We start from the raw sequence: 55,950 nt of genomic DNA on the forward strand, positions 1-55,950 counted from the left end.
GAGCCAGCTGGCGTGGTGGCCGCCGGGGTGGTGGTCAGGGCGCTCATCGCGAGGCCTCCAAGCCGGAAGCGCCGTACGGCTGCGTGGCGGTGTCGCGGGGGCGGTCGACGGGGGTGGTCGAGCCGGCCGGCGTGGTGGCTGCCGGGGTGGTGGTCAGGGCGCTCATCGTCCGCGCTCCGATCCGGATCCCACCGACGACGAGAACCGGTGCTCGCCCCGCGCGTGCCGGCCGATCCGGTGCGGCAGGCCCCGTGACTGGTGGCCCATCATCGCGGCCGGGTCGGTGATCGGAGCGGCGACCGCCGGGACGGCTGGTTCGGCGACTGCCTCGGCGACTTCTTCCGCCGCCTCAGCCGCGGCGACCTTCACCGTGATCCGCCGGTCCGCCCAGCCGATCACGTCCGGGTCGTCGCTGGCGACCACGATCGTCAGGCCGTGCGTGCCGCAGGCCGCGCGCAGGATCCGCAGCAGGTGGAAGCGCTCCGGCGCGCTCAGGCCCTCGGTCGGGTCCTCGGCTAGCAGCACCGCCGGGTCCAGCACCAGCGCCCGGGCCAGTGCCACGCGGCGCATCTCCGACGGGGTCAGCTCCGCGACCCGCCATTCGGCGCAGTGGACGGCGTCCAGGCGCTCCAGCCAGCGCAGCGCGCGGCGGCGGGCCTCCTGGCGTCCGAGGCCGGTCAGGATCAACGGCAGGGCCGTGTTCTCCAGGACCGTGAGTTCGGCCAGCAGTTTGCCGACGCGCGGGGCGACGGCGCACTGAGCGTGGGCGAAGCGCAGCCGGGCCGCCGGCCGCAGGGTGTGCAGCGGCTCGCCCTTCAGCCACAGTCCGCCCGGCCACGCCGGGTCGGTGCCGGACAGTGCGCGCAGGAACGCTTCGTCGCAGGCGCCGCTGAGGGCCACGATCTCGCCTTCGCCGACGGCGAGGGAGACCGCGTCGGGCCCGAAGTCGCGGGCCAGCAGGATCGGGTTGTCAGACGGGATGCTCACGAGCAGCCGTGTGCCCTGAAGGGCGCAACCGGCTAACCAACGTTGCGCCGGATGTGCGACCCTCCCGCGTCGGACCAGCGGCGGGGGGAGGAGGCGTCGGGAGTCGCGGAATGCGTGCCGGATACTCCCGCGCGAACTACAGTCTTCGAACAGCGCGGAATCCATAGTAAAAGCGGGAATCCGGCCCGGAGCTACAGCGGGAACACGACCCCGGTCAGCTTCTCCGACTCCTCCCACAGCCGCGCCGCCACCGCCGGATCCTGCGCGCGCCTGCTCGGCTGCACCAGCTCCGGGTAGCCGCGCATCTCCATGAACTTGGCGGAGCCGTAGTACTGGCCGCCGACCACGTCCGGCGCGACCGCGGCCCGCACCTCGGGCAGCACGCCGATCGACGCCTTCTGGGCGAACAACGGATTGCCGACGTGCATGATCGCCTTGCGCCAGCCGGTCGGCCCGGCGAACTGCAGGTTCGTGGCCGAATACCCCGGGTGTGCCATCAGCGAGCGCACCGGCGAGCCGGCGGCGCTGAGCCGGCGCTGCAACTCCAGGCCGAACAACAGGTTCGCCAGCTTCGACTGCGCGTAGGCGGCGTTGGGGTTGTAGCCCTTGGTCCGCATCAGATCGTCGAAGTCGATCGAGCCCTGCTTGTGGAGGGTCGAGGAGACGGTCACCACGCGCGGGTCGCTGCCTTCGGTCAGCAGGTCCAGCAGCAGCCCGGTGAGCGCGAAGTGTCCGAGGTGGTTGGTGCCGAACTGCACCTCGAAGCCCTGCTTCGTCTGCCCCTGCGGCGCCATCATGACGCCGGCGTTGTTGATCAGGACGTCGACGCCGACCTTGTCGTCGTGCAGCCCCTGGGCGAAGGCCCGCACCGAGTCCAGGTCGGCCAGGTCCAGCGTGCGCAGCTCCAGCGACGCGCCCGGCACGTCCTGGCCGATCCGGGCCGCCGCGGCCTCGCCCTTGACCCGGCTGCGCGCAGTCATCACCACGTGCGCGCCGTTCCCGGCCAGCAGCCGCGCGGCCTCCAGCCCCAGGCCGCTGTTCGCGCCGGTGACCACGAACGTGCGTCCGGTCAGGGCCGGGATCGCGTCGGCGGTCCACTTCGTGCTCATGGCTTCCTCCTCGTACGGTGCGGTCTGCTGCACACGATGCCTTGCTTGGCACTCAGTGTCAACAATGACCCTCAGGCGCCGATCCGCTGCTACTGTGGTCGGGTGAGGCGCAGAACCGAAGAGCCCGGACTGACGCTGGCCGAGCGCAAACGCCGGCTGGTCCGCGACGAGTTGGCCGAGGCCGCGCTGCGCCTGCTGGCCCGGCAGGGCTTCGAGGAGACGACCGTCGACGAGCTCGCCGCCGCCGCGGGCGTCAGCCGGCGGACGTTCTTCCGGTACTTCGCGTCCAAGGAGGACGTCGTCATCTCCTCCGTCGTCGTGGTCTGCGAGGGCATCGTCGCCGAGGTCGGCGCGCGGCCGGCCGACGAGCCGCCGGCGGTCGCGATCCGCGAGGCGGTCAAGACCGTCACCGTCGAGGACTTCGCCGAGGACCGCGAGAAGTCGGTGGCCCTGATCCGCCACACCATGCAGATCCCCGCCCTCCGAGCGCGTTTCGCCGAACGCCAGGACCTGCTGCGCGACGACCTCGCCGCGGTCCTGGCCCGCCGCGCCGGCCGCGAGGCCCCGAGCCCGCGCGACCAGTTCGCCGCCGGCCTCGGCCTGCTCGCCTTCGCCGGCGCCATGCAGCACTGGGCCGCCTCCGACGGCCGGGCGGACCCCGCCTCCGTCCTCGACGCCGCGTTCGAAGAGGCTGGTCAAGCCTTCGCGGTCTGAGATAGGTTCCGGGCGTCGTCTGTTCGCGGCGAGCCGAGGGGTGGGACATGGAATTCGCCGAGTGGGTCGTGTCGGGGCTCGACCAACTGCGGCTCGGGCGACTGCCCGCCGGAAACGACTTCTACGCCACGGCTTCAGCCGGCCTCGGCGACGATCCCCGTCTGCCCGCCTATATGAACAGCGGCGACCCGTCGGCGCGCGCCGAGCTGGTCCAGGTGATCGCGGCCGCGGTGGCCGCGAACCCGGGCTTCGAGGAGCGGCTGCGGACCGCGGCCGCCGCCACGCAAGCGCAGGGCCAAGCACTGACCCAGACGCAGACCCAGACCCAGACACAGCTGCAGGTCCCGTTTCAGGGCCAGGCGCCGTTCCCCGCAAGCGCCGGGAAGCCACCATTCCTCAAGACCACCAACGGCATCCTGGTGCTGGCAGCGGCTGCCGTGCTCGTGGTCGGCGGCGGCGTCGGCCTGGCCCTGGGCCTGTCCGGCAGCAGCAGCGGCAACCTCGCCGCGATCCTGAAGGGCACCTGGTCCTGCCAGGCCTCCGGCCCCGGCGCCGCCGACACCGGCGGCACCCCCCTCAGCTTCACGGTCGGCGACGGCACCTGGAACGCCGGCACCGCGAGCGGCACCTGGAAGCAGGACGGCAGCAGCGCGACACTGCACGACGCCAACGACCCGACCAACGACGTGAAGGCGAACGGCCTGCCCACCGGCGCCGGCGCCTTCGACGTCACCCTCGGCAACGTCGGCGACTCCTCGCAACTGGTGTCGATCCACATCAAGGGCACGCTCGCCGCGCACAAACTCACGGTCGCGCTGCCCGGCGACAACGGAGATCTCGACCTCACCTGCACCAAGTAGCCGCGACGGATCGGCCGTCTCTCCACATCCCCTGAATCAGTGCCCGAGGAAACGCCCGAACGCCTTCGCGCGCACCGAAGCCTTCCCGGTCCGCTCCTCCTCAGCATCGGCCGCGCTCATTGTCCGCAGCCCGATGTTCGCCCCGAGCCAGCGGAACGGCTCCGGCTCCCACCGCGGCGAGCGGTGGTTCACCCACGGCAGGCGCGTCCGCTCGGTGTCGTCGCCCGTCAGCAAGTCCGCGAGCGTGCGCCCGGCCAGGTTGGTGGCGCCCACGCCGTCGCCGACGTAGCCGCCGGCCCAGCCCAGCCGCCGCGCCGGGTCGTAGCAGACCGAGGCGAACCAGTCGCGCGGCACGCCGAGCGCGCCGCCCCAGCGGTGCGTGAACGTCGTGTCCTTCAACACCGGGAACAGTTCGCGCAGGGTGCGGCGGATCTCGGCGTGCACGCGGTCGTCGCGGTCGAAGTCGGCTTCGATGCGCGAGCCGAAGTGGTACGGCGCGCCGCGACCGCCGAACGCCAGGCGGCCGTCGGCGGTGCGCTGGCCGTAGATGATCAGGTGGCGGAAGTCAGAGAAGGTCTGGCGCTCGGCCAGCCCGATCTGCTCCCAGACCGCGTCCGGCAGCGGCTCGGTCGCGACCATCAGCGAGTAGACCGGTGCCAGATCGCGCTGGAAGCCGGCGATCGACGGCGTGTAGCCCTCGGTCGCGCGCACGACCTTGCCAGCCCGGACGTGCCGGCCGTCCGCGGTCTCCACGACGCCGTCGCGGATCGCCGTGACCGCCGTGTGCTCGTGGATCGTGACGCCGAGCCGCTCGACCGCCTCGGCCAGGCCGCGCGCCAGCAGCGCGGGCTGGATCGCCGCGCAGTGCGGGGTGAACGTGCCGCCGAGCACGTGCGTCGCGCCGGCCATCGCCGAGGCCTCGGACGCACTCAGGAGCCTGACGTCCTCCTCGCCGAAGCCGTACGAACGCTCCTCCTCGACCGAGGCCTTCGCGCGTTCCAGCTGGATCGGCGTGCGGGCCAGGATGACGGTGCCGCCCTTGGCGAAGTGGCAGTCGATGCCCTCGGCCGCCACGACGCGCCCGACCTCGTCGACGGTCTCGTTCAGCGTGCGCTGCAAGGCGACCGCGCGGTCTCGGCCGCCGCTGGTTTTCGCAACCTTGGCGATCTTCGCCAGCGAGGACGGGAACAACGACGAACACCAGCCGCCGTTGCGGCCGGAGGCGCCGAACCCGGCGAACTCGCGCTCCAGCACCACGATCCGCAGCGACGGATCGGCCTTGGCGAGGTAGTACGCGGTCCACAGGCCGGTGTAGCCGGCGCCGACGATCGCGATGTCGGCCTCGATGTCGCGATCCGGCGCGGGCCGGCTCGGCGCGGCGTCGGTGGCTGAAGCCTGTTCCAGCCACAGCGAGAGATTGCCGTCGAGGGTGCTCACCGACGCCACTTCCTGATGGAGGCGGGCACGTCGATACCCGGGTCGAGATTCGCCGCCGGCCTCGGGTCGCAGTACACCTCGTGCAGCGGTACGACCCCGGCCCACACCGGCGAATCCAGGTCGTCCGGATCGTCGTCGGGGTCGCCGGTCGAGATCTTCACCGAGGCCTCGGTCAGCGGCAGAGCCAGCACCACGGTCGCCGCGAGTTCCTTGCGCTTCGGCGCGCGCAGCTCCTGCCAGCGGCCGGGCATCAGGTGCTCGGTGATCCGCTCCAGTGCCGCCTCCTTCTCGCTCTCCGGCAGCATCCGGCAGGTCCCCAGGACCATCGCACCCCGATAGTTCATCGAGGATTCGAAGGCCGAGCGCGCCACCACCAGACCGTCGAGCAGCGTGACGGTGAGACACGTCGGCGCGCCCTCGGCCAGCGCGCGGAACAGCCGCGAGCCGGTCGAGCCGTGGAACAGCACTCGCTCGCCGTCCCGCGCGTAGGCGACCGGGAGGATGTACGGCTGCGCCGCGCCGTTCGGGCCGCTGTTGTCGGTGACCGCGACGTGCGCGACCAGGCCGGCGTCCAGGACCGTGTGCAGCGCGGCGCGGTCGGTGGCGGCCTTCTCGGGCAGTCGGCGGACTCGGGTTCGTGATGTGGAGCCCAGAGCGTTCATCTGTATCAGAACCATTCAGGGGGAGAAAAGGCGCCTCCGGCAAGGGGACCGAAGGCGCCAGGCTTGCGCGGCTACAGCCGCGTCCAGGCCTCGGTGAGCACCGAGCGCAGCGTCTGCTCGATCTCGTCGAACTCGCTCTGCCCGACGATCAGCGGCGGCGCCAGCTGCACCACCGGGTCGCCGCGGTCGTCGGCGCGGCAGTACAGGCCGGCGTCGAACAGCGCCTTGGACAGGAAGCCGCGCAGCAGGCGCTCGGACTCGTCGTCGTCGAACGTCGCCTTCGTGGCCTTGTCCTTCACCAGCTCGATGCCGTAGAAGAACCCGTCGCCGCGCACGTCGCCGACGATCGGCAGGTCCTTGAGCTTCTCCAACGTCGAGCGGAACGCGCCCTCGTGGTCCAGCACGTGCTGGTTCAGGCCCTCGCGCTCGAACAGCTCCAGGTTGGCCAGCGCCACCGCCGAGGAGACCGGGTGGCCGCCGAAGGTGTAGCCGTGCGGGAAGTAGTTGGTGCCCTCGTAGAACGGCGCCGCGATGCGGTCCGACACGATGGTCGCGCCGATCGGCGAGTAGCCGGACGTCATGCCCTTGGCGCAGGTGATGATGTCCGGGACGTAGTCGAACTTGTCGCAGGCGAACATCGTGCCCAGCCGGCCGAACGCGCAGATGACCTCGTCGGAGACCATCAGGACGTCGTACTCGTCGCAGATCTCGCGCAGCCGCCGGAAATATCCGGGCGGCGGCGGGAAGCAGCCGCCGGAGTTCTGCACCGGCTCGACGAACACCGCCGCGACGGTGTCCGGGCCCTCGGTGAGGATCATGTTCTGGACCTGGTTGGCGCACCAGATCCCGAACTCCTCCTCGCTCATGCCGGGCACGCCGGTGATCTCGTCGGCGCGGTAGTAGTTCGTGTTCGGCACCTTGTGCGCGCCGGGGACCAGCGGCTCGAAGTACTTCTTGGCGTCCGGGATGCCGGTGATGGACAGCGCGCCGTGCGGGGTGCCGTGGTAGGCGATGTTCCGGGAGATCACCTTGTGCTTCATCGGCTTGCCGACCAGCTTGAAGTACTGCTTGGCCAGCTTCCACGCGGTCTCCACCGCCTCGCCGCCGCCGGTGGTGAAGAACACCTTGTTCAGGTCGCCGGGGGCGTAGTGGGCCAGCCGGTCGGCCAGCTCGATCGCCTGCGGGTGCGCGTAGCTCCACAGCGGGAAGAAGGCCAGCTCCTGGGCCTGCTTGTAGGCCGCCTCGGCGAGCTCCACGCGGCCGTGCCCGGCCTGCACGACGAACAGGCCCGCCAGGCCGTCCAGGTAGCTCTTGCCGTTGCTGTCGTAGATGCGCGCGCCCTCGCCCCGGACGATCGTGGGCACGGGGTTGTCCTTGTACCCGGACATCCGGGTGAAGTGCATCCAGAGATGGTCGTAGGCGGATTTGTCCTGGCTGTCGGTGCTCATTCTCTTCCTCGCGTCAAGGAGTGGATCGTTCGGGGCGGCGCCGCCGCGGGCGTCGTTCTTGCCGTTACAGAGCGCCCCAGGTGTACGTTTGCTTGCGAAGCTTCAGGTAGACGAAAGATTCGGTCGACCGGACCTGCGGGAGAGCACGGATCCGCTTGTTGATGATCTCCAGGAGGTGGTCGTCGTCCGCGCAGACCACCTCGACCAGCAGGTCGAAGGACCCGGCGGTCATCACCACGTAGTCCACCTCGGCCATCGACGCCAGGGCGTCGGCCACCGGCTCCAGGTCGCCCTCGGCGCGGATGCCGATCATCGCCTGGCGGTGGAAGCCCACGGTCAGCGGGTCGGTCACGGCCACGATCTGCATCACGCCGGCGTCGATCAGCTTCTGCACCCGCTGGCGCACCGCCGCCTCGCTCAGGCCCACGGCGCGGCCGATCGTCGCGTAGGCGCGCCGTCCGTCCTGCTGGAGCTGTTCGATGATGGCCTTGGACAGGGGGTCCAAGTGGTAGCCGCCGGCGGCGCCGCTGGCCCGGTCGTTCGTCCTGTCGGTCACGAAAGGGATTGTGACAACGGGAACGGTATCTTGGCAAGGCTTCCTCGATGGAATCCGTACGCGAGGGCGTTTTTGAGCACTGAATCCATCGTCACAGTCAACCCAACTGTGTAGGCTGGTCTCATCCAGGCCGGCCCTGACCCAAGAGGAGAGCATCACCGTGGAACCACGCCAGCTGCGCAACTACGTGGGCGGCAAGCCGGTCGACACCGTGTCCGGCCGGACCAGCCAGATCATCGACCCGGTCACCGAGCAGGTGGTCGCGAACGCGCCGATCTCCGAGCCCGACGACGTCGACGCCGCGATGCGCGCCGCTGCCGAGGCCTTCCCGGCCTGGCGCGACACCACCCCCTCGGAGCGGCAGCGGCTGCTGCTGAAGGTGGCCGACGCGATCGAGGCGCGCGCCGCCGAGATCGTCGCGGTGGAGTCGCAGAACACCGGCAAGCCGCTGGGCCTGACCGCCTCGGAGGAACTGCCCCCGATGGTGGACCAGATCCGGTTCTTCGCCGGCGCCGCCCGGATGCTGGAGGGCACGGCCTCGGGTGAGTACATGGCCGGACACAGCTCCTGGATCCGGCGCGAGCCGGTCGGGGTCTGCGCGCAGGTGGCGCCCTGGAACTACCCGGCGATGATGGCGGTCTGGAAGTTCGCGCCGGCCGTCGCCGCGGGCAACACCGTGGTGCTCAAGCCCTCCGACACCACGCCGATGTCCACTCTGCTGATGGCCGAGATCATCGGCGAGATCCTGCCGGCCGGCGTGTTCAACGTGATCTGCGGCGACCGCGACACCGGCCGCGCCATGGTCGAGCACAAGACCCCGGCGATGGCCTCGATCACCGGCTCGGTGCGGGCCGGCATGGAGGTGGCCAAGAGCGCCGCCGCCGACGTCAAGCGCGTGCACCTGGAGCTCGGCGGCAAGGCCCCGGTCATCGTCTACGCCGACGCCGACCTGGACGCCGCGGTCGAGGGCATCTCGGTCGCCGGGTTCTTCAACGCTGGACAGGACTGCACGGCCGCCACCCGCGTGCTCGTCGAGGACTCGGCGTACGAGGCCTTCGTCGAGAAGCTGACCGAGGCCGCGAAGAACACCAAGACCGGCAACCCGGACGACGAGGACGTGCTGTACGGCCCGCTGAACAACGCCAACCAGCTGCGCCACGTCACCGGCTTCATCGACCGGCTGCCGGCGCACGCGAAGGTGGAGACCGGCGGGACCCGGGTCGGGGACGTGGGCTTCTTCTTCGCCCCGACCGTCGTCTCCGGGCTGCGGCAGGACGACGAGATCATCCAGAACGAGGTCTTCGGACCGGTGATCACGGTGCAGAAGTTCTCCGGCGAGGAGCAGGCGCTCAGCTGGGCCAACGGGGTGGAGTTCGCGCTGGCCTCGTCGGTGTGGACCAAGGACCACGGCAAGGCGATGCGCGCGGCGAAGGCGCTGGACTTCGGGTGCGTGTGGATCAACACGCACATCCCGCTGGTCGCCGAGATGCCGCACGGCGGGTTCAAGCACTCCGGGTACGGCAAGGACCTGTCGATGTACGGGTTCGAGGACTACACGCGGATCAAGCACGTGATGAGCAACATCGAGGGCTGACACCTCGCGCGCACCCACGGCGGCGCACCCACGGTGGGCCGGCTCGGGAAATCCCGGGCCGGCCCGACGCGCGTTCGACCATGATGAGCCCATGGACGCGAGCGCCCACTTCCGTGAACGCGGCGAGCTGATCACACACCTGATGTCCGGCACGCTGGACGCCGCGGACGTGGTGGTGCACACCCGCCCGGCGGTGGAACTCCTGGGCCTGCTGGTGCCGATCGACTCGTTGACCCAGGACTACCTGAGCGGTCGCGAGCCGCGGGGGCTCCGTGTCACCCGCAGCGAATTCGAGCCCTGGCGCCGGCAGCTGCTCGCGGTCGTCGCGGCGTTGGTGGAGCGGTGGGTCGGGGACGACGAGGATTCCTGGCTGGCATTGGCGATGCGGGCCGGTTCCCACCGCGGCTCGGTGCCGGAGCTGATCGACTCCGTCGTGCGTCCGGAGCGCGCGGATCCCGAATCGTGGTCGGGCCGGGCTCCGCGCTGGCCGCGTGGCGTGGACGCCTCGGCGGTGCTGTTGGCGATGGCGCCGCCCGGGACACTGGAGGCGTTCCTCGGTGAGTGCGCCACGAACGAGGCGGCCGGCGGGATCCTGACGCGCATGCTGGACCGCGGTCCGCTGCACCCGAAGTTCGTCGACTACGCGCTCAGTGCCCTGGGGACAGACTCCATGCGCGCGGCGCTCCACCGGAATCCGGCCTACGAGCTCGCGAAGGTTCGGGCGCACGTACTGCGGGAGCGGCACGACATCGCAGTGCTGGAGCATGCGTACTTCACGCCGGGGGCCGACGGCGCGCTGCGAGTCGGCCTGGTCCGCTTGGCGGAGGCGGCCGGCGGCTTCCGGCCCGATTTCGTGTCCCGGTTGAAGACGCACAACAAGGACGCCTCGGTGCTGGAGCCCTTGCTGGTGTCCGACGATCCGGTGCTGGTGCACTGGGTTCTGCGGCGCGTCAACAGCAGCCTGACAGAGTCGGCGATCCGCTGGGCCGCTTACGCGACGCTGGCTCTCACAACCGGCCCGGAGCCGGTGTGGGCATTGGAGCAGGAGCGCGTCGGCGCGTTGTCGCGGATGGCCGAGCCGGTGCGGGCCTCGATCCTGGCGGGGTCGGTGGATCCGATCCTGGACGCCGCCGACGGCGCGCTGGGGAACGCCGGGCTTCCGCGGACGCCGATCGACCTCGGCGCTCCGCTGATCGAGCCGCCGCCGTACACGGAGCTGATCGAGGAGTTCGTGGACCGCGACGCGTATCGGACGGCCGTGGTGGACGGCCTCGTCGGCGACCGGGCCGCGCTGTAGATAGGGTGCACCACTGCCGGGTGTGGTGCAGAGGCAGTCACGCCGTCTTGTCAGGACGGAGGACGTCGGTTCGAATCCGGCCGCCCGGTCTTTCGCCGAACCGCGTCGCCAAACGTCGCCGAACACTGTCGCGCGAGGGCGGGCTTTCGTGCCATGATCCTGACACGCGGCGGCGGGTGAATCCAGGCGTAGCGCAGAGGAAGGCGCGTCGCACTACGGATGCGGAGGACGCCGGTTCGAATCCGGCCGCCTGGGCCCCGCGAGTCGCCGCCGCGCACCCCGTGTCATGGTCCTGCCAGCCCCGCGCCCCTGACGGCGTGCGCTCGTCCCCAGCCCGTGACACGATGGGCCGCATGGTGAGTGAGCCGTGACCCCGGTTGCCTCCGCCGAAGCGGGCAGCGTCCGACTGGGCACTCCGATCGGCCGCGGCGTCCTGGCGACCACCATCCTCGGCTCGGCGATGGCGTTCCTCGACGGGACCGTCGTGAACATCGCGCTGCCGCGGATCGGCCACCAGTTCGGGGCGTCGCTGGCCGGTCTGCAGTGGACCGTGACCGGCTACACGCTGACGCTGGCGGCGTTCGTGCTCGTCGGCGGCTCGCTCGGCGACCGCTTCGGCCGCCGCCGGGTGTTCCTGATCGGCGTGATCTGGTTCGCGCTCGCCTCCCTGGCCTGCGGCCTGGCCCCGAACCTGGGCTTCCTGATCGCGTTCCGCGCGATCCAGGGCGTGGGCAGCGCGCTGCTGACGCCCGGCGCCCTGGCGCTGATCCAGTCCGTCTTCCACCCCGACGACCGCGCCAAGGCCGTCGGGGCCTGGTCCGGCCTGGCGAGCATCGCCGGCGCGGCCGGCCCGCTGGTCGGCGGGTACCTGATCGAGTACGCGTCGTGGCGCTGGATCTTCCTGATCAACCTGCCGCTGGCGGTCGCGGTGGTGGCGATCGCGCTGCGCTATGTGCCGGAGTCGAAGGAACTGGTCGCGGGCCACTTCGACCTGCCCGGCGCGGTCCTCGGCGCGCTGGGACTGGCCGGCGTCACCTACGCGCTGGTCGAGGCCGGGGCCAAGGGGCTGGGGTCGGCGAGCGTGATCGTGACGGCGCTGGCCGGGATCGCGGCGCTGGTCGCCTTCGTGCTGGTCGAACGGCGCTCGCCGGCCCCGATGATGCCGCTGTCGCTGTTCAGCTCGCGGGAGTTCAGCGCGGCCAACGCCCTGACGCTGACCGCGTACGGGGCGCTTGGAGCGCTGTTCTTCTTCTTCGCCACCTACCTGCAGGTGGTCGGCGGCTACAAGCCGCTGCAGGCGGGCCTGGCGTCGCTGCCCACCACGATCGTGATGATGACGCTGTCCTCCCGGGTCGGCGCCCTGACCACGAAGCTCGGCGCGCGCCGCCTGATGACCGCCGGCGGCGTGCTGACCGCGATCGGCACGCTGATCCTGGCGACCTCCGGGCACCACCCGAACTACTGGGGGCACATCCTGCCCGCGCTGCTGGTGTTCTCGCTGGGCATGGTGATGGTCGCGGTCCCGGTGACCGTGACGGTGCTGAACTCGACCACCACCGACCGCGCGGGCATCGCCAGCGGCGTGAACAACGCGGTGGCGCGCGCCGCCGGGGCGCTGGCGGTGGCGGCGTTCCCGCTGCTGGTGGGGCTGAAGGGCGACGGGTACGCGGACCCGGCGAAGCTGGAGCCGGCGTTCAGCAAGGCGATGGTCCTGTCCGCGGTGTTGTTCGCGGTGAGCGGCGCGATCGCGTGGTTCGGCATCCGCGACGCGGCGACCCGGCCGACCCCGGAGCACCACGTCGAGGAACCGCAGTGCACGACGTGCCTGCCGATAGGCAGCCCGGGGCTGGAGCCGGATCGCCGGCGGGGAGCGGGGAGCGCTCCGGCGGGAGTGGGCGGCGCGGCGGTGTGAGATCAGCCGCCGGTCACGCTGCCCGGGTCGGACTGGGAGACAGACTGGGAGACCCCGCCTGAGATCTCGCTCGGGTCGGGCTGCTTGACGGCGCCGGAAGTCTCGCTCGGGTCGGGCTGCTTGACCGCACCCGACGTCTCGCTCGGGTCCGGCTGCTTGACCGCACCACCGGTGTAGTTCGGGTCCGGCTGGGTGACGGCGCCGGAGATCTCGCTCGGGTCCGGCTGCTTGACGGCACCACCGGTGTAGCCCGGCGCCGGCCGTTCGACGGCACCGCCTGTGACCTCTCCCGGATCGGGCCGCTCGACGCCGCCTTCGTGCTCCGGATCGGCATTCATGGAATTCCCCCGTTCGTAGTGAATATGACCTCTGATATCAAGCTACGCCGGTCGTGATCCGGAGGCGACCGGCGCCTCGCGCCCGACCCGTCGGGGTTTACCCTCCAAGCTCCGCCAACCGCTCCCGCGTCACGGCCGCCTCCGGCGATCCCAGCGCCTCGAAAACCGCCAGCGCCTCCCGCAACACCTCCCGGGCCTCCGCAGGCCGCGAGAGCGCCCTCAGCGGCCGTGCCAGCGACCGCAGCGCCTCCGCCTCGACCGGGCGGTCGCCGGCTTCGCGGGCGGCGGCCAGCGACAGGCGGTAGTCCTCCTCGGCCTCCGCCAGGCGGCCCAGGTCCACACAGACCTCTGCGAGGTTGAACAGGATGATCGCCTCGTACCGGCGGTTGCCGGCCTCGCGCGCCGCCGCCCACGCCTCCGTCTGTGCCGTGCGGGCCTCCTCCAGGCGCTTGGCCTCGTGCAGCATGTTGCCCAGGTTCGTCAGGGACGAGGCCAGGTTCTGCGGGTTCCCCACCTCGCGGAACAGCTCCAGGCCGCGCAGGTGCATCTGCTCGGAGGTGGCGTAGTCGCCGAGGCGGCTGTGGCAGCCGGCGATGTTGCCCAGGATCGAGGCCACCTGCGGCAGGTCGCCCAGCTCCTCGGCCACCGCCAGGCCCGCGTGGTAGACCTCGACCGCCTTCTCGTACTCCTGCACGTCGTACAGGGCCAGCCCGAGGCCGTTCAGCAGGCGGTTCTCCGCCACCCGGTCGCCGATCTCGCGCGCGCTGGCCAGGCCCGTCTCGTAGCCGGCCCGCCAGTGGGTCCAGTCCTTGCGCAGCTGGTAGCAGCCCAGCAGCGTCACCGGCAGCCGCAGCGCGAGCTCGTGCCGGCCGGTGTCGGCGGCGAGGGCCAGGACCGCGCTGAGGTTCCCGCGCTCGGCGTCGTACCAGGCCATCGCCTCCGGCGCGGAGTCGAAGCGGGGCGGCGCCGGCTCGCCCGGGCGCGGCGGCAGCGGCTCCAGCAGGCGCCGCTTCTCGACGGTGCGCGACACGCTCTCGGCGGTGTGCAGGTACCACGTCAGCAAACGTGCCAGCGCCTCGTCACGCTCCGCCGCGCTCTCGTCGATCTCGGCGCGCTCGACCGCATAGGCGTGCAGCAAGTCGTGCAGCTCGTACCGGTCGGCGGTGCGCTGCTCGACCAGGTTCTCGTCGACCAGCGACTCCAACGCGCTCCGCGCCGCGGCCTCCGTCGTCCCCATCAGCGCCGCCACCGCACCGGTCGTGAACCCCCGGCCGGGATGCAGGCTGAGCATCCGGAAGGCGCGCGCCGTATCCGTCGGCAGATCGCGGTAGGACAGATCGAACACCGGACGCAGCTCGCGGCTCCCGGCCCGCACCGCGTCCAGCCCGCTGTCCCGCAGATAGGCCGCCAGCCGTTCCAAGCTCCACGCCGGCCGCGACCGCAGCCGCGCCGCCGCCAACGACACCGCCAGCGGCAGCAGCCCGCACAGCCGCACCACCTGTTCGGCGGCGTCCGGCTCGGCCGCGACCCGCTCCTCGCCGACCACGCGGGCCAGCAACTCCAGCGCGTCGCGCAGCGGGAACACGTCCAGGCGGAACAGGCGCGCGCCGTCCAGCCCGGCCAGGCTCCGTCGGCTGGTGACCAGCACCAGGCAGCGCGGATCGGCCGGGATCAGGTCGGCGACCTGCGCCTCGTCGGCGGCGTTGTCCAGCACCAGCAGCGCGTCGCGGCCGGCGATCCGGTCCCGGAACATCGCGGCCCGCTCGGCCCGGTCCGCCGGGATCCGCCGCGCCGGCACCTCCAGCTGCCGCAGGAACGAATCGAGCACGTCGGCCGGGTCGGCCGGCGCCGCGTCGGCGTCGAAGCCGCGCAGGTTCACGTAGAGCTGGACGTCGGCGAAGCGGCCGGCGCGCACCAACTCGTGCGCGGCGCGGATGACCAGCTGGGTCTTGCCGACGCCGGCCATGCCCTCGATCGCGGAGACCACGACGGCGCGGGGCGGGGCGATATCAGTCCCGCTGATATCGCTGCTTCCGTAGGCCGCGGTGCCGGCGTCGGCCGCGTCAGCCATCTCGGTCGCGTCCGCTGTGCCGACCAGCCCCATCAGCGCGGCCAACTCTTCCTGTCGGCCGGTGAACGTCGCCAGCTCCGCCGGCAGCTGGCGGAACACCCCGGCGGTTCCGGTCGGGCGCCTCGTCGCGTGCGCTGCCACGCACGCCGCGCGCCAGCGCGGGACCTGCGCCTCGGGGACGCCGAGAGCCAGCACGATCGCCGCGACCAGTTCCTGGTTCAGCCGGCGCCGGCTCGGATCGAAGACGTCGCTGACCGTCGAGTGCGTGATCTCCTGGGGCGGCTTCAGCAGCGGCCCGACGCGCTTGGCGAGCACGCGGAACGACGGCGAGCCGGCGTGGGCCCGCAGCATCCGCAGCCGCTCGATGAAGTCGGCAAGATCCACCGCACCCGCGGGATCGGGCGCCGCGGAGGCCGTCTCGTCCGTCACAGAACCCCTTCCGTGGCACCGCTTCCGAGGATCGCCGCAGGTCTACGGCTTGCGGACGAGTGTACGGAGTTGTACGGGATTCTCGCTTCCAGGTATCGCCAATGCATAACCTCGACCCTGCGAGTCGCGCAACTGACGGTGCGGCGGCAACCTGGCTGCGTGGGGCGGAGCCAGGGTTGCCCCCACAGTGGATCGGGGGGTTGCGACGGCCGACTTCACCGCGTCTTGCGGAACTCGTGGGGGGTTCCGCAAGGCGCGGCTGTGGTTTTCCCGCCGCCGCCGGCTGCGCGAGCGAGCCGACCACACCGGCCGAACAAAAAGCGCCCCGGCCGTCGAGTTCCGACGGCCGGGGCGCTCTAGTGCGCCTGGAGTGTGCGCTACGCCTCGCCGCCGGTCGGACCGGCGCCCGCGGCGCGCACGTCGTGCAGCTGGTACTTGCGGACCGCCTCGGCCGGGGCCTCCCGCTTGACCTCGCCGCGCTTGGCGAGCTGGGCCAGGACCGCGGTCACCACCGACTCGGCGTCGATGTGGAAGAACCGGCGCGCGGCGCCGCGGGTGTCCGCGAAGCCGAAGCCGTCGGCGCCCAGCGAGGTGTACCGCTGCGGCGACGTCGCGTCGCCCGGCACCCACTGCGCGATCTGGTCCGGGACCGCGCGCATCCAGTCCGAGACCGCCACGATCGGGCCCTCGGTGGCGCCCAGGGTCTGCGTGACGTACGGCGTGCGCGGCTCCTCCTCGGGGTAGAGCAGCGCGCGCTCGTCGGCGGCCAGCGCGTCGCGGCGCAGCTCGGTCCACGAGGTGGCCGACCACACGTCCGCCGCCACGCCCCACTCCTCGGCCAGCATCTGCTGCGCCTTCAGAGCCCAGGTGACGCCGACGCCCGAGGCCAGGATCTGTGCTTTAGGCCTGTCGGCAGGGCCCTCCGGGGCGGCCGCGTAGCGGTACAGGCCCTTGAGGATGCCCTCGGTGTCCACCCCGGCCGGCTCAGCGGGCTGCTGGTACGGCTCGTTGTAGACGGTGACGTAGTAGAACACGTCCTCGCCGTGCGGGTGCTCCTCGGAGGACCCGTACATGCGGCGCAGACCGTCCTGCACGATGTGGCTGATCTCGAAGGCGAACGCCGGGTCGTAGGCGACCGCCGCCGGGTTGGTGGAGGCCAGCAGGTGCGAGTGGCCGTCGGCGTGCTGCAGGCCCTCGCCGGTCAGCGTGGTGCGGCCGGCCGTGGCGCCCAGCACGAAGCCGCGACCGAGCTGGTCGGACATCTGCCAGAACTGGTCGCCGGTGCGCTGGAACCCGAACATCGAGTAGAAGATGTAGACCGGGATCGTGGCCTCGCCGTGCGTGGCGTAGGAGCTGCCCGAGGCCACCAGGGACGCCGTGGACCCGGCCTCGCTGATGCCCTCGTGCAGGATCTGGCCCTGCGTGGACTCCTTGTACGACAGGAGCAGGTCGCGGTCCACCGCGTCGTAGGTCTGGCCGTGCGGCGAGTAGATCTTCGCGGTCGGGAACAGCGAGTCCATGCCGAAGGTGCGGGCCTCGTCCGGGATGATCGGCACGAACCGCGCGCCGATGTTCTTGTCCCGCATCAGGTCCTTGAGCAGCCGGACGAAGGCCATGGTGGTGGCCATCGCCTGCTTGCCGGAGCCCTTCTTCAGCTGCCCGTAGACGTCGTCGCCGGGCAGGATCAGCGGCTTGCTGCGGATCTGCCGGCGCGGCAGGTAGCCGCCGAGCGCGGCGCGGCGCTCCTTCATGTACTGGATCTCGGGGGAGTTCTCGCCCGGGTGGAAGTACGGCGGCAGGTCCGCCTCCAGCTGGGCGTCCGTGATCGGCAGGTGCAGCCGGTCGCGGAAGCTCTTGAGCTCGGCCTTGGTGAGCTTCTTCATCTGGTGCGTGGCGTTGCGGGCCTCGAAGTGCTCGCCGAGGGTCCAGCCCTTGATGGTGTGGGCGAGGATCACGGTCGGCTGGCCGGTGTGCTCGCGGGCCGCCTTGAACGCCGCGTACACCTTGCGGTAGTCGTGGCCGCCGCGCGAGAGCGTGCGCAGCTGGTCGTCCGACATGTCGCCGACCATCTTGCGCAGCCGGGCGTCGTCCCCGAAGAAGTTCTCGCGGATGTAGGCGCCGGACTCCACCGAGTAGGTCTGGAACTGGCCGTCGGGCGTGGTGTTCATCTTGTTCACCAGCGCGCCGTCGGTGTCCTGGGCCAGCAGCGGGTCCCAGTCGCGTCCCCAGATCACCTTGATGACGTTCCAGCCGGCGCCGCGGAAGGTGGACTCCAGCTCCTGGATGATCTTGCCGTTGCCGCGCACCGGGCCGTCCAGGCGCTGCAGGTTGCAGTTGATCACGAAGGTCAGGTTGTCCAGCTCGTCGCGCGCGGCCAGGCCGATCGCGCCGAGCGACTCCGGCTCGTCGGTCTCGCCGTCGCCGAGGAACGCCCATACGTGGCTGCGCGAGGTGTCCGCGATGCCGCGGGAGTACATGTACTTGTTGAACCGGGCCTGGTAGATCGCGCCGATCGGGCCCAGGCCCATCGACACGGTCGGGAACTCCCAGAAGTCCGGCATCAGGCGCGGGTGGGGGTAGGAGGACAGGCCGAAGGGCGCCTGGGAGGTCTCCTGGCGGAAGCCGTCCAGGTGCTGCTCGGTGAGCCGGCCCTCAAGGAACGCGCGGGCGTAGATGCCCGGCGAGGCGTGGCCCTGGAAGTAGACCTGGTCGCCGGACTCGCCGTGGTCCTTGCCGCGGAAGAAGTGGTTGAAGCCCACCTCGTACAGCGACGCGGCCGAGGCGTAGGTGGCGATGTGGCCGCCGACGCCCAGGCCCGGACGGTTCGCCCGGGACACCATGATGGCGGCGTTCCACCGGATGAACGCCCGGATCCGGCGCTCGATGTCCTCGTCGCCGGGGAACCAGGGCTCGGCCTCCGGCGGGATCGTGTTGATGTAGTCCGTGGAGCGCAGGCCGGGCACGCCGACCTGTTTCGCGCGGGCTTCCTGCAGGAGGCGCAGCATCAGGTACCGCGCGCGCTGGCGGCCCTGTTCGTTGACGACTGAGTCCAGGGACTCGATCCACTCCGCGGTCTCGTTCGGGTCCACGTCCGGCAGCTGAGTGGGCAGGCCGTCACTGATGATGGGGAAACGCTCTTGTCCGGGTGCCACAGTCGTCCTTCAACCTAGACAGAGATCTTGTAGATCTTCTCGGTTACATCGTCCACCATCGTCTAACGCGCATGCCGTGGACGTCACATCTACTCGATGGTAACCGTTATAGATCGGTATAAATGCGTGCCGAGGGGTGGTCATCGCCGGGAGCCGGGTGTGAACTGGAGACATGCGAGCTTCAGTGGGAGACCGGCTTCACGTGCACGCCGCCCACGTCGGCGAGGCCGACCGGGCCGGCGAGATCATCGACGTCAAGGGGCCCGCCGGCACCCCTCCCTACCTGGTGCGCTTCGACGACGGGCATCAAGGACTGGTGTTCCCAGGACCCGACGCGGTGGTCGAGGGGCGCCCCGTGGAGGACCTCTCGGGCGACACCGCGCCGGACTCGCCGTCCGACGGGTAGTTGCGTCTTGGGCTTCCGGCGTATGGACTAGGGGAATGCAGAACGACATGAAGGAGGACAGTTCCGTGGGCGCGGTCGCGGACACGGTTCCGGCGGCCGCCGCCAATCCGCTGGCGGTGCGCCTGGGCTTCCAGGCGGGCGAGGTGGTGCAGGAACTCGGCTGGGACGAGGACTGCGACGAGGAACTGCGTCAGGCCATCATGGACACGATCGGCGCGGATCTGGTCGACGTGGACTTCGAAGACGTGGTCGACGCGGTGGTGCTGTGGCACCGCGAGGACGACGGCGACCTGGTGGACAACCTGGTCGACGCGCTGACCGCGCTGGCCGACGGCGGTCCGATCTGGCTCCTGACGCCCAAGGTGGGGCGCGACGGCCACGTGGAGCCCAGCGAGATCGGCGAGGCGGCCCCGACCGCCGGACTGTCGGCGACCTCCAGCATCAGCGCCGGCCCGAACTGGTCCGGCACCCGCCTGGTGAGCCCGAAGGCCGGCGGCAAGCTGGCGAAGTCCACGGTCCGGGCCAAGGTCGACGACAGCGCGGGGAACTAGCGGCGATGTCCTCCCCGAACGGGCCGCCTGGCGGCGGCCCTTCCACCACCCATCTCTCAAACGGTTCGGTCTCCGGCGGTCTGGTGTCCGGCGGTCTGGTGTCCAGCGGTCCGGCGCGGTCCGGTGCTGTCGGCGTGTCCGGGGCCTCAGGGCCCTCCGGGGCGTCCGGCGTCCCGGGCGTGTCCGGGGCCTCCGGCGGGTCCGGAGCGGCGGCCCCGGGCGCGGTCGGACCGGCCTCGCAGGTCGAAGCGGAGCAGCCGCCGGTGCCGGCGGTCGGCGAGCGGGCCCCGGCCTTCACGCTGACCGACCAGCACGGGCAGACCGTCTCCCTGGAGGATTTCCGGGGCAAGCAGGCCGTGCTGCTGGTCTTCTATCCGTTCGCCTTCTCCCGGGTCTGCGGCTCGGAACTGCAGGCGATCCATGAAAGCGTCGACGACTTCCAGAACGAGCGCGTCCAAGTGCTCGCGGCGTCGTGCGACGCGCTGTACTCGCTGCGCGCGTACGCCGACGAAGCCGGCTTCGGCTTCCCGCTGTTGGCCGACCACTGGCCGCACGGCGGGGCGGCGCGCGCGTACGGGGTCTTCGACGAGGAGCGCGGTTGCGCCGTCCGAGGGACCTTCCTGATCGACAGTGCGGGGGTGGTGCGCTGGACCGTGGTCAACGGCCTGGCGGACGCACGCTCGCTGGACGAATACCGAGCCGCCCTCACCGCGGCCGGCGTGTGACCCACCCCATCCGACTCGCCGGCCGAGGCGCCGGCGACTCACCCGTATAGGAAACCTCCACGCCATGCCCTGCCACCGCTGCGGCGCCCGCCAGACCGACCCGGTCCGAGGCGCGTCACCGTGGCGGCGGGGCGTGCGCGCGGGCGAGCAGGTCCTGGTCTGCCCGGACTGCCAGAACGGCCGGGACTGGACCGCCGACCTGGCCCACTGCGCCGCATGCGGCTCCGCCCGCCTGGTCCGCGCACTCGGCAACACGCAATGCAAGGACTGCGGAGCCGAGGACCAGGTGACCGCGGAAACCACCGCGGCCGCCGAGAACCCCGCCGAATCACGCTCCGGCGCCACCTCCTTGTCCGAGGACGTGCACGCCGCCCTGGAGCGCCATTTCGGCCAGAGAACGGACTGAACGTTCCGCCTTGCCACCACTGGGTAGCAAACTGTAGTCAGATGGACAGGGATGTCAGACAACTTCATCACCGAGGGGTAGAGCGATGCGCCTGAACCGGATGATCATCAGGGCGTCCGACGAGGGCGAGGGGGGCAACCGCGTGGAGAAGATGACCGCGGCCCGCCCGATCCAGTCGCTCTCCAGCCGCGGCGCCGCCACCGGCACGCTGCGCGTGAACCTGATCTGGGACCAGCTCCCGATGATCCCGACCCCCCGCCCCACCGGAGGCCTGAAGCTCTCCTCCCGCCGCCTGGAACCCCCGCCGATCAGCCACGGCCGCCTCGTCGACCTGGACCTGGGCTGCCTCTACGAGTTCACAGCCGGCCAGCGCGGCGTGGTACAGGCCCTGGGCCACCGCCGCGGCGACTTCGAACGCCCGCCCTACATCCGCCTGGACCAGGACGACCGCAGCGGCAGCGCCATCGGCGAGAACCTGTTCATCAACCTCGACCACGCCGACGAACTGAACCGCGTCCTCATCTTCGTCTTCGCCTACCAGGGCGCCTTCGACGGAGCCAACGCAAAGGTCACCCTCCACCCCGCCATCGGCAACCCGCTGGAGATCAAGCTGGAGAACCCGATCGCGCACGCGAAGTCCTGCGCCGTGGCCATGCTGCTGCGCCACGGCTCCGAGCTGGTGGTCCAGCGCGAAGTGCAGTTCACCACCGGCTTCCAGTCGGAGCTGGACCGCATGTACGGCTGGGGCATGCGCTGGCAGGACGGGCAGCCGAAGGGGCTTGGCTGAGGCGGTTACTGGGGTTCGCAGCGGGCTCGTGGCGGGTCCGCTGCGGGTCCGCTGCGGGGCTGCGGCGGGTCTGTGGTGGGTCTGTGGCGGGGCTGCGGCGGACGCTCGGCCCCGTCCGCGCTCCCGCCCGGGAATCACGTGCCGCAAGACCGGGTCGGGTCGGGTACTCTTTCCCTCTTGAGGGTCGCCCCGGCGGCCTTCTGGAGGGCGCATAGCTCAGCGGAAGAGCACTCGGCTTACACCCGAGCGGTCGGCAGTTCGAACCTGTCTGTGCCCACCTGATGCCGGTCCTTCGCACCATCGACCAGACGGATGTCCGTCTGGTCGATGTCTTTTCCGCGACGCTTTAAAGCTCTTCGGAACCGGGAACACACCTGTCAAGAGGTCTGCCTGGTCAGGGTCGTCATCCACCGGGGATCGCAGGGGCACGGCGCTTCCAATTCAGCACAGTCGCACCACTCGCGAGAGCGAGCTGTCGATGGAGCTGCTCATGGCCGATCGGGACGATGTCAAAGCGCCAGACGTCATGAGGCGCGTCTTCACGGTCCGCCGTGGGTCGCTGATTGTTCTGGCTTTCTGCGTCGGTGTCTCGTTCTTCAGCGTCGGCATCACGGCATTGCTCGCCGTGGTTCTTGGCCGAGGGCTGCAGAGCCAGATGGGAACGCTGGGGCAGATCTTCGAGTCGGTCAACGCCGTCTTCTCGGGTCTGGGGTTCATCGCGCTGGTCATCACGTTCCGGCTGCAATACGACGAGCTCCGGCTCCAGCGGCAGGAACTCGAATCCCAGCGGCAGGCCATGGACAGGACTCAGATCCAGCTCCGGCGGAGCGCCAAGGCCGACATCCGCGCCTGCCATGTCGAGCTCATGCGGCTTTCCATGGAGGACGCGGAGCTGGCCGCCGTCTGGCCGGAGTTCCAGACGGGGCTGTCCGCCACGTGCACGAAGCAGTACACCTACGCCAACTTGATCGTTCAGCATCAGCGCATGATGTACGACCTCGGCTTCTTTACCGAGGACGACGTGCGGAAGCAGTTCCACTACCTTTTCACCAGCTCGACCATGCGAGGCTTCTGGGAAGCCAGGATGGTGGCGCGACAGGTGACCATCAGGATGGGTTCTCCTGAGTGGACCTTCGACATGTTGGTGGATGCGGCATATGGCGACACGTGTTTGACGAGCGCGATTCCCAATCAGAGCGACCACGCCGCCGATGCTCTCGGCGGGGAGGCGAGATCAGACGCTGCCTGACAAATCGCGCAATGCGCTCAGCAGCACTTCTCGGGGGACCACGACGACCCGCTCCGTATCGGCGCAGCCGGCGTCCGGCGGCAGCTGAAGGCGCATACCCACGTCTGTTCCGATGACGGCGAAATCGCCGCTCGTCAGCTCGAACAGGTCGGGGCAGTTCGAAGTCTCCGTACAGTCCATCCGCTCGCCGGGCGCCGGCCCCAGTCGGCGAGCCACCCGCAGCTCGTCCCCGTCCCCGTTGATTGCTTCATGCGACATGCAGGAACGGTACGGGGCCGGGTGATGTGCGCGCAGCCGAACGCGCCGATTGCCGCCGCCTATTCAGTGAAACTTTGCGCCCAATAGACGTAGTGGTTCAGCGCCATTCGCATAACTGACGAATTATATCCATAGCAGCATATCGACCAATGAGTTGTTGCCGGGCTGATACCGTTTCTCGTCGATCGGGTCGGCCCGAGGGAGGGCGCGGGGAATGGAAGTCACCTACATCTGCCAGGCAGCATCCGACCTGCGGCCCAACGACGACTTCGTCCTCGCCGCAGAGCGCTTCGTCATCGTCCTGGACGGTGCCACCGAACCGGCCGGTGTCGACTCCGGCTGCGTCCACGACGTCCCGTGGCTCGTCGCGCATCTCGGTGCGAACCTCGCCAGCGTGCTGGCGCGGGAGCCACAGGTGCCACTGACGGATGTGCTGCGGCAGGGGATCTTGGCGACGATGTGCGACCACGAGGGCAAGTGCGATCTGCGGAATCCCGACAGCCCGTCGACCACTGTCGTGATCCTGCGCTGCACGGCCGATGCGGTCGACTACCTCGTGCTCGGCGACTCTGCCGTCGTCATCGAGCACGGCGACGCCAGCCTCACCGTCGCGCACGACGACCGGACCGCCCACCTGAGCGATTACAGCCGCGAGGGCGTCAGTCGGCTGCGTAACAGCGACGAAGGATTCTGGGTCGCCTCCAACCGCCCTGACGCGGCCGACAAAGCTCTCGTCGGCAGTATCCCGCTCGGTGGCGTTACGCGTGCCGCGCTGATGACCGACGGGATCACGCGCCTCGTCGAGCGCTACGGCCGGTCGTGGCTCGATCTGCTGGAGGGCATGGAGAAGTACGGCCCGCGCCAGCTCGTCGCCGATGTGCGGGCCGAGGAGCTGGCGGCGCCGGGCGCCTACGGCGGCAAGCTCCACGACGACGTCACCGCCGTCTTCTGCCGGTTCTGACGCGAGCCTGCCGGGGGTCGGGATCACCGCTCGGCTAGCGTGGGGCGCATGCTGGTGACCAATCACGTCCTGTCCGGAGCGGTCATCGGCGCAGCCGTACGACGCCCGCTGCCCGCCCTCGCGATCGGCGTCGCGTCGCACTTCGCGCTCGACGCGCTGCCGCACTGGGGCAAGTGGGAGACCGAGCAGCAGTTCCTGCGGGTGGCGGTGGCCGACGGCCTCACCGGTCTGGCCGCGATGGGGGTCATCACGCGCGCGGTGCTGCGCACTCCGGGAAACGGGCGCGCGAAGCTCGCCGCCTCGGTGGTCCTCGGCATGGCCGGGGCCGCGATGCCGGACCTCGACAAGCCCGCGCACATCATCTTCAAGCGCAAGCTCTGGCCCGACGCCGTCAACCGCTTCCACGGCCGCATCCAGGACGAGGAGCCGCACCGGTTCTTCTCGCACGAGCTCGTCGCCGGCGCCGGGTTCGCGCTGGCGGCGGCGACGTTGATCGCGCGGCGCGGCACCAACCGGTGACCGCTAGGTGCTGAACGCTAAAGGGAAAGAGCTAGCGCGGGTACTACGCGCGAACCGCTAAGCACTCAGCACTCAGCACTAAGCACTCAGCGGATAGACAACCCGCCCGCGATCCACCGGCAACTCCTCGACCGCTGCCGTCGAAGCGAGGTCGATCACCTCATCGCGCACGTCCGGCTCCGGCAGCGCGGCCGCCGCGGCGGCGGGCGCCGGCTTCGGCTTGCGCGGCACCTGCGCCCCCGACGAGCCCCCGCGCCCCGGATACACCAGCAGGCCGTTCACCGGATCCGGCACGGCGTCCAGCGCCGCCTGCACCAGCGTCGCCTCGCGGAAGGCGGACCAGCCGCCGACCGTCGTGTCCTCGGGGAAGCAGAGTTCGAGCACCACGCCCCACGGACGTTCGACCCAGGCCCAGTCCTCCGCGCCGAACTCCAGCGCGGTGCGGATCAGGTCGCGGCCGTGCGCGTCCTTCCAAGAAGCCGCGGAGAACTCGCCGTCCGCGACCTCGATCGACCACCATTCGCCCACCCGGCCACGGTATGTCGGGGCCGGGGGCGAGAGAAGGGCTCCGGGACGGCAGGGACCGGCGTTCGCCACGGGCGAACAGATTATGCGAATTTCCTACACTGATTTCCTGCGCCGACTTGCTCCACAGGCTTCCTACGCAGACTTCCTACACCGAGCCGTTGGAGCCGGAGGCTGTCAGGACTTTGCCGAGGGCGTCCGCGAGCGGTTCGACGTCGGCCATGTCCAGCTGCGCGACGGTGACGCGGATGCCGGGCGGGCTGTCGACGCGGAACCAGGCGCCGGGGGCGACCGCCCAGCCCGCCGCCAGCAGGCCGCCGACGACGACCGCCTCCTCCGGGACCGGGACCCAGACGTTGATGCCGCTGGTGCCGATCGCCTTGATGTCGCGCGCCGCCAGCGCGGTGATCAGGCTGTCGCGCCGCTCGCTGTAGGTGCGGGCCGCCTCGACGATCTGCGCCTGGACCGCCTCGTCCGTCCACAGCCGGTGCACCTGGGCCTGGATCAGCTGGCTGACCCAGCCGGCGCCGAGCCGGAGCCGCCCGGCCATCCGGCCGCCGGTGGTGCCGTCGGCGGCGACCACCGCGCAGCGCAGGTCGGGGCCGTACGCCTTGGACAGGGAGCGGATGTGGGCCCAGTGCTCGGTGACGCCGGTCACGGTGTGCAGGGCGTGGTGCGGGGTGAGGTCGGCGCCGTGGTCGTCCTCGATCACCAGCACGTCGCGGTGCTCGGCCAGGAGCTTGCGCAGGGCCTTGGCACGCTCCGCCGACACCGCGGCGCCGGTCGGGTTCTGCGCGCGGCTGGTGATGATCACCGCGCGCACGCCCCGCTTCAGTGCCGAGGCCAGGCCCTCCGGCGTCATGCCCTCGTTGTCGATCGGCACCGGCACGGCGGTCAGGTTCATCGCCGGCAGCAAACGGTAGACGGCGCCCCAGCCCGGATCCTCAACGGCGACCGAGTCTCCGGTGCGCAGATGCGCGGTCAGGGCACGGTCGATGGCGTCGCCGGCGCCGAACGTCAGCAGCAGGTCGTCGACCGCGACCCGGCCGGCGCCGATCCGCGCCCGGGCGGTGTCGAGCAGGTCCGGCAGGATCATGTCGCCGGAGTAAAGGCGCTGCGACGCCCCTTCGGGGAAGACCAGCTCCGGCAGCAGCCGGCGGTCCGGGTCGCCGGTGACCAGGTCCTTCGCGCCGGGCGGGATCGGGAAGCTGAGGTTGCGCGGCGCGGTGGCGGGCTGCATGCGCACCCGGGTTCCGCGCCGTCCGGCGGTCTCCACCGCGCCGCGGTCGCGGAGCAGGCGGTAGGCGGCCGAGACCGTGTTGGGGTTCACCCCGAGCTCGGCGGCCAGGTCCCGGATCGGTGGCAGCGCCCGGCCCGGCGGCAGCTCCCCGTCGGCGATGCCGGCCTCGATCGAGGCCGCGATCTGGCTGGCGCCCCGGCCGGAGATTTTGTACGCTGCCGGTGAGGTTGTTTGAACTACCACAGTGACTAGTTTGCACTAGGACGAAACATGACGCAAGCGGCCCCCAGCCCGACCCCGACTCAGAGCCCGACGCAGGCCCCCGCCGATCCCCGCCCCGCCCGCGACGCCGAGACCGAGGCCTGCCTGTTCGGCCACGGCGCCGAGGGCGAATACGCCAAGACCCCGCGCACCACCGCCACCCGCTACCAGGGCCGGGTCGGCTACGACCGCGCCGCCGTCCACGCCGTCCTCGACGAGGCGCTGGTGTGCCACCTGGCCTTCGTCCTCGACGGCGCCCCGGTGGCCCTCCCGACCGTCCACGCGCGCCTCGGCGACCGCCTCTACGTGCACGGCTCGACCGGCGGCCGCTTCGCCGGCCTGGACGGCGAGCCGGTCGGCGTGACCGTCACCCTCTTCGACGCGCTGGTCCTGGCCCGCAGCTGGTTCCACCACTCGGTGGCCTTCCGCAGCGTCGTGGTCCACGGCACGGCCCGGGTGGTCTCGGACCCGGCCGAGCGCCTGGACGCCATGCGGGCCCTGATCGACCACATCGCCCCCGGCCGCACCGCCGAATCCCGCGAACCCACCCGCAAGGAGCTGGCGCAGACCGCGATCCTGGCCCTGGACCTGGAGCAGGTCTCGCTGAAGGCCCGGGACGGCAAGGTCGCCGACGACGAAGAGGACCTGGCGCTGCCGTACTGGGCCGGGACCATCCCGCTGAGCGTGGCCGCCGGCGCCGCCAAGCCCAGCCCGGACCTGCTTGACGGCATCACCGCGCCGGATTACGCGCAGCACTACTCGCGCCGGCGGTTCTGCGGATGCGAGCACTGAGACAGCGGGTGGGGCGCCGGGTGTCAGTTGCCAAGCCCCAGCCCCAAGCCGGTGGTGGGTGATCAGAGGGCGGATTGTGACGATTTGCGGCATACGGAACCGCCGGCTGACTACGAAACGAGCGAAACGGTCTAGGAGCAAGCATGGCTAGACAGGTGGCCTGCCGCATCCTGGTTGGCTGTAAGGGCCACCTGGCGACGCCAGGCGCCGCTCATAGGGCGTTTCGCGCCGCGAATTGTCACAATCCGCCCTCTCAGACCCGCTGGATGATCGTCGCGATCCCCAGCGCCCCGCCCTGGCACATCGTGAGCAGCGCGAACTCCTTGTCCGCGCGCTCCAACTCGTGCAGCGCCGTGGTGAACAGGCGCGCGCCGGTGGCGCCGACGGGGTGGCCGATGGCCAGCGCGCCGCCGTTGACGTTCACCTTGGCCAGGTCCACGTGGTGCACACGCGACCAGGACAGCACCACGGAGGCGAAGGCCTCGTTGATCTCGAACAGGTCGATGTCGCCGGCCGTCATCCCGGCCTTGGCCAGGACCGCGGTGGTGGCCGGGATCGGGCCGTCGAGGTGGAAGTAGGGGTCCGAGCCGACCATCACCTGCGCGACGATCCGGGCGCGCGGGCGCAGTCCGAGGGCGCGCGCCGTGTCCCGCGACGCCCACAGCACCGCCGCGGCGCCGTCGGAGATCTGGGAGGCGGTGCCGGCGGTGTGGATGCCGTCCGGGAGAACAGGTTTCAGTCCGGCCAGGCCCTCGCGGGTGGTGTCGCGCAGCCCCTGGTCGCGGCTGACGCCGCGCCACATGCCGTGCTCGTCACGCTCTTCCTCGCGGGTCGGGACCTGGACCTCGAACACCTCGCGGTCGAAGCGGCCCTCGGCCCAGGCCTGCTTGGCGCGGGCCTGCGACAGTACGCCCAGCTCGTCGATGTCGTCGCGCGTGATCCCGTGCTTGCGCGCGATCCGTTCGGCCGCCTCGAACTGGTTCGGCATGTCCAGGTTCCACTCGTCGGGCTGCGGGCGCCCGAAGCCGGACTTGGCGTTGGCGCCGATCGGGACCCGCGACATCGCCTCGACCCCGCAGCCGATGCCGACGTCCACGGTGCCGCCGGCGACCATCGAGGCCATCAGGTTGTTCGCCTGCTGCGAGGAGCCGCACTGGCAGTCGATCGTGGTGGCGGCGGTGGAGTACGGCAGGCCCATCGCCAGCCACGCGGTACGCGCGACGTTGAACCCCTGCTCGCCGGCCTGGGTGACGCAGCCCCCGACGATCTGCTCCACCGCGTCGGCCGGCACGCCGGTGCGCTTGAGCAGCTCCCGGTAGGTCTCGCCGAGCAGGTACGCGGGGTGCAGGGTGGCCAGGTCGCCGTTGCGCTTGCCGATCGGGGTACGCACCGCCTCGACGATGACGGCTTCGGACATGGACGGCCTCCTGCCGGGACGCTCCCGCCAAACTGATACAGGTTCTAGTTTTGTGAACCTAACAGCTATCCCGCGACAAGGGAACGGGCCGCCGGAGGTGAACTCCGGCGGCCCGCTTCGACCGGCCCGCGGCGGACGCGCGGGGTCCGTCAGTGGCAGCAGGCGCCCCCACAGGCGCAGTTGCCGCCGCTCTGGCAGCCGCATTTGCAGCCGCCGCCGCAGCTGCAGCTCCCGGCCTCCGGCTCCAGGACGACGATCGGCAGCGCCCGGCTTTCGGCGGGCGTCGGCGGGGTGCCTTCGAAAGGCGTCTGAGGGACTTCCGACAATGACTGCTTTGCCATAGCGCCTCCTTCGCTGGCGGCGGTCCGGGCGGCGCGGCGGGGATCCGCCACAAGCCGCCAATGCCACCGCTTTCCAGTCAAAAGGGAGATCCGGCCCGGGTCAATGGCCGCTCGGCACACGCCACCCGGGGCGCCAGGGGGCGCGCGGCGGAGTGGGGGTTCTTCGGGGGCTGGTTCGGGTGGGTTCGGGGGCTGATTCGCGGGCTGATTCGCGGGCTGGTTCCAGGGCGAGCTCGGGCCTGCCGACCTGCGTCTGTCAGCCCGGTCAGCCCGGTCTACTCGGTCAGCCCGGTCGCCGTCGTCCGCCTACCGCGCCCCAGCCAGCGCGATCCCGGCCGCCGGCGGCAGATACGTCGGTCCCGAGAGGTCCCACCCGGCGATCACCTTCCGGTAGTGGATCAGCTCCTGGTCCGGCGCCGGCCTGGTGCGCGTGTACTCGCGGTAGCCGGCGGCCGTGTACATGCGCTGGTTCTCCCACATCATCGCGTGGGTCAGGAGCCTGAGTTCGGGCAGCCAGAGCTGGCGCGCGTGCTCCTCGGCGAAGGCCAGGACGCGCCGTCCCAGGCCGCGGCCCTGGCGGTCCGGGGCGACGGCGAAGTTGTCCAGGTGTAGCCAGCCGTCCTCGGGGACCAGGGTGACGGTGGCGATCGCCGGGTTGCCGACCACGAACAGGCAGCCGCGGCGCATCAGGTGCGGGTAGTCGGCGTCCATCGGGGCGGGGCGGGCGCCGATGCGGTCGACATAGTGGCGGTAGGCCGAATGGGTGACGGCGTGGACCGCCGCGAGGTCCACCGGAACCGCGTATCGGACTCCCAGCGGCTGCATGTACGTGCCTCTCCTTCTCTGGCCCCCTCGGCTGTTCATCGCAGGCTGGCACACGGCGCGCGACGGGATGGCCCGATCAGGCGTCGTTCATCAGACAAGGTGACAGTGCTGGTGAGTGGACCGGGGCAGAGGCGGAGCCCGGACTTCAGGCAGACAAAGGCATCCCCGTAGCCGCCACATGCCGCTGGTCGAGCCCCAGGTTCCGGTAGATCTCCAGCGTCGCCGTCGACATGTTCAGCGTGATGAAGTGCAGCCCCGGCACCCCCTCGGCGAGCAGCCGCTCGCACATCCGGGTCGTCCACTCCACGCCGACCTCGCGCACCGCGGCCTTGTCCCCGTCCACCGCCACCAGCGACCGCTCCAGCTCGGCCGGGAACGCCTGCCCGGTGAGCCCCGTGATCCGCTTGATCTGCGCGACGTTCGTCACCGGCATCACGCCGGGCAGGATCGGCACCTCGCATCCCGCCGCCGCGACCCGGTCGCGCAGCCGCAGGTAGTCGTCCGTCAGGAAGAACATCTGCGTGATCGCGAAGTCCGCGCCCCGACGGCACTTCTGCACGAAGTGCGCCACATCGGAATCCCAGTCGGGGGAGCGCGGGTGCCGCTCGGGGAAGGCCGCGACGCCTACACAGAACTCACCCGATTCCCGCACCAGATCCACAAGCTCGCTGGCGTAGTTCAACCCCTCGGGGTGCGCCTCCCAGTCGCCCAACGGGTCGCCCGGCGGGTCGCCGCGCAGCGCGAGGATGTTGCGCACCCCGGCGTCCGCGTACTGCCCGATGACGTGCCGCAGTTCGGCGACGGAGTGGTTGACCGCTGTGAGGTGCCCCACAGGCGTGAGCGTGGTCTCCGCGGCGATGCGCTCGGTGGTCTCCACCGTCTTCATCCGGGTCGTCCCGCCCGCGCCGTACGTCACCGAGACGAACGTCGGCGAGTAGCCCTCCAACCGCCGCAAAGCACGCCAGAGCTGCTGCTCCTGGACCTCGTTCCGCGGGGGGAAGAACTCGAACGAGTAGGAGCGCTCACCCCGGGCGAGCAGCTCGCGGACGGTGGCGGCGCGATCCGGCCGCACGGAGGGGAGTCCCAGTGCCATGAATCCACCGTACTGAGCATGTTGCCCTTTGTAAGGCAAGGAAGCCGCACGTCCCGAGACGCGAGACACGGGCCTTCGAGGACCAGCCGTATGGTTGTTCCCGTGAACCCCCTGGACCGCCACTCTTTGCGTAACCGAGTAGACGCCGCGTTGTCGGCGTTCCTGGACCGTCAGGGCGCGGCCCTCATCGAGATGTCGCCCGAGCTGGCGCCGCTCCCGACGGCACTGCGCGAGTTCCTGGACGGCGGCAAGCTGATGCGCCCGGGGTTCTGTTACTGGGGATGGCGCGGAGTGCTCGGCGACAGCGCGACCCCCGAGGAGGAGGACGGCATAGTCCACGCCGCCGCCTCTCTGGAACTGCTCCAGGCCTCGGCGCTGATCCACGACGACTACATGGACGACTCCGACACCCGCCGCGGCATGCCGGCCATCCACCGCCGCTTCGCCGCCGCGCACCGGGAGGCCGCGTGGGAGGGCTCCGGCGCGCGCTTCGGGGCGGCGGCCGCGATCCTGCTCGGCGACGTGTGCCTGACCTGGTGCGACGAGATGTTCGCGGGCACCGGGCTGCCGCCCGAGCGGGTCGCCGCGGCGCGCCGGTACTTCGACGTGATGCGCACCGAGGTCATGGCCGGACAGTACCTGGACGTGCTGGCGCAGGCGCACGGCCTGGACGAGCCCGAGCGCGCGGCGCAGCGGGCGCAGACCGTGATCCGGTTCAAGTCCGCGAAGTACACGATCGAGCGTCCGTTGCACGTCGGCGCGATGCTGGCGGGCGGGACCCCGGACGTGATCGCGGCGTTCTCGGCCTACGGCCTGCCGCTCGGCGAGGCCTTCCAGCTGCGCGACGACGTGCTGGGCGTCTTCGGCGACCCGGCGGCCACCGGCAAGCCGGCCGGCGACGACCTGCGCGAGGGCAAGCAGACGCTGCTGGTCGCGCTGGCCGCCGCGCGCGCCGACAGCCCGGCCGCGATCAAGACCCTGCGCGGCGAACTCGGCAACCCCGACCTGGACACCGCCGGCGTCGCCGAACTGCAGGACATCATCCGCGCCACCGGCGCGCTGGACGACGTCGAGGCGCGCATCGCCGCGCTGACCGACCAGGCCCGGACGGCACTCGCCGCCGCGCCGATCGACGCCGAGGCCAAGGCGGTGCTGGGGGAGCTGGCGGTCATGGCGACCGCTCGCAAGAAGTAGGGCCTACGACACGCCCGGGCCGCTCACTCGTTCGACGCAACTTCTTCGGCGATTCGGGGCGGTGGGGGCTTGGTCGGTGGGATGCTGGGCGCACGGCTTACCGTTTTTTGGGGTGGTTTGTCCCCCTGGTAGGGCGGGGCCCTACCCACTCATCATCATCATCATCACCGGCGAGCAGGGCGAGCCCCATGCCGAGGTAGTCGGCGGTGGGGCGCGGCCGCATCAAGGCGACGACTCCTGCCGCGGCGAGTACGGCGCAGCCCAGGTCCACGCGTCTGTGCGAGCCGGCCAGCGCGATCGTGAGGGGGCCGAGGAACTCCAGCGTGACCGCCTCGCCGAGACCGATCCGGTCGATCGTCACCCCTGCTGGTTCAGCCCGTCCACCACCGGCCGCGCATGCTCGAACCCGAGCCGCGACACCGCCGCCGTGTCCAGCCGGAAGAAGCGTCCGCCCGTCGCCGGCAGCCCCAGCCAGCGCGCGCATAGCACGCGCAGCACGTGGCCGTGCGCGACCAGGCAAACGTCCTCGCCGTCGCCGTCGGCCAGCATCGGCCGCACGCGCGCCAGCACCCGGTCCACCCGCGCGCCGACCTGCTCGATGGTCTCCCCGGGATGCTCATGGTCGCCGGGCACGACGCCGTCGTCCCACAAGTACCAGCCGGGCCGGTCCTGGTGGATCTCGTCGGTCGTTATCCCCTCGTAGCCGCCGTAGTCCCACTCCAGCAGGTCGGGATCCTCGACCGCGCCGGTCAGGCCAGCGAGCTCGGCGGTGCGCACCGCGCGCGTCAGGGGACTGGTGTAGACGGCGCCGAAGGAACGGCCGGCCAGGAGTTTGGCGGCGGCGCGTGCCTGGTCCTCGCCGACGGTGGTCAGCGGCAGGTCGGTCAGGCCGGTGTGGCGGCCGGAGCGGCTCCACTCGGTCTCGCCGTGGCGGAGCAAGATCAGCTCAGACATGTCCCCGAGCGTAGCCGGAGACGAGGCGGTGTGCGTGGCGGGTGCGGGTACGGGGGATGACGGGGGCTCGGCCCGCCGTCAACGCCCCGACTCCGATGTCGCGACGGACGCTGCGACCGTGGCCGAGACCGATGCCGCGGCCGCCTTCGATGCCGAGCCCGACGTCGAGCCTGATGTCGAGACCGACGCCGCGACCGCCTCGGCCATCGCCTTCCCCGCGTAGCCCGCCGCCCGGTTCGCCGCCGCGTCCGCGACCGGCCCCGCGGACGCCGTCGTCGGACGCGTCGGCGCGCGCCGCACCTGTACCGGCCGTCCGGTCGCGGGCCGCACCTGCGTCGGCGCCGTCGTGAACGCCGCGAGCAGGCGGCGTGCCGTGTCCGTGAACGAGTGCAGGATCGAGTTCTCCGTGTCGTTCAGCGGGTGGCGTCCGCCGGTGCCCGTCACGGTCGCGACGCCGGCGCGCTCGCGCGGCCACAGCGAACCGTCCAGGAACTCTATGGCGTGCCGTCCGTCCAGCAGGGCAACGTGTCCGCCCGCGCGCCGGACCGCGCGCAAGAGCCCTGTCTCGCCGTGTGCGTCGTGCGCCGCGTTGCAGTGGCCGCCGACGCGCCAGTACGTCTCGCTGTCGACCGCCAGCAGCCGCGCCGACGTCGACGGCCGCGGGCCCGAGGTCGGCGTACGCTCGGCCGGCGTGCGCCGCCGCGCCTCCGCGACCACCAGGTCCATCCGCTGCGGCCCGCGCAGCGCCGCCACCGCCGCCGCGATCGCGCCCGGCGCCAGCGCCAGTCCCGGGTCCGCGAACACCATGGCCTTGCCGCGCGCGGCGACTGCCAGCTGTTCGCAGGCGTGCGCGTGCGCGCACCAGCCCTGCGGGGTCGGCGCGCCGATCAGCAGGCGCAGTCGGGGATCGTCCATCGCGGCCTGGAGCACCAGCCGGCGGGTGAGGTCCGTGGAGCCCGCGTCCAGGAACACCACGTCCATCTTCGGCACCCGGGTCTGGGCCAGCAGTGCCCGCACACAGCGCAGCACGCGGCGCTCGTCGTTCAGGAGCGGGACGAGGACCGAGACGGTCTCGGCGGCCGGGGGCGGGTCGGCGGACAGCGTGGACGGCGCGAACGGCGCGGGCAGCGCGGCCGGGGCGCCTGCCGGGTGTCGATTTCGTCCCACGGGCTAAAGCATCCCCACCGCGGGCCTTGATCGCAGCGTGGCGGAAAGCAGGGTGGGCCGTGAGGGTGACTGCGCGGGAACTAAACGACCCAGATGCGTGGAGACTGCGGGGGAATCGGGCTCTGCGGCGTGCTCTCTATAGCGGGCTCCTCAGAGGTTCCCATAAAGGAGGGGCGGGACCCGCGCCCCCACAGACGCGGATCCCGCCAAGGCCTGATGGCCTTCCCTACCCCCACTAGCACCCCCACCGGGTGCGTCGGAGGCTGCGTGAAGCAGCACATCCGATCATCCATATAGACGTTCGAGGGGGTGGGTTGGGTTGCAGTGTGACAGCGTTCTGTATGTTGCGATTTAGTAACAGCGTTCTCCAGCGCCGTCGTCGGACGTATGCGCAGGTACTCAAGCCGGACCTGAGTACTAATACCCATGAGGACTGTCGGTGTCATGCGTCACACTTACTGTCGGCACGACGGCTGCGCCACGGTGGGTGTCGGGGAGGCACGGCCGGCCGGGTGTCGGTGGGGAAGACCCGGTCCCGTTTGATGAGGCACTGCCGACACGGGGCGGCAGAGCTTCGTGAAACGGGACCGGATCGGGCGGTCCGGTGGTCGGCGGGTCGGTGCTTCAGAGGCCGGCAGCCATCGAAAGTGCGGCGGCGTTGAGGGTTTCCCTTCGCCGCCGTCCTCCTTTTCGCAACTCGGGCGGACGGGTTTTGTGCGGTCGGCCCAGCAGCGACATGGGCCTGGTGCAGGGCGAACGCCGGCCGTGGTGATCGTCCTCGCGGCATCCATTCACTCATTTGAGCGAGCCTTGACTCGATTCCGTTGAGGGCGGGTGGCTCTCGGGGGTAGCCTGGCTCAAGTCGAACAAAGATTCGATGATGGTCCGGACGCCCGGATCGGCCACCCCGCTGGGTGGTCGCGGGAGGGGAAGCCCGTGGCCGGCCCTCGGCCGGTCCGGGCGGACGGACGACAGAGGTGGCGGCTATTCGGAGGCTGCGATGAGTGCGAATGGGACGGGTGCCGCAGTGAGCACCGATGACGAACTGATCGACGTACTGCGTCGCCATGGCGAGCCGGCGCATTTCATCTGGCGCGGCAAGCTCTACCGCGTGCGCCAGGTCCTGTCGCACTGGATCCAGGTCGGCGCGGACTCCGGCGAACTCCCGTCGGTGCTGCTGCGCACCGACCGGCGCCTGGGCACGTTCGAGACCTTGGTGTTCGGCCGCGACCGGGAGATCGAGCGCGAGCTGTGGAGCGTGCGCGCCAGCGTGGGGCGGGAGGGTGACGTAGAGGTGTTCCAGCTCTGCCACGACGTCACCTCCGGCGGCTGGCTCCTCGTCGCCGAATCGCTCAGCTGCCTGCCGGAGCACATCGGCCGCGTGCTGAAATTCCCGGAGAACTGACCGCCACGGCCGTTCATGGGGATTTCCCGCCTTGAACACCTGTTTTTGTCAGTGGGGCCTGTCACTGTGGAAGAGACATGCTGCGAGTGTCCGACATGTCATCAGTGGACCCTGACTAGTACAGGGAGGGAACTATGCCCGCCGCTCTCACAAGCCCGGACACGGGACCGATAACAAGCTCCCGAGCCCACCCGCCGCCGCTGCCCCCGATGGGCTCCGGCGGCCACCGGCGCGGACCCGCCTCGCGCTCCGCACGCGACCTGTTCGAGCAGGCCGTGCACGAGCTGGCCGAGGCGGTCACGACGTCGCACCCGTACGACCGCTACTGCGGCGCGCACATGGCGGCTCTGCACGCCTCAGCCGCCGTGGTGACGGCCCGCGCGGTCCCGGCAGCCCCGACCCGCCGCCGGCCGCGCAGCGTCTGGGACCTCCTCTATCGCGAGGCCCCGGAACTGGCGGACTGGGCCGCGTACTTCGCCTCCGGAGCCACCCGCCGCGCCGCCGCCCAGGCCGGCCTGCCGAACGCCGTCAGCGACGCCGAGGCCGCCGAACTGGCGCGCGAGGCCGAGGTGTACCTCGGCGTGGTCGCGCAGCTGCTGGGGCTGCCGTACCAGGACGGGCTGCCGCTGGGGTCGGGTTCGGGGGAGCAGCCGGCCGCGAGCTGACGCTTCTCGGGGGAGCATCTGATGCCCCGGCCGGAACGTGGGTGTGGGCCGGGAGGCGGTCTGAGGCCGCCACATTTCGCCGGATGATTCCGCTGAGCTGAGGCCGGGTGTCGGTCGCGGCTTTCTCAGGGTGCGATGAGCGCTGGTTGGTGCGCGCGGGGCAGTTGGTCGCGGCCTGGTGTGCGCGGTGGTGGTGCCTGGTCGCGCCCGGTGGCTGGGTAGCGCGCCCGGTGGTGCTGTTGTGCCGCGTGTGCAGCTGCGCGGTGGTGCTGTCGTGCCTTCGCGCTGTCGTGTGCCCCGAATACACGCGCGCACTCGGTGGTGCTGTTGTGCCGTCGTGCGTGCCGGGGCGGCGTTGTCGTGCGTCGCCACGTGGTGCGGTGCTGTCGTGCGTGGCCGCGTGGTGTTGTGTTGTGCGGTCGTGCGGTCGTGCGGTCGTGCGGTCGTGCGGTCGTTTTGCTCCGCACGTGCGCGCCACTCGGCGGTGCCACCTTACCCGGTGCGCGAGGTTGCGCGTCGGCGAAACGCGGCGACCTGGCCGACGCGTGGGCGAGCGAGCGGCGACCGGCGACGTGATCACGACGTGATCCACGCTCGCTAGGGTCCGGGGCCATGGACATGGCGCACGGAGCGGTGCTGCTCGGGGCCGCAGCGGGCGCCGGCGGAGTCGACGCGATCGTGGGCGGCGGCGGCCTGATCCAGTTGCCGACGCTGCTTTTGGCGTACCCGAACCTGCTCGCCGCCGTCGCCCTCGGCACGAACAAACTCGCCTCGATATCCGGCACCAGCACGGCCGCGGCCACATACCTGCGGCGCACGGCGGACTGGAAGCCAGCCAGCAAACCGACCGCTGCCTGCTGGTCCGGGCCCGGCCTGGCCCTTCCCAGCTCGCGATTCTGCGTGCTCCCCGACGACTCCTATTTGGAGCTACGAAAAGGTGTCGGCGTGTTGTTCCCGGGGGTCACTCGATCGGCCGTGTGGGGGGTTGGGTCAGGCGCGGAGGCGGAGGCCGGAGGGGGTTGAGCGGAAGCCGGCGGCTGCTAGGGCTTGGGCTAGGGCTGAGTTTTTGCCTGCGTAGAGGACGTCTTCGCCGTCGGTCTTTGAGACCGTCAGTTTGCCGAGCCAGCCGTCGCGGACTGTCAGTGCTAGGGCGTCCACTGCTGGTTGGAGGGTTGTCAGGTTCTCGGTCCAGGACAGGAGGGTGCGGCCGCCGCGTTCTACGTACAGCACCAGTTCGCCGTCTACCAGGACTACTAGGGCGCCGGCTTTGCGGCCTGGTTTGTGGCCGGTGGTGGGGGCGCCGTCTTCGGCGACGGGGCGGGTGGGCCAGGGGAGGGCTGCGCCGTAGGCGTTGGCGGGGTCGGTGGCGGCTAGGACTAGGGCGCCGATGCGTTCTGTTTCTTTCTTGGGGCGGCGGGGTGTGTATTCGTGGGGGGTGCCCATCAGTTTGTGGACGCTCTCGTCGATGGCGGCGCCGGTCGCCTCGCGGTCGCGGTTCTCCAGCGCCTCCAGTGAGGCGGCCAGGGAGCGGAGGCGGTCGACGGCGCCTTCGGCGGCGAACTGGGCGGCGCCGAGGCCTTCGACGAAGTAGCCGCGGCGCGCGCGGCCCGCCTCCTCGTAGGCCGACAGCACCGAGTACACGCCTGCGTAGCCGCCGGGGATGCGCTCGGCCATCACCGAGCCGCGCGTCACCACGCCGTAGCGGTCCATCAGTACCTCGCCGAGCAGGTGGGCGCGGCGCGTGGGGTCGGCGATGCGGGGGGACAGGCGCGACCAGCGGCCGGCGCCGGAGGGGTTCACTGCGGCGGCGGCGTTCTGGTCGGCCGCCACGGCTGCGACGCCGAAGCGCGCATAGCGGCCGCGGGGGGTGGGGCGGCGTGCCTTGTGGGCGCTCTTGCCCGAGTTCAGGAGGCCGCGAAGTGGTGCGAGGGTATCGTTGGTGACGTAGCCGGCCCAGAGCAGGTCCCAGAGTCCTGACAAAACTTCTGATGGGGGGAAGGCGTCTCCGACTCGGGCCACGATCCCGCGCAGGAACAAAGCCGCGTCGTCGCCGAGCGCCGCCAGGATCGCCTCGTGGACAGGGCCCGGGTCCAGCGCCTCTGAGGGTTCGGGAAGCAAAAGGGGTGCCAGCTCTGCGGGGCAGAGGGTTACCCAGCCGTCGTCGCCGGCCAACGACCCCGCGCCGGCCCAGACGACCTCGCCGGAGGAGGTCAGCTCGTCGAGCATCGTCGGCGAGTAGTCGGCGACACGCGAGGGCAGGATCAGGCGCTCCAGGGCGGAGGCGGGGACCACGGCGCCGGCCAGTTGTTCGACGACTCGCAGGACGCCGTCGGTGCCGCGCAGTGGTGATGACGCGGCGCGGCCGACGGATTGCCAGGCCGGGAGGAGCATGGCGAGGGTGCGAGGCGGGACCGGCTCGGCTTCCTTGCGCAGCGCTGCCATCGTGCGGCGGCGGACCCGGCGCAGGACTTCGGCGTCGCACCACTCCGTGCCGCTGCCGCCGGGACGGAACTCGCCGGACAGGACTCGGCCCGTAGCCGCCAGGCGTTCCAAGGCGGCGATCACCGAGGGCGCCGGGATGCCGAAGCGGGTCGCGGGTTCGATGGCGCTGAAAGGGCCGTGCGTACGCGCGTAGCGGGCGACCAAGTCGCCCAAAGGGTCGGCGACCACTGCGGTGAAAGCCTCAGGGATGCCCACAGGCAGCGGGACGCCCAAGGCGTCTTGGAGACGCCCCGCGTCCTCGATCGCGGCCCAGCGCTCCTCGCCGGCGATCCGGACCCTGATGACCCGGCGCGCGCCCTCCAGCTCCACCAGCCACGACGCCTCGATGCCGCGCGCCGCAGCCTCCGCCGTGGACAGCGGCCCGAGCAGGCGCAGCAGGTCGGCGGCGTCCTCGGCGTCGCGGGCGCGCCGCGTCGGCGTCAGGTACTGGAGCTCCTCTTCGAGGGCGATGAGGATGTCCGGGTCCAGCAGATCCCGCAGGCCGGTCTGGCCCAGTAGCTCGGCCAGCAGCGCCGGGTCCAGCGACAGCGCGGCGGCGCGGCGCTCGGCCAGCGGGGAGTCGCCCTCGTACATGAACTGCGCGATGTAGCCGAACAGCAGCGAGCGCGCGAAGGGCGAGGGCTGCGCCGTCTCCACCTCGACGATCCGCACCTTGCGCGCCTCGATGTCCCGGCACAGCTCGATCAGCCCCGGCACGTCGTACACGTCCTGCAGCACCTCGCGCACGGCCTCCAGCACGATCGGGAAGCTCGCGTGCCGCGCCGCCACCGCCAGCAGCTGCGCCGAGCGCTGCCGCTGCTGCCACAGCGGCGTGCGCTTGCCCGGGCGCGTGCGCGGCAGAAGCAGCGCGCGCCCGGCGCACTCGCGGAAGCGCGAGGCGAACAGCGCCGAGCCGCCGATCTCGCCGGTGACGATCTCCTCGATCTCGTCCGAGGCGAACAGCAGTCCCAGGCTCTCGGTGGTCGGGTCGGCCGCGTCGGTGTCCGGCAGGCGCAGCACGATGCCGTCGTCGGCGTGCATCACCTGCGCGTCCAGACCGTAGCGCTCGCGCAGCCGGGTGCCTATCGCCAGGGCCCAGGGCGCGTGCACCTGCGCGCCGAACGGCGAGTGGATCAGCACCTTCCAGTCGCCGAGCTCGTCGCGCGTGCGCTCGACCACGATGGTGCGGTCGTCGGGGACGCGGCCGGTGGCCTGCTTCTGCTCGCGCAGGTAGGACAGCAGGTTGTCGGCGGCCCAGTCGTCCAGGCCGGACTCCTTCAGCCGGGTCCTGGACGTCGCCTCCTCGGCCTTGCCCAGCTCGCGCAGGAACCCGCCGAGCGCGCGGCCCAGCTCCAGCGGCCGGCCGAGGGCGTCGCCGTGCCAGAACGGCAGCTTGCCCGGCATCCCCGGCGCCGGGGAGACCAGGACCCGGTCGTGCGTGATGTCCTCGATCCGCCAGGACGACGAGCCCAGCGTGAACACGTCCCCGACCCGCGACTCGTAGACCATCTCCTCGTCCAGCTCGCCGACCCGCTTGGCGCCCTCCTTCGCGCCGGTGAGGAAGACCCCGAAGTAGCCGCGGTCCGGGATGGTGCCGCCGGAGGTGACGGCCAGCCGCTGCGCGCCGGGACGCGCCGAGAGCTTGCCCTCGACCCGGTCCCAGACGATGCGCGGCTTCAGCTCCGCGAACTCGTCCGAGGGATAGCGCCCGGACAGGAGATCGAGCACTGATTCATAGGCGGAGTCCGGCAATGCGGCGAACGGCATCGCGCGGCGGACCAGGGCGATGAGATCGTCCGTCAGCCAGTCCTCGACCGCGACCATCGCGATGATCTGCTGCGCCAGCACGTCCAGCGGATTGCGCACCACCTTCAGCGACTCGATGGACCCCGACGCCATCCGCTCGGCCACCACCGCCGACTGCACCAGGTCGCCCCGGTACTTGGGGAAGATCACGCCGCGCGAGACCGCCCCGACCTGGTGCCCGGCGCGCCCGACCCGCTGCAGCCCGGCGGCCACCGACGGCGGCGACTCCACCTGCACCACCAGGTCCACCGCGCCCATGTCGATGCCCAGCTCCAGGCTGGAGGTGGCGACCACGGCCGGGAGCGTCCCGGCCTTCAGCGCCTCCTCGATGTCGGCGCGCTGCTCCTTGGAGACCGAGCCGTGGTGCGCGCGGGCCAGTACCGGCGGGGCGCCGGAGACCTGCCCGGCCTGCGCCATCATTTCGGCGGGGGTCGAGACGGCGAGGATCTGCCGGGTGCTCAGCGGGTCGTCGAGAGCGTCACGCTCGGAGCTGTCGGGGCCACCGCCGCCGACGCCGCCGGTGGCCCGCTCCCAGTGCGCCTCGTTCAGCTTGCCGGTCAGCCGCTCGGCCAGCCGCCGGGAGTTGGTGAAGACGATGGTCGAGCGGTGCCGCTCGATCAGGTCGGCCACGGCCGCCTCGACGTGCGGCCACACCGAGGCCTGGCGGCGGCCGGTCTGGTCGGCGGCGGCCAGCTCGCCGTCGTCGGTGTCCAGCGCCGCCATGTCCTCGACCGGCACCGACACCCGGATGTCGAAGGCCTTCACGATCTTCGGGGCCACCACCTCGACCGGATGCGGGCCGCCGAGGAACTGCGCGACGGTCTCGGCCGGCCGCACGGTCGCCGACAGGCCGATGCGCCGCGCCGGCCGCTCCAGCAGCGCGTCCAGCCGCTCCAGGGAGACGGCCAGGTGCGAGCCGCGCTTGGTCCCGGCGACCGCGTGCACCTCGTCGATGATCACGGTCTCGACGCCGCGCAGCGACTCGCGGGCGGCGGAGGTGAGGATCAGGAACAGCGACTCGGGCGTGGTGATCAGGATGTCCGAGGGCTTGGTCATGAACTTGCGCCGCTGGTCGGCCGGGGTGTCGCCGGAGCGTACCGCGATGTCGACCTCCGGCTCGGGCAAGCCCAGGCGCGCGGCGGCCTGCTTCAGGCCGGCCAGCGGCGCGCGCAGGTTGCGCTCCACGTCCACGGCCAGCGCCTTCAGCGGCGAGACGTACACGACCCGGCAGCGGCGCTTGGGCTCGCTCGGGGGCGGGCCGAAGGCCAGCCGGTCCAGCGCGGCCAGGAACGCCGCGAGCGTCTTGCCGGACCCGGTCGGGGCCACGACCAGGGCGTTCTTCTCGGCCGCGAGCGCGTTCCAGGCTCCGGCCTGGGCGGTCGTGGGCTCGGCGAACGCAGCCGTGAACCAGGCCTGGGTGGCCGGGTGGAAGTGCGTCAAGGCTGCGGACGTTTTCATACGATCCATAGTGCCTTGGCCGTCTGACAGACTTGGGGCCATGCGGTCAGGGACGATGCGGCTTCAGGATTTCTGGGAGCGGATGCGCGAGGTGTTCGGGCCGCTCACGGATTCGTACGCGCGCGATCACGTGATGAGCGACCTCGGCGGGCGTACCGTGATGGAGGCGCTGCGGGACGGCGTGGATGTCAAGGACATCTGGGGCGCTGTCGCCCGGGATCGGGATCTTCCGTACTTCTAGGCGTCAGGGGTGGGTGTCGGTGACGGCGATGATCTCGTCCAGCCGGTGCAGCGCGTCCTGGAGCTGCGCGACCCGGTCACGGATCCGGTCCCGTTCGGCGCGCAGCATGCCGCGCTGCTGCGCATCGGTGTGGCCGACGTCGTAGCAGCTCAGCAGCTCGGCGATGTTCTTGCTGGTCAGCCCGGCGGCGTACATCTGCTGGAAGAAGCGGACCATCTCGACCGCGGCTTCCGGGTACTGGCGCTGGCCCGAGGCGCTGCGTTCCGGGACCAGCAGTCCCTGCTCTTCGTAGTAGCGCAGCGCGCGGACGCTGACGCCCGACCGCGTCGCCAGTTCGCCGATCCGCATCGGTCCGCCTCCATCCGAGTCCCGACTTGCCTCTCACGTCAACGTGAGGTTTTAGCGTAACCGACATGGAGATCAACGGATCGATCGCACTCGTCACCGGCGCCAACCGCGGACTCGGCCGCGCCTTCACCGCGCACCTGCTCGACCGGGGTGCCGCCAAGGTCTACGCTGCCGCGCGCCGGCCCGAGGCCATGAGCCTCGACGGCCTCGACACGGACCGCGTCGAACTCATCGCGCTGGACATCACCGACCCCGCGGCCGTGCGTCGCGCCGCCGAACAGGCACCGGACGTCACCCTGCTGGTCAACAACGCGGGGACCAGCACCGGGCAGGACCTGGTGGCGGGGGACCTGGACCAGATCAGGCTGGAACTGGAGACCCATCTGTTCGGGTCCCTGCAGATGATCCGGGCGTTCGCCCCGGTGCTCGGGCGCAACGGCGGCGGCGCGGTGGTGAACGTCCTGTCGGCGATGTCGTGGTTCGCCTATCCCGGCGGCGCCAACGCCTACCACGTCGCCAAGGCCGCGGCGTGGGCGATGGTGAACAGCGTCCGCCTCGAACTGGCCGAGCAGGGCACGCTGGTCACCGGCGTGCACCTGGGCTTGGCCGACACCGACATGGCCGCCGGGTTCGACGGCGCGAAGCTCGCGCCGGTCGAGGTCGCGCGCGCCGCGCTGGACGGTGTCGAGGCCGGCGCCTGGGAGGTGCTCGTGGACGAGTGGAGCCGGACGGTCAAGAGCTCGCTCGCCGCAGACCCCCGCCCCTTCTACGAAGCGCTGGCGGCGACCACGTTCTGACCGACCACGAGCACCGGAGCTAGATGACAGCCGGCCGGAATCGTCAGCCTCCCAGCCGGAACGACACTTCCGGCAGCGTAAGGATCCCCGCTACGTTCCACATGTGACCGCAGTCGACTCCCGAATATCGCCGGTACCGCCCGACCTCGCCGGACGTGCGGCGGCGGTCCAGCGGCGCACCGTCCGGGTCCTGATCGGCAGCCAGATCCTCGGCGGCGTCGGCTCCTCGACCGGGTTCTCGCTGTCCACGCTGCTGGCCAAGGAGATCACCGGGAACGCCGGGCTGGCCGGGCTGACCGGCACGTTCTCCTCGCTCGGCGCGGCGTTCGCGACCATCCCGCTCTCGCGCGTCATGGCGGCTCGCGGCCGGCGGCCCGGCCTGGTTCTCGGGTACGGGGCCGCGGTCGCGGGGACCCTGGTCATCATCCTGGCCGCGCGGCTGCACTTCTATCCGCTCCTGCTCGGCGGGATGGCGCTGTTCGGCTCGGCGTCGGCGGTCAACCTCCAGGCCCGGTACGCCGGCACCGACCTGGCGCCGGCCGAGCGGCGGGGCCGGGCGCTGTCCATGGTGATCTGGGCGGTGACGGTCGGGTCCATCCTCGGCCCGAACCTCGGGCACCCGGCGGAGGGGACGGCGCGGGCGCTCGGGCTGCCGCCGCTGGCCGGGGCCTTCCTGTGGTCGGGGTTCGCGCTCTGCGGAGCGGGGCTCGTGCTCGGCCTGCTGCTGCGTCCCGATCCGTTGCTGGTGGCGCGGGAACTGCGCGGGGAGGACGTCGCGGCGCCGAAGCGGCTGACGCTCAAGCAGTCCTTCGCGGTCATCGCCGAGTCGCCGCGCGCGGTGCTGGCGATCGCGGTGGTGGCCGTCTCGCACACCGTCATGGTGTCGGTGATGTCGATGACGCCGGTGCACATGAACGCCGACGGCATGTCGGTGACGGTGATCGGGCTCGTGTTGTCCGTACACATCACCGGGATGTACGCGTTCTCCCCGCTGGTCGGGGTCGCCGTGGACCGGATCGGGCGGATCCCCGTGCTCGGCGCCGGGCTGGCGATCCTGACCGCGGCGTGCCTGGTCGTCGGGTCGGCGCCGATGGGGTCGCGGGCGTACATGGTGGTCGGGTTGCTGCTGCTGGGGATCGGGTGGTCCTGCGGGGTGGTGGCCGGTTCGACGCTGCTCACCGAGTCGACGCCGGACCGGGTGCGGCCGTCGGTGCAGGGGGCGAGCGACTTCGTGATGCAGGGTTCTTCGGCCGCGGGCGCGGCGCTGGCCGGGCTGGTGGTCGGGACGCTCGGGTACTCCTGGCTGGCCGGGCTGGCGGTGGCGTTGCTGGCGCCGGTCGCAGTGCTCGTGGTGGTGACGGCGGTAAGGCGGCCGACTGTGGCGCCGGACAACATTCCGGGGCGTTCGGTGCAAGAAGACGCGGCGTCCCAGGTACCGTGAGAGACGGTCAGGCACCGGTGGACGCGGCCGAGTCAGTTTTTGTCAGTGGCGTCCTCTAGCTTCAAGACCGTCAGACGTGAAGTACCGGAACTTAAGGCAGGCACCCATGGCGGCATCGACCACCGATCGCGAGAAGGCGCTCGACGCCGCCCTCGCTCAGATCGAGCGCAACTTCGGCAAGGGGTCGGTGATGCGGCTGGGCGCGCGCTCGGCGCAGCCGATCGACATCATCCCCACCGGCTCGATCGCCCTGGACGTGGCCCTGGGCATCGGCGGCCTGCCGCGCGGCCGGGTCGTGGAGATCTACGGCCCGGAGTCCTCCGGCAAGACGACGGTCGCGCTGCACGCGGTCGCCAACGCGCAGCGAGGCGGCGGGCAGGCCGCGTTCATCGACGCCGAGCACGCGCTGGACCCGGAGTACGCCAAGAACATCGGCGTCGACACCGACGCGCTGCTGATCTCCCAGCCGGACACCGGCGAGCAGGCGCTGGAGATCGCCGACACCCTGATCCGCTCCGGTGCGCTGGACATTATCGTCATCGACTCGGTCGCGGCCCTGGTGCCCAAGGCCGAGATCGAGGGCGAGATGGGTGACTCGCACGTCGGTCTGCAGGCCCGCCTGATGAGCCAGGCGCTGCGCAAGCTGACCGGTGTGATCAGCCAGACCAACACCACCGTGATCTTCATCAACCAGCTGCGTGAGAAGGTCGGCGTGATGTTCGGCTCGCCGGAGACCACCACCGGCGGCCGCGCGCTGAAGTTCTACGCCTCGGTGCGCCTGGACATCCGCCGCATCGAGACGCTGAAGGACGGCACGGAGGCGGTCGCGAACCGCACCCGCGTCAAGGTCGTGAAGAACAAGGTCGCGCCGCCCTTCAAGCAGGCGGAGTTCGACGTGGTGTTCGGCCAGGGCATCTCCCGCGAGGGCTCGCTGATCGACATGGGCGTCGAGCACGGGTTCGTGAAGAAGGCGGGCGCCTGGTTCACGTACTCCGAGGGGCAGCTCGGCCAGGGGCGCGAGAACGCCCGGCGGTTCCTGAAGGAGAACCCGGACGTCGCCGACGGGCTGGAGAAGCTGATCAAGGAGAAGCTGGGCATCGGGCCGAAGGTCGACGAGCCGGCCGACACCGCGGCGAGCGCGGCGCCGGCGGCTGTGGCCGCTGCCGCGGACGGCGCGGCCCCGGCCGAGGACGCCGCCGCCAAGCCGGCCAAGACCACGCGGGCGCGCAAGACCGCCGCCACGGCCGGTGCGGAGGAGTAGTAGGTGAGTGCCGGTTGGGGCCGGTTCCAGGATGAGGGAGCCGGTCCCGACTGGTTGGCCGACGCGGGGTCGGACGAGGGCGAACAGCCTCCGGCCGGCTCGGGCGACGGTGCGCCGGGCTGGGCCGCGACCGCGGAACCCGGCGCCGGTGGGAACTCGGGCGCGCGTGAGGCCGGCTCGGCGTGGGCTGAGCAGAGCGGTTCCGACGATGGGGCACCCGGCTGGGCCGCAGCAGCGGAACCCGGTGCGGATGCGGGCCCGAGTGGTTGGGCGTCGCTCGCCGATGGCGCCGGCGGCCGGGGCGCCGTGCCGAAGAAGTCGGAACGTCCGGAGCGGGAGCGCCGGTCCTCGGGCGGCTTCGGTGACGACCGGCGCGGCGGATCTGCGTCGGCGAAGAAGAGCGCTGCCAAGAAAGCTGCTGCCAAGAAGACCGCCGCCAAGAAAACCTCCGGCGGCTGGTCGTCGCGCCGCAAAGACCGCGATCCGGCCGACGCCGACAAGCCCAAGCCGCCGCAGTCGCGCGAGAAGCTGGAACAGCGCGCGAAGAACATCCTGATGTACCACCTGGGCCGGCAGATGCAGACCCGGTCGCAGCTGGCCGACAAGCTGCGCAAGAAGGAGATCCCGGACGACATCGCCGAGGCGGTGCTCGATCGCTTCGAGGAACTGCACCTGCTCGACGACGCCGGCTACGCCGAGACCTTCGTCCGCTCCCGCCACACCGAGCGCGGCCTGGCCAAGCGGGCCCTCGGCTACGAGCTGCGCAAGCGCGGCATCGACGACGAGACCGCCGCCGAGGCGCTGTCCACGCTCGACGAGGACCAGGAAGCCGTCACCGCGCGCCGACTTGTCGACTCCCGGCTGCGCGCCACCCGGGGGCTGGACCCGCAGGTGCGCACCCGGCGGCTGGTCGGGATGCTCGCCCGCAAGGGGTACTCCGGTTCGATCGCCTTCCGCGTGGTGAAGGAGGCGCTCGCAGAGGAGGGGCTGGACGTCGATCTCGGCGAGCCCGAGTTCGACTGAACTCGGCGCCACCCCTGCGCCATCCCTCGGCTACCGTGCGCCGTCACCTCCAGTGACCCCTTCGCCGGAACACCACTCCTTCCAGTGCTTTCATCCGCTTTTCCCGACGACACCAACGGTTGTCGACCACACTCCTCCTTGACCGTATTGTTACCTCGCCCTAACCTCGCACTCAGTGAGGGATCATCGAAGGATCACTCAAGCGCGCTGGGAGCGAACTTAATGGTCGGCATGGTGATCGCGATCGCAGCGGTGGTCGCGGCGTGCGTCGGCCTGTTCGTGGGCATGAACGTCGGCGCCGGACGCCGGATCAACAATCTCAAGAAGAGCGCGTACGAGGACTTCGACAAGCAGGTCGCCGAGCTGGCCCAGCGGGCCCAGGCCCGGGAGGGCGAGCACGCCGCCGCCGTCGTGGCCGCGCAGCGTGATCTGGCCGCCGTGCACCGGGAGGCCGCCGAGGCGCGCAAGCAGGCCGACGCCCAGGCCGTGCAGATCCGGGAGCAGGCCGCCGCCGCCGCGACCGTCGAGATGGACCGCGCCCGGCGTATCCGCGACGAGGCCGAGGCCGAGACCCGCGTGCTCAAGGACGACATCCGTGAGCTGCGGCTGGACCTGGAGCGCCGCGAGGCCCGGCAGGCCGAGCGCGAGGAGCGGCTGGACGCCGACCTGCGGCGGACCGCCGACAAGGAGCGCGAGCTGGCCGCCGCGGATGTCGAGCTGGAGCGCAAGAAGGCCGAGCTGGCGATGTTGGAGGACGAGCGCCGCTCCGTGCTGGAGCGGGCCGCCGCGCTGTCCGCGGCTGAGGCCAAGAGCGAGCTCGTGAAGTCGATCGAGAACCAGGCCAAGCGCGAGGCCGCGGTGCTCATCCGGCAGATCGAGCAGGAGGCCCGGGACGAGGGCGACAAGCGCGCCCGCAAGACCGTGGCCCTGGCCATCCAGCGCGTGGCCAGCGAGCAGACCGCCGAGTCCGTGGTCAGCGTGCTGCACCTGCCCAGCGACGACATGAAGGGCCGGATCATCGGCCGCGAGGGCCGGAACATCCGCGCCTACGAGTCGATCACCGGGGTCAACCTGATCATCGACGACTCGCCCGAGGCCGTCCTGCTGTCCTGCTTCGACCCGGTGCGCCGGGAGGTCGGCCGGCTGACCCTGGAAGAGCTGGTCCTGGACGGCCGGATCCACCCGCACCGCATCGAGGAGATCTACGAGCGCTCCAAGGCCAAGGTGGAGACGCTGTGCGTGCGGGCCGGCGAGGACGCGCTCATGGAGCTCGGCATCACCGACATGCACCCCGAGCTCATCGCGCTGCTCGGCAAGCTCCGCTACCGCACCTCCTACGGCCAGAACGTGCTCAAGCACCTCGTGGAGTCCGCGCACCTGGCCTCGATCATGGCCTCCGAGCTGCGGCTGGACCCGGTGCTCCTCAAGCGCTGCACGGTCCTGCACGACATCGGCAAGGCCCTGACCCACGAGGTCGAGGGCAGCCACGCGCTGATCGGCGCCGAGATCGCCCGCAAGTACGGCGAGCACGACGACGTCGTGCACGCCATCGAGGCGCACCACAACGAGGTCGAGGTCCGCACCGTCGAGGCGGTCCTGACGCAGGCCGCCGACGCCATCAGCGGCGGCCGCCCCGGCGCGCGCCGCGAGTCGCTGGAGGCCTACGTCAAGCGCCTGGAGCGGCTGGAGCAGATCGCCGCCGAGCAGGAGGGCGTGGAGAAGGTCTTCGCCATGCAGGCCGGCCGCGAGATCCGGGTGATGGTCGTGCCCGACGCGGTCGACGACATCCAGGCGCAGGTCATCGCGCGGGACATCGCCAAGCAGGTCGAGGAGGAGCTGACCTACCCGGGGCAGATCCGGATCACTGTGGTGCGGGAGTCCCGGGCGACCGAGTACGCGCGCTGACCCACCGCCACCGCACGAGCAGCACCGCCCCGGCCGCGAGCACCAGCAGCACGATCAGGTACACCGGGATCCCGAGGAACGTCAGCAGTTCCTCCTGGTCGTACGTGCTGTGCTGCACCCAGTCCGAGGCCGCCGGAGCGAACGCGTAGTCCTGCGTGATCTGCGACGGCTGCTGGTAGTCGCCGTCGAACACGGTCAGGAACATCCGGCCCGCTGCCAGGGTGGCCAGTACTGGTCCGACTTTCGACGGCTCGATCCAGTCCCCGAAGTTGGACACGGCCGGCTCGTCGGCGATCGGCGAGCTCGTGGCGTCCATCCGGTGCGGCGCCAGCACGGACACCTCGACGTTCTGCGGCGTCGCCGCGCCGGCCGAGAGCCGCATCGGGTAGACGGCGGTCTTGGCCGGGAACGAGAGGCTGATCGGGTCCAGGACGCCGTTCAGATCCGCCGTGCTGCCGGTGGCCAGGCGCACGGCGACGAACTTCCAGCCCTGGCTCGTGTAGGCGGCCAGCCGGGTCGCGGTGCTGTCCTTCAGGGTGAAGCCGTGCTGGTTCAGCCAGTCGCCGAGCGCCTTCGGGTCGGCCGAGGCCAGGTTCGCGACCTCGAACTCGCCGATCCGCTGGTCGCTGAGCACCTGCACCGCCGACTGCGGGGGAGCGGCGGTCATCGCGCCGCCGGCCACCGCGCCGTCCTCACCGGAGGATCCCCCGAGATGCGGCCAGAAATAATGGTGCACGGCGGGGACCGGCTCCTCGGCGCCGTCCAGATCGCTGAACAAGGCCTGGTCCGCCAGCTTCGCCGTGGCCGGAGCCGGCACCGGCATCACCCACGCGGCGTCTGTGACGTTGCTCTGCGTGGAGAACCGCATGACGACGTCCTCGGTCGTCCCGTCGAACCGGACCACCGCCTGCTCCCGTGCGACGCTCATCGTGCCGCCGGAGCCCGGGATCATCGCCCCGCATCCGCACGCCCACGCCGGATCGGCCACCCAGACCGCCTGCAGCCCACCGGCCGCCAGTGCGAGTGTCAGAGTCTTGGCCACCCATCTCCGCATTCTGATTCTCCTCCCGACAAAGAACCCGTCTTCCGGCGAGGCTTTGACGCCCTCGCCGGAAGACGGGTTCCGGTGCTCTCACCACGGATTGGTAACGGTCCGACCGCCTACCGCTTCCGCCCCGGAGCCAGCAGCTGCACCGCCACCGCGGCGGCCGCCAGCAGCGCCGCGATCCCGATCAGCGTCACGTGCATCCCGTGCGCGAAGTCGCCGCCGGCCACCAGCGCCCCGGCCACGGCCACCGCCAGCGCGCCGCCGACCTGCCGGGAGGTGTTCACGATGCCGGCCGCGGTGCCCGCCTGCTCGGCCGGGACGCTTCCCATCACCATGATGGTCAGGGCCGGGACCACGAAGGCGCCGGCGAAGGAGACCGGGATCAGCAGCAGCACCAGCAGCCAGGCCGGCTGGTCCGGCCGGACGGCCAGCAGCAGGAGCATCGCGCCGGCGGTGCCGACCAGGCCCACGGTCATCGACAGCCGGGCGCCGATCCTGGCCACCATGCGCGCCGCGACGGTCACGTTCACCAGCGTCACCACCGCGGTGATCGGCGCGAACAGCAGGCCGGTGACGGTCGAGGACTTGTGTGCCACCTGCTGGAAGTACAGGCTCAGCAGGAAGATCACGCTGTAGAAGGCGGCGTTGACGGTGAACCCGGCGAACGCGGTCAGCGACATCGCGCGGGACTTGAACAGCGCCAGCGGCACCATCGGCCGCGCCTGCCGGGACTCGGCGAGCGCGAAGACCACCGAGGCGAGCCCGGCCGCCGCGAACGAGGCCAGCACCGGCGTGGTGCCGAAGCCCTTCGAGCCGCCCTCGATGAAGCCGTACGTCAGCCCGGCCAGCGCCACCACCGAGGAGACCAGGCCGATGACGTCGAAGTGCGCGCCGACCGCGGACTTCGCCTGGACCAGCTTGGGCGTCCCGGCCAGCAGGACCAGCGCCGCGGCCCCGGCCGGCAGGTTCAGGAAGAAGATCCAGCGCCAGTCCACCGCGGCGGTGATCAGGCCGCCGGCCACCGGTCCGGCGGCGGCCGCCGCCGAGCCCGCCGCCGTCCACAGCGCGATCGCCCGGTTCCGCTTCGCCGGGTCCGGGAACGCCTGGCGCACCAGGGCCAGCGAGGCCGGCAGCATCAGCGAGGCGGCGCCGCCCTGCACCAGCCGTGCGGTGACCAGCAGCCCCAGCGACGGGGCCAGGCCGCAGGCCGCGGAGGAGAGCGTGAACCCGATCAGCCCGAGGCCGTAGGCGGCCTTGGCGCCGATCCGGTCGCTCAGCGCGCCCGCCGAGAGCATCAGCGCGGCGAAGGCGAGCGTGTAGCCGTCTATCACCCACTGCGCGCCGGCCATCCCGCCGGCCAGGCTGCGGTTGATCGCCGGGAGCGCCACGTTGACCACCATGGCGTCGAGGCCGACGAGGAAGAAGCCGAAGACCGAGGCGGCCAGAACGCGCCTGGCAGCGGTAGCTGAGGGCGCGGTGGCGACAGATGCGATGTCGACAGATGCGGTGGCGGCGGTGCCGGCGGCCCGCGGCCGGGTGGCGGTGAGAGCTGTCATGCCTGTAACCCTCGCGGTCGGCGCCGCGACCATACAGACCGCGCCGAGCCGGGGAGCGCGGTGCCGGGGTGCGACACACCCCCTCACTTCTCGCCCCCGGCCTCTACGCTGGCAGTATGACGAACGGCAGCGAGTTGGGGATCTTCCTGAAGGCGCGGCGCGCGGCCGTCCAGCCCGAGGACGTCGGCCTGCCGCCCAGCGCGGGCGTCCGGCGGACTCCGGGCTTGCGCCGCGAGGAGGTCGCGATCCTGGCCGGCGTCAGCGTCGACTACTACACCCGCCTGGAGCGCGGCAAGGAGACCAACCCGAGCCCGGCCGTGGTCGACGCGCTGGCCCGCATCCTGCGGCTGAACCCCGACGAGCACCAGCACCTGCGCGACCTCACCGCGATCGCCGCCCAGCCGGGCCGCCGGGTCGAACAGCGGCGGGCCCGCACCCGCACGGTGCGTCAGGGCGCGCTGATCCTGATGGAGCAGCTGCGCCCCAACCCGGTCTACATCGTCAGCCGCACCAACGACCTGCTGGCCGCGAACCCCGCCGGCGTGGCGCTGTTCCCGGGCCTGGCCGACTGGCCGAGCCGGCAGCGCAACATCACCCGCTACCTGTTCCTGAGCCCGGTCGCCAAGCAGCTGTATCCGGAGTGGGACAAGTTGGTCCCGATCTCCGTGGCCTACCTGCGGGCCCGGGCCGGCGCCGATCCCGACGACCCGGACCTGGTGCGCCTGATCGGCGAGCTGGTGGTGAAGAGCAAGGAGTTCGCCCGGCTCTGGGAGCGCTACGAGGTGCAGAACCTCGGCCAGGGCACGAAGGCGTTCCACCACCCCGACGTCGGCCCGATGACGCTGGACTACGAGGCCATGGAGCTGGCCAACACCGGCGGCCAGCGCATGATCGCCTACTACACGATGCCCGGCAGCGCCGACCGGGACGCCGTCGCGCTACTCGACATGATCGGCTCGGGGCTTCTCGCGGCCGGCGTCGACGGACTTCAGCAGTTCGTTCAGCCCGCCGATGGAGAGCTTGTGGAAACTGGGGAGGGGGCCGGGGTGTCCGGCGATCAGGAGGGCTGAGCGGATGGTCATCCGCACTATCCGCATCGCGGCGTAGAACAGGTAGCAGGCCAGCGGCAGCTCGACGAAGAACGCCGAGAGCAGCGAGGCGGTCTCGTCGGACGTGCCCCAGTCCAGCGTGATGTCGAACCACGCGTCGCACACCAGCAGCGTCGCGGTGAAGACGCACGAGACCACCACGAACTGCCGCCGGCGCCAGGCACCCCAGGTGGTGACGAACAACCCGAGCAGCAACAGGACGTCGAAGCCGACCCAGGCGGCGTTCCAGGCGTTCTCCGGATGGTGGTCGGGCAGCACCAGGGCCAGGTAGACGATCCACGGCACCAGCACCACGAAACCGCCGGTGACGACGGCCAGGAACAGCTGGCGCATGTGGCGCAGCTGGGCGTTCTTCAATGACGGCAGACCGGCGGCCTCCAGATCGTCATAGTTCACATATCCGATGATCGCACGAAGACGTCGCACGGTCCTTGGTCACAGATCTGTCACGGCGTGGAACCCGCACCCCATCCGGGCGTCTTCCCAGCGAGACAACACATTGGGGACTGGGGAGGAACCGAAATGGCTGGTCAGGGGAGCAAGATGTGGGCCCGCGCGGCGATGTGCGCGGCGGCGCTGGTGACCCCGCTCGTGGTGAGCGGCTGTCAGAGCGCGACGAACGCGACCGGCACCGGCGGGGCGGTCGCGCCGCAGGCCGGGGCGTCGAGCGCGCCGAGCGCGGGGGTCTCGACGAGCCCTTCGGCCGCGCCGACCTCGGCCCCGTCGCAGCTGAACGCCACGGCCGGCACCGGCGTGACGATCTCCGACGGCAGCGGCAAGATCCTGATGAACGGCCGGGTCGTCGACTTCGGGACCCGGGTCATCGACCCGTCCTGGTCCCCGGACGGCAGCCGGGTGGTCTTCATCGACGGCGCGGGCAACCTGGTGGTGGCCAACGCCGACGGCTCCGGCCGGGTCGAGGCGGCGCACAACCCCGGCGGTCTGACCTGGTCGCACCCGACGTGGCAGACCACGCAGGCCGACCCGCAGGACGGCAACATCCCCGAGCGGGACAACATCTTCTTCGCCTCGACCGTCGGCGGCGGCACGTTGTGGGAGGTCCCGACGACCGCCCACGACGCGCAGCCCAAGCAGCTCCCGCTCAACCGCTACTCCGGGAACGGCTCGGTGGCGGTGCCGGCGAACGGCAACACCTGGCCGTCCGGAGGCGGGCACTTCGGCGGCGCCGTCTACGAGTACGACAACGGCAACGCGTCGGACGTGTACGTCCGTGACGACTACCTGCGCCAGCAGGGCGGCCTGGCGATCAAGGACGCCGCCGAGCCGGGCTACGTCCTGGTCGGCAGCTCGTCCACCTCCGAGGGGACGCCGGAGGTCGTGTTCATCCGCCGGGTCGGAGCCCACGAGCACGTGTTCGTTCAGGAGATCGGCACCAGCACCGGCGGCACCCCGGCCGGGCCCCGCGACCTGACCCCGAACGCCACCACCGACTGCACCAAGCCCGCGATCTCGCCGGACGGCAAGACGGTCGTGTTCTCCACGTCCTCCGGGGTCGTGACCGTCGCCGCCGACGGCTCGGGGGCGCCGGCGTTCGTGACGCACACTCCCGGGTTCCCGGCCTTCCGGCCCGGTTCCTGACCCGAGAGCACGAACAGCGAACCAGGGGGCTACGGCACTACGGCACTACGACCGCCACCAGGGCTCCCTGACCACGAGGTCGTCAACCTTCTCGCACCCCTGTGCGTTGGCGACTTCTGCGCGGTCAAGGTCCCACCCGACGATCCCGTCGCCCATGCGCGTCAGCTCGATGAGCGTGTTCGACTGCTGAGTCGTCCCGAACTGGACCTCGCACTTCACCAGCGAGGACCAGGACCGGCCGTCCAGCGCCACCGCGAAGGCCGCGACCGGTAGCGCGACCACGGCCAGCAGCGTCGCGGCGATGCGCTCGGCCGAGATGAGCCGGTGCTGCCAGGGCGCCAGCGACGCCGAGCGCTCCCGGTGACCGCGGTGGCCGGTGCGGTACTCGATCACCACCCCCTGCCGCAGCAGCCAGGCCACGACCGCGGTGGCCAGGCCCCAGCGCCAGTCGAAGAACACGGTCATCAGCAGGCCGAAGGCCAGCGGGCTGATCAGCGACATCGCGGTGGCGATCGCCAGGGTGCGGCGGCCGGCGCCGGGCGGCAGGCCACCGCGGGCCGCCATCGCCAGGAACGTCATCCGCGAGGTCACCAGCGCCAGCACGAACGCCAGGACCGCGCTGTTGCGGACCATGCCCATCAGCACGTCGAGCCAGTTCTTCGGCTCCAGCGCGACCAGCACGTCCCAGGCCGCGTCGCCGCCGCCGACGGTCCAGGCCACCTTCAGGATCGGGAACACCAGGACCACGGCCAGCACCACGGTGTGTCCGGGGCCGCCCCGCCTGTCGTCGTTCTTCGCCGCGTCGACCACGAGCCACATTTGGCAGGGTCCGGTGGCCCGGCGGCCAATCCGTTGCTCCGAATGATTCTGTCAGGAGAGCTGCGCACCTGTGGTTGCGCAACCTGAGTTGCTTACCTAGACTGAAGAAGTGAGCGAGTTTCGACCCAGTGCTGACGACCTGAACGAAGAGGCGTTGCGCGCGGCCATGGAGATCTTCGTGGTCGTCGGGCGGCTGCGCCGACGTCTGACGTCGCTGCCCGGCGACTCCGGCCTCACACCCACGCAGGCCTCTGTGCTGACCAGGCTGAGCAAGGTCGAGTCCGCGACGGTCGGCGAGCTGGCCGGTGCGGAGCAGGTCACGCATCAGGCGACGGTCAAGACCGTCGCCGCGCTGGAGCAGGCCGGCCTCGTCCGGCGCGATCCCGACCCCACCGACGGCCGCCGGCAGCTCATCAGCCTCACCGAGGTCGGACGGACCCGGGCCCAGGGCGAGCGGCACGCGCGGCAGGAGTGGCTGGCCCGCGCGCTGTCGGAGCACGGGACCCCCGAGCAGATCCGCGCGGTGCTGATCGCGATGGAGCTGCTCGGCGAGGTCTCGGACTCGTCCTGAGGTCCTGACGTCCTGAGGTCCTGACGTCCTGAAGTCCCGCTGTTTTGTAGTTCCCCAGTCCCAAGGAAAGGCACTCCCCGTGGCCATCACCACCATCGACCCGAAGACCGCGCTGGTCGTCATAGACCTGCAGAACGGCATCACCGCCATGCCCGGCGCCCCGGTCCCGACCACCGACGT

51 protein-coding genes, 3 tRNA genes and 1 pseudogene (1 of these 55 only partly in view) are annotated in these 55,950 nt (G+C 71.1%); 31 read left to right on the forward strand and 24 right to left on the reverse strand.

The features are described 5' to 3' along the window. Nucleotides 1-43 precede the first annotated feature (43 nt). The 3 genes from ABH935_RS44725 to ABH935_RS44735 all read right to left on the reverse strand — a co-directional run bounded on the left by ABH935_RS44725 (nucleotide 44) and on the right by ABH935_RS44735 (nucleotide 2,096). A complete protein-coding gene (locus ABH935_RS44725) occupies nucleotides 44-166 on the reverse strand; it encodes a hypothetical protein (protein WP_370384093.1) in 123 nt (40 codons plus the stop codon). Continuing rightward, nucleotides 163-987 (reverse strand): ATP-binding cassette domain-containing protein, encoded by an 825-nt coding sequence (locus ABH935_RS44730; RefSeq protein ID WP_370384094.1) that lies wholly within the window; start codon nucleotides 985-987, stop codon nucleotides 163-165. The genes ABH935_RS44725 and ABH935_RS44730 overlap by 4 nt, the downstream gene beginning before the upstream one ends. A 191-nt stretch (nucleotides 988-1,178) precedes the next feature. Beyond that, nucleotides 1,179-2,096: an oxidoreductase gene (locus tag ABH935_RS44735; protein WP_370384095.1), complete on the reverse strand. Its 918-nt coding sequence runs from the start codon at nucleotides 2,094-2,096 to the stop codon at nucleotides 1,179-1,181. 102 nt (nucleotides 2,097-2,198) lie between these two features. Here ABH935_RS44735 and ABH935_RS44740 point away from each other — a divergent pair, with 102 nt between their 5' ends. Together ABH935_RS44740 and ABH935_RS44745 are read left to right on the forward strand one after the other, a co-directional pair. Beyond that, nucleotides 2,199-2,810 (forward strand): TetR family transcriptional regulator, encoded by a 612-nt coding sequence (locus tag ABH935_RS44740; protein WP_370384096.1) that lies wholly within the window; start codon nucleotides 2,199-2,201, stop codon nucleotides 2,808-2,810. A gap of 47 nt (nucleotides 2,811-2,857) precedes the next feature. Beyond that, nucleotides 2,858-3,670, forward strand: a complete 813-nt coding sequence (locus ABH935_RS44745) for a hypothetical protein (RefSeq protein ID WP_370384097.1) — start codon at nucleotides 2,858-2,860, stop codon at nucleotides 3,668-3,670. Nucleotides 3,671-3,706: 36 nt separating this feature from the next. Here ABH935_RS44745 and ABH935_RS44750 read toward each other — a convergent pair whose 3' ends face one another. The 4 genes from ABH935_RS44750 to ABH935_RS44765 form a co-directional block, all read right to left on the reverse strand. Then, entirely contained in the window at nucleotides 3,707-5,116 is a 1,410-nt protein-coding gene (locus ABH935_RS44750; RefSeq protein WP_370384098.1) for an NAD(P)/FAD-dependent oxidoreductase, read from the reverse strand. Next, a complete protein-coding gene (locus tag ABH935_RS44755) occupies nucleotides 5,104-5,769 on the reverse strand; it encodes a pyridoxamine 5'-phosphate oxidase family protein (protein WP_370384099.1) in 666 nt (221 codons plus the stop codon). The genes ABH935_RS44750 and ABH935_RS44755 overlap by 13 nt, the downstream gene beginning before the upstream one ends. Before the next feature lie 71 nt (nucleotides 5,770-5,840). Beyond that, entirely contained in the window at nucleotides 5,841-7,217 is a 1,377-nt protein-coding gene (locus ABH935_RS44760) for an aspartate aminotransferase family protein (RefSeq protein ID WP_370384100.1), read from the reverse strand. Between the two features lie 64 nt (nucleotides 7,218-7,281). Next, entirely contained in the window at nucleotides 7,282-7,773 is a 492-nt protein-coding gene (locus tag ABH935_RS44765) for an Lrp/AsnC family transcriptional regulator (RefSeq protein ID WP_370384101.1), read from the reverse strand. 154 nt (nucleotides 7,774-7,927) lie between these two features. On the opposite strand from ABH935_RS44765, the gene ABH935_RS44770 reads away from it, so the two are divergent. The 5 genes from ABH935_RS44770 (at nucleotide 7,928) to ABH935_RS44790 (ending at nucleotide 12,576) form a co-directional block, all read left to right on the forward strand. Then, nucleotides 7,928-9,367 carry a gamma-aminobutyraldehyde dehydrogenase gene (locus tag ABH935_RS44770; protein ID WP_370384155.1) on the forward strand — a complete coding sequence of 480 codons (1,440 nt, stop codon included), beginning with the start codon at nucleotides 7,928-7,930 and terminating at the stop codon, nucleotides 9,365-9,367. Between the two features lie 91 nt (nucleotides 9,368-9,458). Then, nucleotides 9,459-10,664 (forward strand): hypothetical protein, encoded by a 1,206-nt coding sequence (locus tag ABH935_RS44775; protein ID WP_370384102.1) that lies wholly within the window; start codon nucleotides 9,459-9,461, stop codon nucleotides 10,662-10,664. A gap of 16 nt (nucleotides 10,665-10,680) precedes the next feature. Next, nucleotides 10,681-10,753, forward strand: a tRNA-Asp gene (locus ABH935_RS44780). A 93-nt stretch (nucleotides 10,754-10,846) separates the two neighbouring features. Then, a tRNA-Arg gene (locus tag ABH935_RS44785) sits at nucleotides 10,847-10,919 on the forward strand. A 112-nt stretch (nucleotides 10,920-11,031) separates the two neighbouring features. Continuing rightward, nucleotides 11,032-12,576: a DHA2 family efflux MFS transporter permease subunit gene (locus ABH935_RS44790; RefSeq protein WP_370384103.1), complete on the forward strand. Its 1,545-nt coding sequence runs from the start codon at nucleotides 11,032-11,034 to the stop codon at nucleotides 12,574-12,576. Nucleotides 12,577-12,578: 2 nt separating this feature from the next. Here ABH935_RS44790 and ABH935_RS44795 read toward each other — a convergent pair whose 3' ends face one another. From ABH935_RS44795 to aceE, 3 genes are all read right to left on the reverse strand, one after another. After that, nucleotides 12,579-12,914 carry a hypothetical protein gene (locus tag ABH935_RS44795; RefSeq protein ID WP_370384104.1) on the reverse strand — a complete coding sequence of 112 codons (336 nt, stop codon included), beginning with the start codon at nucleotides 12,912-12,914 and terminating at the stop codon, nucleotides 12,579-12,581. Between the two features lie 97 nt (nucleotides 12,915-13,011). Continuing rightward, complete coding sequence (locus ABH935_RS44800) at nucleotides 13,012-15,414, reverse strand: tetratricopeptide repeat protein (protein ID WP_370384105.1); 2,403 nt, start codon at nucleotides 15,412-15,414, stop codon at nucleotides 13,012-13,014. A 377-nt stretch (nucleotides 15,415-15,791) separates the two neighbouring features. After that, a complete protein-coding gene (aceE, locus tag ABH935_RS44805) occupies nucleotides 15,792-18,566 on the reverse strand; it encodes a pyruvate dehydrogenase (acetyl-transferring), homodimeric type (RefSeq protein WP_370384106.1) in 2,775 nt (924 codons plus the stop codon). A gap of 172 nt (nucleotides 18,567-18,738) precedes the next feature. On the opposite strand from aceE, the gene ABH935_RS44810 reads away from it, so the two are divergent. The 7 genes from ABH935_RS44810 to ABH935_RS44840 all read left to right on the forward strand — a co-directional run bounded on the left by ABH935_RS44810 (nucleotide 18,739) and on the right by ABH935_RS44840 (nucleotide 22,690). After that, nucleotides 18,739-18,972: a DUF1918 domain-containing protein gene (locus ABH935_RS44810; protein ID WP_194911269.1), complete on the forward strand. Its 234-nt coding sequence runs from the start codon at nucleotides 18,739-18,741 to the stop codon at nucleotides 18,970-18,972. Between the two features lie 35 nt (nucleotides 18,973-19,007). Then, nucleotides 19,008-19,523 carry a DUF3052 domain-containing protein gene (locus ABH935_RS44815; protein WP_370348924.1) on the forward strand — a complete coding sequence of 172 codons (516 nt, stop codon included), beginning with the start codon at nucleotides 19,008-19,010 and terminating at the stop codon, nucleotides 19,521-19,523. A gap of 263 nt (nucleotides 19,524-19,786) precedes the next feature. Further along, nucleotides 19,787-20,248, forward strand: a complete 462-nt coding sequence (locus tag ABH935_RS44820; protein WP_370384156.1) for a peroxiredoxin — start codon at nucleotides 19,787-19,789, stop codon at nucleotides 20,246-20,248. 64 nt (nucleotides 20,249-20,312) lie between these two features. Continuing rightward, nucleotides 20,313-20,654: a hypothetical protein gene (locus ABH935_RS44825; RefSeq protein WP_370384107.1), complete on the forward strand. Its 342-nt coding sequence runs from the start codon at nucleotides 20,313-20,315 to the stop codon at nucleotides 20,652-20,654. 85 nt (nucleotides 20,655-20,739) lie between these two features. Then, on the forward strand, nucleotides 20,740-21,441 hold the full coding sequence (locus ABH935_RS44830; protein WP_370384108.1) for a Tellurium resistance: 702 nt from the start codon (nucleotides 20,740-20,742) through the stop codon (nucleotides 21,439-21,441). Nucleotides 21,442-21,646: 205 nt separating this feature from the next. Beyond that, nucleotides 21,647-21,718: transfer RNA gene (locus ABH935_RS44835), tRNA-Val, on the forward strand. Between the two features lie 201 nt (nucleotides 21,719-21,919). Beyond that, entirely contained in the window at nucleotides 21,920-22,690 is a 771-nt protein-coding gene (locus ABH935_RS44840) for a DUF6082 family protein (RefSeq protein ID WP_370384109.1), read from the forward strand. Here ABH935_RS44840 and ABH935_RS44845 read toward each other — a convergent pair. Beyond that, a complete protein-coding gene (locus ABH935_RS44845) occupies nucleotides 22,676-22,948 on the reverse strand; it encodes a hypothetical protein (protein ID WP_370384110.1) in 273 nt (90 codons plus the stop codon). The genes ABH935_RS44840 and ABH935_RS44845 overlap by 15 nt on opposite strands. A gap of 214 nt (nucleotides 22,949-23,162) precedes the next feature. On the opposite strand from ABH935_RS44845, the gene ABH935_RS44850 reads away from it, so the two are divergent. Together ABH935_RS44850 and ABH935_RS44855 are read left to right on the forward strand one after the other, a co-directional pair. Next, nucleotides 23,163-23,909 carry a protein phosphatase 2C domain-containing protein gene (locus ABH935_RS44850; RefSeq protein ID WP_370384111.1) on the forward strand — a complete coding sequence of 249 codons (747 nt, stop codon included), beginning with the start codon at nucleotides 23,163-23,165 and terminating at the stop codon, nucleotides 23,907-23,909. A gap of 48 nt (nucleotides 23,910-23,957) precedes the next feature. Further along, nucleotides 23,958-24,428, forward strand: a complete 471-nt coding sequence (locus ABH935_RS44855) for a metal-dependent hydrolase (protein WP_370384112.1) — start codon at nucleotides 23,958-23,960, stop codon at nucleotides 24,426-24,428. A gap of 78 nt (nucleotides 24,429-24,506) precedes the next feature. Here the strand turns inward: ABH935_RS44855 and ABH935_RS44860 are convergent, their stop codons facing one another. Both ABH935_RS44860 and ABH935_RS44865 read right to left on the reverse strand, forming a co-directional pair. After that, nucleotides 24,507-24,956, reverse strand: a complete 450-nt coding sequence (locus ABH935_RS44860; RefSeq protein ID WP_370384113.1) for a hypothetical protein — start codon at nucleotides 24,954-24,956, stop codon at nucleotides 24,507-24,509. A 145-nt stretch (nucleotides 24,957-25,101) separates the two neighbouring features. Next, nucleotides 25,102-26,436 carry an aminotransferase class I/II-fold pyridoxal phosphate-dependent enzyme gene (locus ABH935_RS44865; RefSeq protein ID WP_370384114.1) on the reverse strand — a complete coding sequence of 445 codons (1,335 nt, stop codon included), beginning with the start codon at nucleotides 26,434-26,436 and terminating at the stop codon, nucleotides 25,102-25,104. Nucleotides 26,437-26,463: 27 nt separating this feature from the next. Between ABH935_RS44865 and ABH935_RS44870 the strand changes: the two genes are divergently transcribed. After that, nucleotides 26,464-27,246, forward strand: a complete 783-nt coding sequence (locus ABH935_RS44870; RefSeq protein ID WP_370384115.1) for a pyridoxamine 5'-phosphate oxidase family protein — start codon at nucleotides 26,464-26,466, stop codon at nucleotides 27,244-27,246. Nucleotides 27,247-27,499: 253 nt separating this feature from the next. Here the strand turns inward: ABH935_RS44870 and ABH935_RS44875 are convergent, their stop codons facing one another. The 3 genes from ABH935_RS44875 to metF form a co-directional block, all read right to left on the reverse strand. Next, complete coding sequence (locus ABH935_RS44875; protein WP_370384116.1) at nucleotides 27,500-28,663, reverse strand: steroid 3-ketoacyl-CoA thiolase; 1,164 nt, start codon at nucleotides 28,661-28,663, stop codon at nucleotides 27,500-27,502. Nucleotides 28,664-29,310: 647 nt separating this feature from the next. After that, nucleotides 29,311-29,829 (reverse strand): GNAT family N-acetyltransferase, encoded by a 519-nt coding sequence (locus tag ABH935_RS44880; protein WP_370384117.1) that lies wholly within the window; start codon nucleotides 29,827-29,829, stop codon nucleotides 29,311-29,313. Nucleotides 29,830-29,974: 145 nt separating this feature from the next. Continuing rightward, complete coding sequence (gene metF, locus ABH935_RS44885; RefSeq protein ID WP_370384118.1) at nucleotides 29,975-30,922, reverse strand: methylenetetrahydrofolate reductase [NAD(P)H]; 948 nt, start codon at nucleotides 30,920-30,922, stop codon at nucleotides 29,975-29,977. Between the two features lie 90 nt (nucleotides 30,923-31,012). Here metF and ABH935_RS44890 point away from each other — a divergent pair, with 90 nt between their 5' ends. Further along, on the forward strand, nucleotides 31,013-32,116 hold the full coding sequence (locus ABH935_RS44890; RefSeq protein WP_370384119.1) for a polyprenyl synthetase family protein: 1,104 nt from the start codon (nucleotides 31,013-31,015) through the stop codon (nucleotides 32,114-32,116). Between the two features lie 169 nt (nucleotides 32,117-32,285). On the opposite strand, the pseudogene ABH935_RS44895 reads toward ABH935_RS44890, so the two are convergent. From ABH935_RS44895 to ABH935_RS44905, 3 genes and pseudogenes are all read right to left on the reverse strand, one after another. After that, nucleotides 32,286-32,471: pseudogene (locus ABH935_RS44895) on the reverse strand (EamA family transporter); the annotation flags it as partial. 2 nt (nucleotides 32,472-32,473) lie between these two features. Next, entirely contained in the window at nucleotides 32,474-33,070 is a 597-nt protein-coding gene (locus tag ABH935_RS44900; protein WP_370384120.1) for a histidine phosphatase family protein, read from the reverse strand. Between the two features lie 78 nt (nucleotides 33,071-33,148). Further along, nucleotides 33,149-34,237: a glycosyltransferase family 2 protein gene (locus ABH935_RS44905; protein ID WP_370384121.1), complete on the reverse strand. Its 1,089-nt coding sequence runs from the start codon at nucleotides 34,235-34,237 to the stop codon at nucleotides 33,149-33,151. Nucleotides 34,238-35,264: 1,027 nt separating this feature from the next. Here ABH935_RS44905 and ABH935_RS44910 point away from each other — a divergent pair. The 3 genes from ABH935_RS44910 (at nucleotide 35,265) to ABH935_RS44920 (ending at nucleotide 37,330) form a co-directional block, all read left to right on the forward strand. Then, nucleotides 35,265-35,642 carry a DUF6504 family protein gene (locus ABH935_RS44910; protein WP_370384122.1) on the forward strand — a complete coding sequence of 126 codons (378 nt, stop codon included), beginning with the start codon at nucleotides 35,265-35,267 and terminating at the stop codon, nucleotides 35,640-35,642. A gap of 134 nt (nucleotides 35,643-35,776) precedes the next feature. Next, a complete protein-coding gene (locus ABH935_RS44915) occupies nucleotides 35,777-36,307 on the forward strand; it encodes an SAV_6107 family HEPN domain-containing protein (protein WP_370384123.1) in 531 nt (176 codons plus the stop codon). A 612-nt stretch (nucleotides 36,308-36,919) separates the two neighbouring features. Further along, on the forward strand, nucleotides 36,920-37,330 hold the full coding sequence (locus ABH935_RS44920) for a TSUP family transporter (protein WP_370384124.1): 411 nt from the start codon (nucleotides 36,920-36,922) through the stop codon (nucleotides 37,328-37,330). Here the strand turns inward: ABH935_RS44920 and ABH935_RS44925 are convergent. Further along, nucleotides 37,298-42,061: an ATP-dependent helicase gene (locus tag ABH935_RS44925; protein WP_370384125.1), complete on the reverse strand. Its 4,764-nt coding sequence runs from the start codon at nucleotides 42,059-42,061 to the stop codon at nucleotides 37,298-37,300. The genes ABH935_RS44920 and ABH935_RS44925 overlap by 33 nt on opposite strands. Before the next feature lie 46 nt (nucleotides 42,062-42,107). On the opposite strand from ABH935_RS44925, the gene ABH935_RS44930 reads away from it, so the two are divergent. Continuing rightward, nucleotides 42,108-42,293, forward strand: a complete 186-nt coding sequence (locus ABH935_RS44930; protein ID WP_370349034.1) for a DUF3046 domain-containing protein — start codon at nucleotides 42,108-42,110, stop codon at nucleotides 42,291-42,293. A gap of 3 nt (nucleotides 42,294-42,296) precedes the next feature. Here ABH935_RS44930 and ABH935_RS44935 read toward each other — a convergent pair whose 3' ends face one another. Further along, nucleotides 42,297-42,641 (reverse strand): MerR family transcriptional regulator, encoded by a 345-nt coding sequence (locus tag ABH935_RS44935; protein ID WP_370384126.1) that lies wholly within the window; start codon nucleotides 42,639-42,641, stop codon nucleotides 42,297-42,299. Nucleotides 42,642-42,706: 65 nt separating this feature from the next. Here ABH935_RS44935 and ABH935_RS44940 point away from each other — a divergent pair, with 65 nt between their 5' ends. From ABH935_RS44940 to rny, 5 genes are all read left to right on the forward strand, one after another. After that, nucleotides 42,707-43,438 carry an SDR family oxidoreductase gene (locus ABH935_RS44940; RefSeq protein WP_370384127.1) on the forward strand — a complete coding sequence of 244 codons (732 nt, stop codon included), beginning with the start codon at nucleotides 42,707-42,709 and terminating at the stop codon, nucleotides 43,436-43,438. Nucleotides 43,439-43,541: 103 nt separating this feature from the next. Continuing rightward, nucleotides 43,542-44,879 carry an MFS transporter gene (locus tag ABH935_RS44945; protein ID WP_370384128.1) on the forward strand — a complete coding sequence of 446 codons (1,338 nt, stop codon included), beginning with the start codon at nucleotides 43,542-43,544 and terminating at the stop codon, nucleotides 44,877-44,879. A 106-nt stretch (nucleotides 44,880-44,985) separates the two neighbouring features. Then, a complete protein-coding gene (gene recA, locus ABH935_RS44950) occupies nucleotides 44,986-46,140 on the forward strand; it encodes a recombinase RecA (RefSeq protein WP_370384129.1) in 1,155 nt (384 codons plus the stop codon). 3 nt (nucleotides 46,141-46,143) lie between these two features. Then, nucleotides 46,144-47,163, forward strand: a complete 1,020-nt coding sequence (locus ABH935_RS44955) for a regulatory protein RecX (protein ID WP_370384130.1) — start codon at nucleotides 46,144-46,146, stop codon at nucleotides 47,161-47,163. Between the two features lie 222 nt (nucleotides 47,164-47,385). Further along, nucleotides 47,386-49,068: a ribonuclease Y gene (rny, locus tag ABH935_RS44960; RefSeq protein ID WP_370384131.1), complete on the forward strand. Its 1,683-nt coding sequence runs from the start codon at nucleotides 47,386-47,388 to the stop codon at nucleotides 49,066-49,068. On the opposite strand, the gene ABH935_RS44965 is transcribed toward rny, so the two are convergent. Both ABH935_RS44965 and ABH935_RS44970 read right to left on the reverse strand, forming a co-directional pair. Then, nucleotides 49,025-50,122, reverse strand: coding sequence for a DUF2330 domain-containing protein (locus tag ABH935_RS44965; protein ID WP_370384132.1), 1,098 nt, complete (start codon nucleotides 50,120-50,122; stop codon nucleotides 49,025-49,027). The two genes, rny and ABH935_RS44965, sit on opposite strands and share 44 nt — an antisense overlap. A 107-nt stretch (nucleotides 50,123-50,229) precedes the next feature. Continuing rightward, nucleotides 50,230-51,672, reverse strand: coding sequence for an MFS transporter (locus ABH935_RS44970; protein WP_370384133.1), 1,443 nt, complete (start codon nucleotides 51,670-51,672; stop codon nucleotides 50,230-50,232). A 116-nt stretch (nucleotides 51,673-51,788) separates the two neighbouring features. Here ABH935_RS44970 and ABH935_RS44975 point away from each other — a divergent pair, with 116 nt between their 5' ends. Then, complete coding sequence (locus ABH935_RS44975) at nucleotides 51,789-52,742, forward strand: helix-turn-helix transcriptional regulator (protein ID WP_370384134.1); 954 nt, start codon at nucleotides 51,789-51,791, stop codon at nucleotides 52,740-52,742. Nucleotides 52,743-53,303: 561 nt separating this feature from the next. Continuing rightward, nucleotides 53,304-54,380, forward strand: coding sequence for a hypothetical protein (locus tag ABH935_RS44980; protein ID WP_370384135.1), 1,077 nt, complete (start codon nucleotides 53,304-53,306; stop codon nucleotides 54,378-54,380). A 45-nt stretch (nucleotides 54,381-54,425) separates the two neighbouring features. Here ABH935_RS44980 and ABH935_RS44985 read toward each other — a convergent pair whose 3' ends face one another. After that, nucleotides 54,426-55,199, reverse strand: a complete 774-nt coding sequence (locus ABH935_RS44985; RefSeq protein ID WP_370384136.1) for a hypothetical protein — start codon at nucleotides 55,197-55,199, stop codon at nucleotides 54,426-54,428. A gap of 109 nt (nucleotides 55,200-55,308) precedes the next feature. On the opposite strand from ABH935_RS44985, the gene ABH935_RS44990 reads away from it, so the two are divergent. Both ABH935_RS44990 and ABH935_RS44995 read left to right on the forward strand, forming a co-directional pair. Then, nucleotides 55,309-55,770: a MarR family winged helix-turn-helix transcriptional regulator gene (locus tag ABH935_RS44990; protein WP_370384137.1), complete on the forward strand. Its 462-nt coding sequence runs from the start codon at nucleotides 55,309-55,311 to the stop codon at nucleotides 55,768-55,770. A gap of 79 nt (nucleotides 55,771-55,849) precedes the next feature. Then, nucleotides 55,850-55,950: the 5' portion of a hydrolase gene (locus ABH935_RS44995; protein WP_370384138.1), read on the forward strand. Its footprint extends 481 nt past the window's final position; 101 of the gene's 582 nt are visible here — the first part of the coding sequence; its start codon is at nucleotides 55,850-55,852; the stop codon falls past the right edge of the window.

This window comes from Catenulispora sp. GAS73 (assembly GCF_041262085.1).
Classification (GTDB): Bacteria; Actinomycetota; Actinomycetes; order Streptomycetales; family Catenulisporaceae; genus Catenulispora.

Coding starts and splice junctions, on each gene's coding strand:
- ABH935_RS44925 (WP_370384125.1), bottom strand. CDS start 42,061: ATGGATCGTATGAAAACGTCCGCAGCCTTGACGCACTTCCACCCGGCC.
- ABH935_RS44975 (WP_370384134.1), top strand. CDS start 51,789: ATGACGAACGGCAGCGAGTTGGGGATCTTCCTGAAGGCGCGGCGCGCG.
- ABH935_RS44735 (WP_370384095.1), bottom strand. CDS start 2,096: ATGAGCACGAAGTGGACCGCCGACGCGATCCCGGCCCTGACCGGACGC.
- ABH935_RS44935 (WP_370384126.1), bottom strand. CDS start 42,641: ATGCGGATCGGCGAACTGGCGACGCGGTCGGGCGTCAGCGTCCGCGCG.
- ABH935_RS44920 (WP_370384124.1), top strand. CDS start 36,920: ATGGACATGGCGCACGGAGCGGTGCTGCTCGGGGCCGCAGCGGGCGCC.
- ABH935_RS44825 (WP_370384107.1), top strand. CDS start 20,313: ATGCCCTGCCACCGCTGCGGCGCCCGCCAGACCGACCCGGTCCGAGGC.
- ABH935_RS44850 (WP_370384111.1), top strand. CDS start 23,163: ATGGAAGTCACCTACATCTGCCAGGCAGCATCCGACCTGCGGCCCAAC.
- ABH935_RS44815 (WP_370348924.1), top strand. CDS start 19,008: ATGCAGAACGACATGAAGGAGGACAGTTCCGTGGGCGCGGTCGCGGAC.
- metF (WP_370384118.1), bottom strand. CDS start 30,922: ATGGCACTGGGACTCCCCTCCGTGCGGCCGGATCGCGCCGCCACCGTC.
- ABH935_RS44755 (WP_370384099.1), bottom strand. CDS start 5,769: ATGAACGCTCTGGGCTCCACATCACGAACCCGAGTCCGCCGACTGCCC.
- ABH935_RS44845 (WP_370384110.1), bottom strand. CDS start 22,948: ATGTCGCATGAAGCAATCAACGGGGACGGGGACGAGCTGCGGGTGGCT.
- ABH935_RS44830 (WP_370384108.1), top strand. CDS start 20,740: ATGCGCCTGAACCGGATGATCATCAGGGCGTCCGACGAGGGCGAGGGG.
- ABH935_RS44810 (WP_194911269.1), top strand. CDS start 18,739: ATGCGAGCTTCAGTGGGAGACCGGCTTCACGTGCACGCCGCCCACGTC.
- ABH935_RS44760 (WP_370384100.1), bottom strand. CDS start 7,217: ATGAGCACCGACAGCCAGGACAAATCCGCCTACGACCATCTCTGGATG.
- ABH935_RS44915 (WP_370384123.1), top strand. CDS start 35,777: ATGCCCGCCGCTCTCACAAGCCCGGACACGGGACCGATAACAAGCTCC.
- ABH935_RS44725 (WP_370384093.1), bottom strand. CDS start 166: ATGAGCGCCCTGACCACCACCCCGGCAGCCACCACGCCGGCCGGCTCG.
- ABH935_RS44900 (WP_370384120.1), bottom strand. CDS start 33,070: ATGTCTGAGCTGATCTTGCTCCGCCACGGCGAGACCGAGTGGAGCCGC.
- recA (WP_370384129.1), top strand. CDS start 44,986: ATGGCGGCATCGACCACCGATCGCGAGAAGGCGCTCGACGCCGCCCTC.
- ABH935_RS44795 (WP_370384104.1), bottom strand. CDS start 12,914: ATGAATGCCGATCCGGAGCACGAAGGCGGCGTCGAGCGGCCCGATCCG.
- ABH935_RS44965 (WP_370384132.1), bottom strand. CDS start 50,122: ATGCGGAGATGGGTGGCCAAGACTCTGACACTCGCACTGGCGGCCGGT.
- ABH935_RS44970 (WP_370384133.1), bottom strand. CDS start 51,672: ATGACAGCTCTCACCGCCACCCGGCCGCGGGCCGCCGGCACCGCCGCC.
- ABH935_RS44745 (WP_370384097.1), top strand. CDS start 2,858: ATGGAATTCGCCGAGTGGGTCGTGTCGGGGCTCGACCAACTGCGGCTC.
- ABH935_RS44940 (WP_370384127.1), top strand. CDS start 42,707: ATGGAGATCAACGGATCGATCGCACTCGTCACCGGCGCCAACCGCGGA.
- ABH935_RS44875 (WP_370384116.1), bottom strand. CDS start 28,663: ATGTCCGAAGCCGTCATCGTCGAGGCGGTGCGTACCCCGATCGGCAAG.
- ABH935_RS44870 (WP_370384115.1), top strand. CDS start 26,464: ATGACGCAAGCGGCCCCCAGCCCGACCCCGACTCAGAGCCCGACGCAG.
- ABH935_RS44855 (WP_370384112.1), top strand. CDS start 23,958: ATGCTGGTGACCAATCACGTCCTGTCCGGAGCGGTCATCGGCGCAGCC.
- ABH935_RS44985 (WP_370384136.1), bottom strand. CDS start 55,199: ATGTGGCTCGTGGTCGACGCGGCGAAGAACGACGACAGGCGGGGCGGC.
- ABH935_RS44840 (WP_370384109.1), top strand. CDS start 21,920: ATGGAGCTGCTCATGGCCGATCGGGACGATGTCAAAGCGCCAGACGTC.
- ABH935_RS44775 (WP_370384102.1), top strand. CDS start 9,459: ATGGACGCGAGCGCCCACTTCCGTGAACGCGGCGAGCTGATCACACAC.
- rny (WP_370384131.1), top strand. CDS start 47,386: ATGGTCGGCATGGTGATCGCGATCGCAGCGGTGGTCGCGGCGTGCGTC.
- ABH935_RS44890 (WP_370384119.1), top strand. CDS start 31,013: ATGGTTGTTCCCGTGAACCCCCTGGACCGCCACTCTTTGCGTAACCGA.
- ABH935_RS44880 (WP_370384117.1), bottom strand. CDS start 29,829: ATGCAGCCGCTGGGAGTCCGATACGCGGTTCCGGTGGACCTCGCGGCG.
- ABH935_RS44980 (WP_370384135.1), top strand. CDS start 53,304: ATGGCTGGTCAGGGGAGCAAGATGTGGGCCCGCGCGGCGATGTGCGCG.
- ABH935_RS44930 (WP_370349034.1), top strand. CDS start 42,108: ATGCGGCTTCAGGATTTCTGGGAGCGGATGCGCGAGGTGTTCGGGCCG.